The 56,331-nt window shown below is 72.5% G+C and carries 51 protein-coding genes, 1 tRNA gene and 1 pseudogene (1 of these 53 only partly in view); 38 read left to right on the top strand and 15 right to left on the bottom strand.

Annotated elements, in window-relative coordinates:
• Positions 1-126: the beginning of an SDR family NAD(P)-dependent oxidoreductase gene (locus MNZ27_RS09555; protein ID WP_242393821.1), read on the bottom strand. It extends 939 nt beyond the left edge of the window; the window shows 126 of its 1,065 coding nt (coding positions 1-126); its start codon is at positions 124-126; its stop codon lies beyond the left edge, outside the window.
• The gene (locus MNZ27_RS09550) at positions 123-1,241 is read right to left on the bottom strand and encodes an NAD-dependent epimerase/dehydratase family protein (protein ID WP_242393820.1); all 1,119 of its coding nucleotides are present in this window, start codon (positions 1,239-1,241) and stop codon (positions 123-125) included. Before MNZ27_RS09550 ends, MNZ27_RS09555 begins: the two co-directional genes overlap by 4 nt.
• A gap of 242 nt (positions 1,242-1,483) precedes the next feature.
• On the opposite strand from MNZ27_RS09550, the gene MNZ27_RS09545 reads away from it, so the two are divergent.
• The 8 genes from MNZ27_RS09545 (at position 1,484) to MNZ27_RS09510 (ending at position 10,544) form a co-directional block, all read left to right on the top strand.
• Positions 1,484-2,611, top strand: coding sequence for a CgeB family protein (locus MNZ27_RS09545; RefSeq protein ID WP_242393819.1), 1,128 nt, complete (start codon positions 1,484-1,486; stop codon positions 2,609-2,611).
• Positions 2,608-3,762, top strand: a complete 1,155-nt coding sequence (locus MNZ27_RS09540) for a CgeB family protein (RefSeq protein ID WP_242393818.1) — start codon at positions 2,608-2,610, stop codon at positions 3,760-3,762. Before MNZ27_RS09545 ends, MNZ27_RS09540 begins: the two co-directional genes overlap by 4 nt.
• Before the next feature lie 102 nt (positions 3,763-3,864).
• A complete protein-coding gene (gene glgX / locus MNZ27_RS09535) occupies positions 3,865-5,994 on the top strand; it encodes a glycogen debranching protein GlgX (protein WP_242393817.1) in 2,130 nt (709 codons plus the stop codon).
• A 135-nt stretch (positions 5,995-6,129) separates the two neighbouring features.
• Entirely contained in the window at positions 6,130-7,407 is a 1,278-nt protein-coding gene (locus MNZ27_RS09530) for a radical SAM protein (protein WP_242393816.1), read from the top strand.
• Positions 7,404-7,868 carry a hypothetical protein gene (locus MNZ27_RS09525; RefSeq protein WP_242393815.1) on the top strand — a complete coding sequence of 155 codons (465 nt, stop codon included), beginning with the start codon at positions 7,404-7,406 and terminating at the stop codon, positions 7,866-7,868. The genes MNZ27_RS09530 and MNZ27_RS09525 overlap by 4 nt, the downstream gene beginning before the upstream one ends.
• 18 nt (positions 7,869-7,886) lie before the next feature.
• A complete protein-coding gene (locus MNZ27_RS09520; RefSeq protein WP_242393814.1) occupies positions 7,887-8,894 on the top strand; it encodes an ABC transporter substrate-binding protein in 1,008 nt (335 codons plus the stop codon).
• 1 nt (position 8,895) lies between these two features.
• Positions 8,896-9,681: an ABC transporter ATP-binding protein gene (locus tag MNZ27_RS09515; RefSeq protein ID WP_242393813.1), complete on the top strand. Its 786-nt coding sequence runs from the start codon at positions 8,896-8,898 to the stop codon at positions 9,679-9,681.
• Positions 9,678-10,544 (top strand): ABC transporter permease, encoded by an 867-nt coding sequence (locus MNZ27_RS09510; RefSeq protein WP_242393812.1) that lies wholly within the window; start codon positions 9,678-9,680, stop codon positions 10,542-10,544. The genes MNZ27_RS09515 and MNZ27_RS09510 overlap by 4 nt, the downstream gene beginning before the upstream one ends.
• Positions 10,545-10,604: 60 nt before the next feature.
• Here MNZ27_RS09510 and MNZ27_RS09505 read toward each other — a convergent pair whose 3' ends face one another.
• On the bottom strand, positions 10,605-13,355 hold the full coding sequence (locus MNZ27_RS09505; protein WP_242393811.1) for a cytochrome c3 family protein: 2,751 nt from the start codon (positions 13,353-13,355) through the stop codon (positions 10,605-10,607).
• Positions 13,356-13,873: 518 nt separating this feature from the next.
• Here MNZ27_RS09505 and MNZ27_RS09500 point away from each other — a divergent pair.
• The 10 genes from MNZ27_RS09500 (at position 13,874) to MNZ27_RS09455 (ending at position 29,485) form a co-directional block, all read left to right on the top strand.
• Positions 13,874-14,725 (top strand): phosphate/phosphite/phosphonate ABC transporter substrate-binding protein, encoded by an 852-nt coding sequence (locus MNZ27_RS09500; RefSeq protein WP_242393810.1) that lies wholly within the window; start codon positions 13,874-13,876, stop codon positions 14,723-14,725.
• A gap of 64 nt (positions 14,726-14,789) precedes the next feature.
• Positions 14,790-16,148: a methyl-accepting chemotaxis protein gene (locus MNZ27_RS09495; RefSeq protein ID WP_242393809.1), complete on the top strand. Its 1,359-nt coding sequence runs from the start codon at positions 14,790-14,792 to the stop codon at positions 16,146-16,148.
• A gap of 399 nt (positions 16,149-16,547) precedes the next feature.
• Positions 16,548-17,942: a hypothetical protein gene (locus MNZ27_RS09490; protein WP_242393808.1), complete on the top strand. Its 1,395-nt coding sequence runs from the start codon at positions 16,548-16,550 to the stop codon at positions 17,940-17,942.
• Positions 17,943-18,065: 123 nt separating this feature from the next.
• Complete coding sequence (locus MNZ27_RS09485) at positions 18,066-19,496, top strand: sigma-54-dependent transcriptional regulator (protein ID WP_242393807.1); 1,431 nt, start codon at positions 18,066-18,068, stop codon at positions 19,494-19,496.
• Between the two features lie 67 nt (positions 19,497-19,563).
• A complete protein-coding gene (glnE, locus tag MNZ27_RS09480) occupies positions 19,564-22,605 on the top strand; it encodes a bifunctional [glutamate--ammonia ligase]-adenylyl-L-tyrosine phosphorylase/[glutamate--ammonia-ligase] adenylyltransferase (protein ID WP_242393806.1) in 3,042 nt (1,013 codons plus the stop codon).
• A gap of 176 nt (positions 22,606-22,781) precedes the next feature.
• On the top strand, positions 22,782-24,791 hold the full coding sequence (locus MNZ27_RS09475; RefSeq protein WP_242393805.1) for an APC family permease: 2,010 nt from the start codon (positions 22,782-22,784) through the stop codon (positions 24,789-24,791).
• A 403-nt stretch (positions 24,792-25,194) separates the two neighbouring features.
• Entirely contained in the window at positions 25,195-25,962 is a 768-nt protein-coding gene (locus MNZ27_RS09470) for a Fic family protein (RefSeq protein WP_242393804.1), read from the top strand.
• Between the two features lie 340 nt (positions 25,963-26,302).
• Complete coding sequence (locus MNZ27_RS09465) at positions 26,303-27,130, top strand: deoxyribonuclease IV (protein WP_242393803.1); 828 nt, start codon at positions 26,303-26,305, stop codon at positions 27,128-27,130.
• Positions 27,127-28,251 carry a DHH family phosphoesterase gene (locus MNZ27_RS09460; protein WP_242393802.1) on the top strand — a complete coding sequence of 375 codons (1,125 nt, stop codon included), beginning with the start codon at positions 27,127-27,129 and terminating at the stop codon, positions 28,249-28,251. Before MNZ27_RS09465 ends, MNZ27_RS09460 begins: the two co-directional genes overlap by 4 nt.
• A 97-nt stretch (positions 28,252-28,348) precedes the next feature.
• The gene (locus MNZ27_RS09455) at positions 28,349-29,485 is read left to right on the top strand and encodes a cysteine desulfurase family protein (RefSeq protein ID WP_242393801.1); all 1,137 of its coding nucleotides are present in this window, start codon (positions 28,349-28,351) and stop codon (positions 29,483-29,485) included.
• Positions 29,486-29,730: 245 nt separating this feature from the next.
• On the opposite strand, the gene MNZ27_RS09450 is transcribed toward MNZ27_RS09455, so the two are convergent.
• The gene (locus tag MNZ27_RS09450) at positions 29,731-30,666 is read right to left on the bottom strand and encodes a serine/threonine-protein kinase (protein WP_242393800.1); all 936 of its coding nucleotides are present in this window, start codon (positions 30,664-30,666) and stop codon (positions 29,731-29,733) included.
• Positions 30,667-31,031: 365 nt separating this feature from the next.
• Here MNZ27_RS09450 and MNZ27_RS09445 point away from each other — a divergent pair, with 365 nt between their 5' ends.
• Entirely contained in the window at positions 31,032-31,634 is a 603-nt protein-coding gene (locus tag MNZ27_RS09445; RefSeq protein ID WP_242393799.1) for a 5-formyltetrahydrofolate cyclo-ligase, read from the top strand.
• 34 nt (positions 31,635-31,668) lie between these two features.
• Positions 31,669-32,460: a TIGR00282 family metallophosphoesterase gene (locus tag MNZ27_RS09440; RefSeq protein ID WP_242393825.1), complete on the top strand. Its 792-nt coding sequence runs from the start codon at positions 31,669-31,671 to the stop codon at positions 32,458-32,460.
• A 143-nt stretch (positions 32,461-32,603) separates the two neighbouring features.
• Here the strand turns inward: MNZ27_RS09440 and tyrS are convergent, their stop codons facing one another.
• Together tyrS and MNZ27_RS23980 are read right to left on the bottom strand one after the other, a co-directional pair.
• Positions 32,604-33,866, bottom strand: a complete 1,263-nt coding sequence (gene tyrS / locus MNZ27_RS09435; protein ID WP_242393798.1) for a tyrosine--tRNA ligase — start codon at positions 33,864-33,866, stop codon at positions 32,604-32,606.
• Between the two features lie 379 nt (positions 33,867-34,245).
• Positions 34,246-34,827 (bottom strand): annotated as a pseudogene (locus tag MNZ27_RS23980) (SAM-dependent methyltransferase); the annotation flags it as partial.
• Positions 34,828-34,896: 69 nt separating this feature from the next.
• On the opposite strand from MNZ27_RS23980, the gene MNZ27_RS09425 reads away from it, so the two are divergent.
• The 6 genes from MNZ27_RS09425 (at position 34,897) to MNZ27_RS09400 (ending at position 39,271) form a co-directional block, all read left to right on the top strand.
• Positions 34,897-35,271, top strand: a complete 375-nt coding sequence (locus MNZ27_RS09425) for a hypothetical protein (RefSeq protein ID WP_242393796.1) — start codon at positions 34,897-34,899, stop codon at positions 35,269-35,271.
• 149 nt (positions 35,272-35,420) lie between these two features.
• Positions 35,421-35,609 carry a YfhL family 4Fe-4S dicluster ferredoxin gene (locus MNZ27_RS09420; RefSeq protein ID WP_242393795.1) on the top strand — a complete coding sequence of 63 codons (189 nt, stop codon included), beginning with the start codon at positions 35,421-35,423 and terminating at the stop codon, positions 35,607-35,609.
• 211 nt (positions 35,610-35,820) lie between these two features.
• On the top strand, positions 35,821-36,123 hold the full coding sequence (locus MNZ27_RS09415) for a YfhL family 4Fe-4S dicluster ferredoxin (RefSeq protein WP_242393794.1): 303 nt from the start codon (positions 35,821-35,823) through the stop codon (positions 36,121-36,123).
• Positions 36,124-36,254: 131 nt separating this feature from the next.
• Positions 36,255-37,907 carry a thiamine pyrophosphate-binding protein gene (locus MNZ27_RS09410; protein WP_242393793.1) on the top strand — a complete coding sequence of 551 codons (1,653 nt, stop codon included), beginning with the start codon at positions 36,255-36,257 and terminating at the stop codon, positions 37,905-37,907.
• A 602-nt stretch (positions 37,908-38,509) separates the two neighbouring features.
• Positions 38,510-39,067, top strand: a complete 558-nt coding sequence (locus tag MNZ27_RS09405) for a hydrolase (protein WP_242393792.1) — start codon at positions 38,510-38,512, stop codon at positions 39,065-39,067.
• A 127-nt stretch (positions 39,068-39,194) separates the two neighbouring features.
• Positions 39,195-39,271 (top strand) — tRNA-Pro (locus tag MNZ27_RS09400).
• Between the two features lie 347 nt (positions 39,272-39,618).
• Here MNZ27_RS09400 and MNZ27_RS23975 read toward each other — a convergent pair.
• Complete coding sequence (locus tag MNZ27_RS23975; RefSeq protein WP_242393791.1) at positions 39,619-40,038, bottom strand: cache domain-containing protein; 420 nt, start codon at positions 40,036-40,038, stop codon at positions 39,619-39,621.
• Between the two features lie 657 nt (positions 40,039-40,695).
• Here MNZ27_RS23975 and MNZ27_RS09390 point away from each other — a divergent pair.
• Together MNZ27_RS09390 and MNZ27_RS09385 are read left to right on the top strand one after the other, a co-directional pair.
• Positions 40,696-41,571, top strand: coding sequence for a hypothetical protein (locus MNZ27_RS09390; protein ID WP_242393790.1), 876 nt, complete (start codon positions 40,696-40,698; stop codon positions 41,569-41,571).
• A 365-nt stretch (positions 41,572-41,936) separates the two neighbouring features.
• Positions 41,937-42,155 carry a hypothetical protein gene (locus MNZ27_RS09385; protein ID WP_242393789.1) on the top strand — a complete coding sequence of 73 codons (219 nt, stop codon included), beginning with the start codon at positions 41,937-41,939 and terminating at the stop codon, positions 42,153-42,155.
• A gap of 53 nt (positions 42,156-42,208) precedes the next feature.
• Here the strand turns inward: MNZ27_RS09385 and MNZ27_RS09380 are convergent, their stop codons facing one another.
• Both MNZ27_RS09380 and MNZ27_RS09375 read right to left on the bottom strand, forming a co-directional pair.
• Positions 42,209-42,910, bottom strand: coding sequence for a cytochrome c biogenesis protein CcdA (locus tag MNZ27_RS09380; RefSeq protein WP_242393788.1), 702 nt, complete (start codon positions 42,908-42,910; stop codon positions 42,209-42,211).
• A 10-nt stretch (positions 42,911-42,920) separates the two neighbouring features.
• Positions 42,921-43,196: a thioredoxin family protein gene (locus tag MNZ27_RS09375; RefSeq protein WP_242393787.1), complete on the bottom strand. Its 276-nt coding sequence runs from the start codon at positions 43,194-43,196 to the stop codon at positions 42,921-42,923.
• A gap of 426 nt (positions 43,197-43,622) precedes the next feature.
• Here MNZ27_RS09375 and MNZ27_RS09370 point away from each other — a divergent pair, with 426 nt between their 5' ends.
• The 7 genes from MNZ27_RS09370 to arsA all read left to right on the top strand — a co-directional run bounded on the left by MNZ27_RS09370 (position 43,623) and on the right by arsA (position 48,867).
• Positions 43,623-44,312: a Crp/Fnr family transcriptional regulator gene (locus MNZ27_RS09370; protein ID WP_242393786.1), complete on the top strand. Its 690-nt coding sequence runs from the start codon at positions 43,623-43,625 to the stop codon at positions 44,310-44,312.
• Between the two features lie 102 nt (positions 44,313-44,414).
• Positions 44,415-45,023: an FmdE family protein gene (locus MNZ27_RS09365; RefSeq protein ID WP_242393785.1), complete on the top strand. Its 609-nt coding sequence runs from the start codon at positions 44,415-44,417 to the stop codon at positions 45,021-45,023.
• 17 nt (positions 45,024-45,040) lie between these two features.
• Entirely contained in the window at positions 45,041-45,892 is an 852-nt protein-coding gene (locus MNZ27_RS09360) for a sulfite exporter TauE/SafE family protein (protein ID WP_308197939.1), read from the top strand.
• Positions 45,893-45,980: 88 nt separating this feature from the next.
• Positions 45,981-46,262: a hypothetical protein gene (locus tag MNZ27_RS09355; RefSeq protein ID WP_277957776.1), complete on the top strand. Its 282-nt coding sequence runs from the start codon at positions 45,981-45,983 to the stop codon at positions 46,260-46,262.
• Positions 46,259-46,708 carry an arsenate reductase ArsC gene (locus MNZ27_RS09350; protein WP_242393783.1) on the top strand — a complete coding sequence of 150 codons (450 nt, stop codon included), beginning with the start codon at positions 46,259-46,261 and terminating at the stop codon, positions 46,706-46,708. The genes MNZ27_RS09355 and MNZ27_RS09350 overlap by 4 nt, the downstream gene beginning before the upstream one ends.
• A gap of 14 nt (positions 46,709-46,722) precedes the next feature.
• Positions 46,723-47,121, top strand: a complete 399-nt coding sequence (arsD, locus tag MNZ27_RS09345; RefSeq protein ID WP_242393782.1) for an arsenite efflux transporter metallochaperone ArsD — start codon at positions 46,723-46,725, stop codon at positions 47,119-47,121.
• Between the two features lie 6 nt (positions 47,122-47,127).
• Positions 47,128-48,867, top strand: coding sequence for an arsenical pump-driving ATPase (gene arsA, locus MNZ27_RS09340; protein WP_242393781.1), 1,740 nt, complete (start codon positions 47,128-47,130; stop codon positions 48,865-48,867).
• A 179-nt stretch (positions 48,868-49,046) separates the two neighbouring features.
• On the opposite strand, the gene MNZ27_RS09335 is transcribed toward arsA, so the two are convergent.
• Complete coding sequence (locus MNZ27_RS09335) at positions 49,047-49,286, bottom strand: hypothetical protein (protein ID WP_242393780.1); 240 nt, start codon at positions 49,284-49,286, stop codon at positions 49,047-49,049.
• A 109-nt stretch (positions 49,287-49,395) separates the two neighbouring features.
• Positions 49,396-50,010: an RNA polymerase sigma factor gene (locus MNZ27_RS09330; protein ID WP_242393779.1), complete on the bottom strand. Its 615-nt coding sequence runs from the start codon at positions 50,008-50,010 to the stop codon at positions 49,396-49,398.
• A 271-nt stretch (positions 50,011-50,281) separates the two neighbouring features.
• On the opposite strand from MNZ27_RS09330, the gene MNZ27_RS09325 reads away from it, so the two are divergent.
• The 3 genes from MNZ27_RS09325 to MNZ27_RS09315 all read left to right on the top strand — a co-directional run bounded on the left by MNZ27_RS09325 (position 50,282) and on the right by MNZ27_RS09315 (position 52,678).
• A complete protein-coding gene (locus MNZ27_RS09325; protein WP_242393778.1) occupies positions 50,282-50,719 on the top strand; it encodes a type II toxin-antitoxin system RelE/ParE family toxin in 438 nt (145 codons plus the stop codon).
• 53 nt (positions 50,720-50,772) lie between these two features.
• The gene (locus tag MNZ27_RS09320; protein ID WP_242393777.1) at positions 50,773-51,141 is read left to right on the top strand and encodes a helix-turn-helix domain-containing protein; all 369 of its coding nucleotides are present in this window, start codon (positions 50,773-50,775) and stop codon (positions 51,139-51,141) included.
• Between the two features lie 613 nt (positions 51,142-51,754).
• On the top strand, positions 51,755-52,678 hold the full coding sequence (locus tag MNZ27_RS09315; RefSeq protein ID WP_242393776.1) for a hypothetical protein: 924 nt from the start codon (positions 51,755-51,757) through the stop codon (positions 52,676-52,678).
• A gap of 21 nt (positions 52,679-52,699) precedes the next feature.
• Here MNZ27_RS09315 and MNZ27_RS09310 read toward each other — a convergent pair whose 3' ends face one another.
• The 4 genes from MNZ27_RS09310 to MNZ27_RS09295 all read right to left on the bottom strand — a co-directional run bounded on the left by MNZ27_RS09310 (position 52,700) and on the right by MNZ27_RS09295 (position 56,040).
• Positions 52,700-54,124 (bottom strand): hypothetical protein, encoded by a 1,425-nt coding sequence (locus MNZ27_RS09310; protein ID WP_242393775.1) that lies wholly within the window; start codon positions 54,122-54,124, stop codon positions 52,700-52,702.
• A 311-nt stretch (positions 54,125-54,435) separates the two neighbouring features.
• Entirely contained in the window at positions 54,436-54,591 is a 156-nt protein-coding gene (locus MNZ27_RS09305) for a hypothetical protein (RefSeq protein WP_242393774.1), read from the bottom strand.
• Positions 54,575-55,033, bottom strand: coding sequence for a phosphate-starvation-inducible PsiE family protein (locus tag MNZ27_RS09300; RefSeq protein ID WP_242393773.1), 459 nt, complete (start codon positions 55,031-55,033; stop codon positions 54,575-54,577). Before MNZ27_RS09300 ends, MNZ27_RS09305 begins: the two co-directional genes overlap by 17 nt.
• Positions 55,034-55,794: 761 nt before the next feature.
• Positions 55,795-56,040: an SHOCT domain-containing protein gene (locus MNZ27_RS09295; protein ID WP_242393772.1), complete on the bottom strand. Its 246-nt coding sequence runs from the start codon at positions 56,038-56,040 to the stop codon at positions 55,795-55,797.
• Between the last annotated feature and the right edge of the window lie 291 nt (positions 56,041-56,331).

Raw genomic sequence — 56,331 nt, 5'->3', positions numbered from 1 at the left:
CTCGACGCCGGGCCGGGCGAGGCTGTCCAGCACGCGGACGCGCGCGCCGGAGGAGAGGAGCCGGTGGGCGAGGTTCGCGCCGATGAAGCCGGCGCCGCCCACCACGAGCACGCGATCGTCGGTCACAGCGAGAGCCCCCGCGACGTGAGCTCGGCGCTCGCCTCCCCCACGCGGTCGTGCGCGATCTGCCCCTCGAGCCAGCCCGCGAGCTCCTCGAGCCCCGCGTCGAAGGGCACCGCGGGCTCGTAGCCGAGCACCCGCCGCGCCTCCCCGATGTCGGCGAAGCAGTGGCGGATGTCCCCCACGCGGTACTTCTGCGTCACCTCCGGCCGGACGTCCTCGCGCCCCATCGCGTCCGCCAGCCGGCCGGCGACCTCGAGGACGGTGAAGCTCCGGCCGCTGCCGACGTTGAGCACGCGCCCGGCCGCCCCCGGCACCGTGAGCGCGAGGTGGCAGGCCGCCGCCACGTCGCGCACCGAGACGAAGTCCCGCCGCTGCAGCCCGTCCTCGTTCACGAGCGGCGGCCGGCCGTTCAGGTACCGCGCGGCGAAGATGGCGAGGACGCCGGTGTACGGGTTCGAGAGCGCCTGGCGCGTGCCGTAGACGTTGAAGAACCGGAGCGCCACCGTCGGGATGCCGTAGGCCTCGCCCACGAGCAGGCACATCCGCTCCTGGTCGAGCTTCGAGAGCGCGTAGATCGACGCGAGCGCGGGCGGCTTCGTCTCCGGCGTGGGGACGGGCTCGAGGGGCCCGCCGTCCTCGCCGAGCGGCTCCCAGCGCCGCTCGAGGAGCTGCGCGCGGGTCCGCTCCGCCGACACGAGCCGGCCGCGGGCGTCGCGGTAGAGCCCCTCCCCGTACAGGCTCATCGAGGAGGCCACCACGAGCCGCTCCACCGGCCGCTGGATGAGCGCCTGGAGGAGGACCGCCGTCCCGAGGTCGTTCACCCCGACGTAGCGGTCCACCTCGTACATGCTCTGGCCGACGCCGACCGCGGCGGCGAGGTGGACCACCGCGCCGACGCCGCGGAGCGCGCGGCGCACCACCTCGGGGTCGCGCACGTCGCCGACGAGGAGCTCCACCTCCCGATCGAGGTAGGCCGGTCGTCGCCCGCCGGGTCCGTGCACCTGGGGTGACAGGTCGTCGAGGGCCCGCACGGCGTATCCGCGCGCGAGCAGGTGATCCGCGAGGTGCGAGCCGATGAACCCCGCCCCGCCCGTGATGAGGATCCGCCGGTCGCCCATGGCTCTCCCCGGGCCGCGCGCCGCCGTATTCTCCCGGCGTGAAGGCTGGCCCTCCCCGCAAAACGTGCGAACAGGGTCGCGTCCGGGCAACGTCCGACGCGCGCCCGGCCTCCCTCGCCGATCGCCGCGCGCCGGATCGGGTTCGCTCGTCCGTACAAGTCCGGGCGGGCGAGCGGGGTGGGCTCCTGCGGGCGGTGGAGCGTGGGCCTAACTTCTCAGCGAACCCGGAGCGCACCCCGCGCATGAACGACCGACTCGACATCGCGTTCTTCGCCTCGAGCCTCGTCTCGTCGTACTGGAACGGGGCGGCGACCTACTACCGGGGGCTCGCCCGCGCGCTGCACGCGCGCGGCCACTCGATCACCTTCCACGAGCCGGACGCCTACGATCGGCACGCACACAGGGACATCCCCGATCCGCCGTACGCGCGCGTCGTGATCTGGCGCCCGGACGTGCCCGCGACGCTCGACGCGTGCCTGGAGGCGGCCCGGCGCGCGGACCTCGTGGTGAAGGCGAGCGGCGTCGGCGTGGAGGACGCGCTCCTCGAGGCCCGCGTCCTCGAGCTGCGCCGCCCGGGGAACCGGATCGCCTTCTGGGACGTCGACGCGCCGGCGACGCTCGAGCGGCTCGCGCGGGATCCCGGCGATCCCTTCCGGACGCTCGTCCCGCGCTACGACCACGTCTTCACCTACGGCGGCGGCGAGCCGGTCGTGGCCGGCTACCGGCGGCTGGGCGCGCGAGCATGCGTGCCCATCTACAACGCCCTCGATCCCGCCACGCACCACCCCGCCCCGGCCGATCCGCGCTTCGAGGCGGACCTGGCGTTCCTCGGCAACCGGCTCCCGGATCGCGAGGCGCGCGTGGAGGAGTTCTTCCTCGGGCCGGCCGCCGCGCTGCCCGGGCGCCGCTTCCTCCTCGGCGGCGCGGGCTGGGACGCCCGGGCCGTCCCGGCGAACGTCCGCCGCGCGGGGCACGTCGGCACCGCCGATCACAACGCCTGGAACTCGACCCCGCTCGCGATCCTGAACGTGTCCCGCGAGAGCATGGCCAGGAACGGCTTCTCGCCGGCCACCCGGGTGTTCGAGGCCGCCGGCGCGGGCGCCTGCCTCGTCACCGACGCGTGGGAGGGGCTGGAGCGGTTCCTCGAGCCGGGCAGGGAGGTGCTCGCGGCGCGCGACGGCGCGGAGGTCGTCGCGCACCTGGCGGCGCTCACGCCGGCCCGGGCGCGGCGGATCGGCGCCGCGGCGCGCGCGCGGGTCCTCGCCGAGCACACCTACGACCGCCGCGCGGCGGCGGTCGAGGCCGCCCTCGGCCTCGGCGGAGACGGCGCCGGGCGCGCCCCGGCGTCGGCGGAGGGGACCGCCGGATGAGCGCGCGCCTCGACCTCGTGGTCCTCGGCCTGTCGATCACGTCGTCGTGGGGCAACGGCCACGCGACGACGTACCGCGCGCTGCTGCGGGCGCTCTCCGCGGCCGGCCACCGGGTGCTCTTCCTCGAGCGCGACGTCCCCTGGTACGCGGCGCACCGGGACCTGGCCCGACCGCCGTACTGCGAGGTCGAGCTCTACGGCAGCCTCGCCGAGCTGCGCGATCGCTTCGGCGCGCGGCTCCGCGACGCCGACGTCACGGTGGTCGGCTCGTACGTGCCGGAGGGGCGCGAGGTGGCGCGGCTCGTCCTCGAGCTCGCGCGCGGCACGACCGCCTTCTACGACATCGACACGCCGGTCACCGTCGCGCGCCTCGCCCGCCGCGAGTGCGAGTACCTCGCCCCGGAGCTCGTGCCGGCGTTCGACCTGTACCTGTCGTTCACCGGCGGTCCCATGCTCCGCCGCATCGAGCGCGACCTCGGGGCGGCGGCGGCGCGGCCGCTCTACTGCAGCGCCGACCCGGAGGTGCACCGGCCCTCGCCGCGGCCGCTCCGCTGGGACCTCGGGTACGTCGGCACGTACAGCGCCGACCGGCAGCCCGCCCTCGAGCGGCTCCTGGTCGAGCCCGCCCGCGCCCGGCCGGCGGCGCGGTTCGCCGTGGCGGGGCCGCAGTACCCCGCGGGCGTCGGGTGGCCGGAGAACGTGGCGCGCCTCGAGCACCTCCCGCCCGCCGCCCACGCCGCGTTCTACGCGGCGCAGCGGTACACGCTCAACGTCACGCGCGCGGACATGGTGCGCGCCGGCTGGTCGCCCTCGGTGCGCCTGTTCGAGGCCGCCGCCTGCGCGACGCCGGTCGTCTCCGATCGGTGGCCGGGGATCGAGGCGTTCTTCGCGCCGGGCCGCGAGATCCTGCTCGCCGCCTCCACGGCGCAGGCGCTCGCGATCCTGGACGACCTGCCCGAGGACGAGCGGCGGGCGATCGCCGCCCGGGCCCGGTGGCGCGTCCTCGCGGAGCACACCCCCGACCACCGGGCCGAGGCGCTGGTCCGGTTCGTGCGGGAGGCGCGCGAGCGGGAGGCGCGCCGGCGTGCGCCAGGGCGGCGACGGGTCGCGCGCGGCGATCCCGGCCAGCGCTCGCGGCGGGGAACGGGGTGACCGGGGCGGCGGCCGCGCACCCGCCCCCCGGGCGAGCCGCGGCTGGCGACGGCCCCTCCCCCGCCCCAAGTTCGAGGAGCGGGCCTGGAGAGCGGAGCGGTCATGGGCGTCGAGCGTGTCTGTCCGGGAAGTCCGTTCCCCCTGGGAGCCACCCCCGAGGGCGAGGGCGTCAACTTCGCGGTCTACTCGCGCCACGCCGAGGCGATGGAGCTGTGCCTCTTCGCGGACGACGGCGCGGAGACGCGGGTGCGGCTGCCGGAGCGCACCGGCTACGTCTGGCACGTCTACCTCCCGGGCGTGAGGGTCGGCGCGCGGTACGGCTACCGGGCGTACGGTCCGTACGAGCCCGAGACGGGGGCGCGCTTCAACCCGTCGAAGCTCCTGCTCGACCCGTACGCGCGGGCCATCTCGGGCGAGCTCGAGCTGCGCGGTCCGGTGTACGGCTACCGGCGCGGCGCCCCCGAGGGCGACCTCGCCTACGACGACGCGGACTCCGCCGCGGCGATGCCGCGGGGCGTGGTGGTGGGGGACGCGTACGACTGGGGAGACGATCGTCCGCCCCGCACCCCCTGGCACCGCTCGATCGTCTACGAGGTCCACGTCCGCGGGTTCACGAAGCGTCACCCGGAGATCCCGCCGGAGCTGCGCGGGACGTACGCGGGGTTCGCCTCGAAGCCCGCCCTCGACCACCTCGTCCGGCTCGGCGTCACGGCGGTCGAGCTGCTCCCGGTGCACGAGTCCGCCGACGAGGCGTTCCTGGAGGAGAAGGGGCTCCGCAACTACTGGGGGTACTCGACCCTGGGCTACTTCGCGCCGGAGCAGCGGTACTGCTCGAGCGGCTCGCGCGGGGAGCAGGTGCGCGAGTTCCGCGACATGGTGAAGGCGCTGCACGGGGCCGGCATCGAGGTGATCCTCGACGTCGTCTACAACCACACCTGCGAGGGCAACCACCTCGGCCCCACCCTCTCGCTCAAGGGGCTCGACAACCGCAGCTACTACCGGCTCTCGCCCGAGTCGCCCCGGCACTACCTGGACTACACCGGGACCGGGAACTCCCTCGACACCACCAACCCCGCGGCGCTCCGGCTCGTCCTCGACTCGCTCCGGTACTGGGTGCAGGAGATGCACGTGGACGGCTTCCGCTTCGACCTGGCGGTGACGCTCGCCCGCGACCCGGAGTCGTTCGACGAGGCCTCGCGCTTCCTCGTCGCCGTGTACCAGGACCCGGTGCTCGAGCGCGTGAAGCTCATCGCCGAGCCGTGGGACCTCGGGCCGGACGGCTACAAGGTCGGCGCGTTCCCGGTGAACTGGTCGGAGTGGAATGGGAAGTACCGCGACGTGGTGCGCCGGTTCTGGAAGGGGGACGAGGACCAGACGGGCGAGATGGGCTACCGGCTCACCGGGTCGGCGGACCTGTACGAGGCGGCGGGGCGGAAGATCTTCGCGGGCGTGAACTTCGTCACCTCCCACGACGGCTTCACGCTGCGCGATCTCGTGTCCTACGACCGCAAGCACAACGAGGCGAACCTCGAGGACGACCGCGACGGCACCGACGCGAACTACTCCTGGAACTGCGGCGTCGAGGGGCCGACCGACGACCCCGCCGTGATCGCCCTCCGGGACCGGCAGATGCGGAACATGCTCGCGACGCTGCTCGTCTCGCAGGGCGTCCCGATGATCGCCGCCGGCGACGAGATGGGGAAGACGCAGGGCGGGAACAACAACGCGTACTGCCACGACGACGAGCTCTCCTGGCTCGACTGGGACCTCGACGACCGCGCCGGGGCGCTGCTCGGCTTCACGCGGCGGCTGATCCGGCTCCGCCTCTCCCAGCCGGTGCTGCAGCGGCGCCGGTTCTTCCGCGGCGCGCACCTCTCCGACTCCTCGCTCAAGGACCTCGCCTGGTTCCGGCCGGACGGGACCGAGATGACGCGCCAGGACTGGGACGAGCCCTTCGCGCGCTCCGTCGCGTTCCTCCTCGGCGGCGACACCATCGACACGCCCGACGAGCGCGGCGAGCGGATCGTCGGGGACACGCTGCTCGTCCTGATGAACGCCCACTTCGAGCCGGTCACCTACCGGCTCCCCGAGGTGGAGTGGGGCCAGGCGTGGGAGATCCTCGCCGACACCGCCGGCGCGTCGGACGCGAAGCGCGATCTCGTCGAGGCGCGCGGCACCGTGCGCGTCGAGGCGCGGTCGCTCGTGATCCTCTCGCGCCGGGCGGCGCGGTGAGCCCGCAACCTCCGCGTCGTCCGCTTTCACGGACGTGACGCCACGCCGCACCCGCTGATCAACGGCGATTCGTCGATTCGAGCGCACCAGTTCTCCGCTTTACAAGCCGCGCCTCCGTTATCTAAGATGCGTCGCATGTCCACCGCGATCGCGCAGGCGACCCCCCTGCACCCCGTGCAAGGCGCATCGGAGCTCGCCTCCGTCTGCGCGAGGCACCCCGACGTCCCCCGCCTCGTCGTGCTGAAGACCGACGTCCAGCGGCGGGGCGTCCACTACACCGACCGCGCGCTCGCGCTCCTCGATCCCGAGCGCCACTCCGTCACCGGCACGCACATCTTCGGCGCGCGCGACGGGCGGATCGCGCCGCGCCCGGAGTCGCTCCTGCTCCGGGACGGCAGCTCGATCATCACGACCCCCACCCCGCTCGAGCAGCGGCCGTACGTCGTGGACCACGTGGACGGCCGCCTCGCGCTGGTGGACGGCGGCGCGCCCATCGAGGAGGTCGAGTACTGGCCGCGCCCGGACTACTACGCGAAGCGGACCCGCTCCGGGCTGCCGATGAAGTTCGTGGTGAGCGCGCGCCCGCAGCGGCTCAACGTCTTCCCGTACCGCCACTGCCACTTCTGGAACGACGGCGAGGGCTGCCTCTTCTGCGACATCGTCCCGCAGCTCCGGAAGGGGAAGGACGACCTCGGCATCCCGGCCCGCCTCGATCCCGAGGACGTCCGCGAGACCGTCGCCGAGGCGCTGCGCGAGCCCGGCCGGTTCGTGGGGATCTGCATCACCGCCGGCTCGAACACCCGCGGCGCGCGCCCGTTCGACGCGGAGGTCGACTACTACGTCGAGATCCTCCGGGCGATCGGCGCCTCCTTCCGCACGCCGCGCTTCCCGAGCCAGCTCATCGGCACCGCCTTCGAGCCGGCGCAGCTCGAGCGGCTGCGGCGCGAGACCGGCCTCACGAGCTACACCGCCGATCTCGAGGTGCTCGACGAGCGCCTGTTCTCGTGGATCTGCCCGGGCAAGGCGCGCTGGGTGGGGTACCGCGAGTGGAAGGAGCGGCTCGTGCGCGCCGTGGACGTCTTCGGCCGCGGCCGGGTCGACACCGGCATCGTCGCCGGGGTCGAGCTGGCGCGCCCACACGGCTTCGCCACCGAGGAGGAGGGGCTGCGGCGAACGCTCGACGAGGCGGAGGAGCTCGCCTCGCGCGGCGTCAGCACGGTCTTCATCGTGTGGTCGCCGCGCCCGGGCACCGCGCTCGCGGGACAACGCAACGCGTCCCTCGACTACTACGTCGCGCTCGCGGAGGGGCTCCACGGCCTCCGCGCTCGCTACGGGCTCCCCATCGACTTCGACGACTACCGGCACTGCGGCAACCACCCGGACACCGATCTCTCGAGGCTCCTCCGACCATGACCGCCACCTCCCTCGACCCGCGGATCCCGGCGCTGCTCGCCGACGCCGCGACGGTGAAGATCCTCGCCACCAGCGATCGCTCGGGACGGCCGCACGCCACCGTAGCCCCGTCCATCCACCTCGACGACGACGGCCGCCTCGTCCACCTGGAGCGGCTCGAGAGCTCCGGCACGCAGCGGAACCTCGTCGCGAGCCTCTGGTTCGACCGCCCGGTGGCGGTCACGGTGCAGCGCGGCGCGGAGGCGTTCGAGATCGTCGGCGTCCCCGTGAAGGCGCTCGTCGCCGGGCCCGAGTTCCGCCGCCAGTACGAGGCGCTGCGGGCGCGCGCCCCCGAGGACGACCTCGCCGCGGTGTGGCTCATCGAGCCGCGCGAGGTCACCGAGCTCACCCACGACGTCCGCCGTGCCCGCCAGGAGGCGGAGCGGCCCTTCCTCACCCACCTCGATCGGCTCGCGCGCTAGCGCGAGCCAGGAGGCTCCATGACGCCACACCGAAGGAAGATCCTGCCCGCGCTGCTCGCCCTCGCCGCGCTCGCCCTCCCCGGGGCTCCCCGCGCCGAGGTGAAGGAGATCCGCATCGCGCGGCAATACGGCCTCGGGTATCTGCCGCTCCTCGTGCTCGAGGACCAGAAGCTCATCGAGCACCGCGCCGCGCAGGCCGGGCTCGGGGACGTGAAGGTCACCTGGGCGGTGCTCGGGGGCGGGGTCGCCTCGAACGACGCGCTGCTCTCCGGCAGCGTGGACTACATCGCGACCGGCGTCGCGCCGCTCGTCCTGCTGTGGGGGAGGACGGGCGGCAAGGTGAAGGGGGTCGCCGCGCTCGACTCGATCCCTGTGGTGGTGAACACGACGAACCCGGCGGTGAAGACCGTCGCGGACTTCGGCGAGAAGGACCGGATCGCCCTGCCGTCGGTGAAGGTCTCCATCCAGGCGGTGGTCCTCCAGCTCGCTGCCGAGCGGGCCTTCGGCGCGGCGGGGTGGAGCCGCCTCGACCGCCTCACCGTGGCCGTCAAGCACCCCGACGCCGCGGCCGCGCTGCTCTCCGGCCGCTCCGAGCTCACCGCGCACGTCGCGAGCCCGCCGTTCGTCGCGCAGGAGCTCGCGGATCGTCGGGTGCGGACGGTCCTCTCCTCGTACGAGCTCCTGGGGGGACCGCACACCTTCAACGTGCTCTCCTCGACCGAGGCGTTCGCGAACGCCAACCCGAGGACGTTCGCGGTCGTGTTCGCCGCCCTGCAGGACGCGGTGGCCTGGATCGCGAAGAACCCTCGCGCGGCGGCGGAGACCTACCTCCGCGTCAGCGGCTCGAAGGAGCCGCTCGCCAGCGTGCTGGCGCAGGTCCAGGACCCGGCCGTGCGGTACACGACCACCCCGGAGCGCGTCGGCGTGTTCGCGGACTTCATGGCGCGGATCGGCACGGCGCCGGCGCGCCCGAAGAGCTGGCGCGACCTCTTCTTCCCCACCGTCCACGCGCAGCCGGGGAGCTGAGATGGCGACGGCGATGACGCTCGCCGGCGCGCCGCTCCTCGATCTCGCCGGCGTGACGCTGGAGTACCGGAGCGGCGGGCGCCGCGTGGTGGCCACCGAGGGCGTCGGGTTCCAGGTCGAGGCGGGCGAGCGGGTCGCGCTCCTCGGCCCGTCCGGCTGCGGGAAGTCCACGCTCCTCAAGGCGGTCGCGGGCTTCCTCCCCCCGGCCGCGGGGCGCATCTCGCTCCACGGCCGCGCGCTCGTCTCGCCGGGGCCGGACCGGATCGTCGTGTTCCAGGGGTTCGATCAGCTCCTGCCCTGGAAGACCGTCCACGAGAACGTCGTGTTCGCCCTCCGGACCGCCCGGGGGCTCCGCCGCGCGGAGGCGGAGCGGCGCGCGCGCGATCACGTCCGCCGCGTCGGCCTCGCGCCGTTCGCGCACGCGTACCCGCACGAGCTCTCCGGCGGGATGAAGCAGCGGGTCGCCATCGCGCGCTGCCTCGCGCTTCAGCCGGAGATCGTCCTCATGGACGAGCCGTTCGGCGCGCTCGACGCGCTCACGCGCGAGCGGATGCAGGAGGAGCTCCTCGAGCTCTGGCGCGAGGCGCGCTTCACCCTGCTCTTCGTCACGCACGACATCGCCGAGGCGGTGCGGGTCGGCAGCCGGGTCATCCTCCTCTCCGCGCACCCCGGCCGCGTCCGGGCCGATCTCCGCGTCGGCGAGGGCGCGCTCGCCGGCGACGCGCATGACGCGCAGGCCCGGGTCCGCGCGCTCGTCTTCGACGCCCTCGAGGACTGGAGCATATGAGCACCGCACCGCACCTCGCCGCCGTCCCCACCGATCCCCCCGGCGTCACCGGGCCCGCGGCAGTCGCGTCGCCGTGGTCACGCCTCGCGGCGGTCGCGAACCGGACCTGGGTCCGCAAGCTCCTGCTGCTCGCGCTCCTCGCGGCGGCTTGGGAGGGGTACGCGCGGCAGCTCGCGAACCCGCTGCTCGTGCCGACCCTCTCGGACACCGTGCGCGCGCTCGTCCAGTCGGTGCGGGACGGGGAGCTCCCCGGGCGCGTGGCGATCTCGCTGAAGCTCCTGCTGATGGGGTACGCGGGCGGCGTCGGGCTCGCCGCGGTCCTCGCCTTCGCCGCCGCCGGGACGCGGATCGGCGCGGAGCTCCTCGAGCTGCTCACCGCGATGCTGAACCCGCTGCCCGCGGTGGCCCTCCTGCCCCTCGCCCTGCTCTGGTTCGGGATCGGCGCGGGGAGCATCGTCTTCGTGCTCGTGCACTCGGTCGTGTGGCCGGTCGCGCTGAACGCGCACGCCGGGTTCTCGAGCGTCTCCCCGACGCTGCGGATGGTGGGCCGGAACTACGGCCTGCGCGGGCCGCTGCTCGCGCTGCGGATCCTGGTCCCGGCGGCGTCGCCGCACCTGCTCACGGGCCTGAAGGTCGGGTGGGCGTTCGCGTGGCGGACCCTCATCGCCGCCGAGCTGGTCTTCGGCGTCAGCTCGGGCCGCGGCGGCCTGGGCTGGTTCATCTACGAGAAGAAGAGCGAGCTGGACATGCCGCAGGTGTTCGCGGGCCTCGTCACCGTGGTGTCGATCGGCCTCGCCGTCGAGCACCTCGTCTTCCGCCAGCTCGAGGCGCGGACCGTCCGCCGGTGGGGGATGCGGACGTGACGGAGGTCGAGGCACGCGCCCCGAGCCTGATCGCGAACGCAGCCGCCCAGCTTACGGACTTCAGCAGTACGGGAGGTAGGACCACGCCCAGAAGAGATCGACGGCCGACCAGTCCGACTCGACCCCCGTGATCGAGTCGCGCGCCTTCACGCGCCAGTAGTAGGAGTTGGGGGTGAACGAACCGCAGTCGTCCAGCGGCAGGTTCGTGAGCGTGACCTGGAAGTACAGGACCGGCTTGCCGAAGTAGATCGTGGGCGCGCCGGAGATCCAGCCGGAGTCGGGCGGGGAGCCGTTCAGGAGCGTCGTGAACGTCGTGTCGGACGCGAGCTGCACCCGGTACTCGACGGGATTGCCGGTCGGCGAGGCCACCGGGTACCACTGCAAGGCCGCGGCCGTCGTCGTCTGCGGCGCCTCCACCGTGACGGAGCCCGTCTTCACGATGTCGGGATGGGGCACGCCTCCCTCCGCGATCGTCGTGAACGTGGAGAGGGAGGTGCGGAGCACGTTCCGGTGCGCGTCCACGCTGCGCGCGCGCCAGACGTAGGTCGTCCCGGGAGCGAGCCCGGAGAGCGCCACCGAGTGCGTCGTGGTCAGCGCCGTGCTCCCCGTGACGTAGTTCGGCATCCCGACGCCGTACTCGACCTGGCTCGAGGCGTTCTTGGTCGTGTACCAGGCGAGGTTCGCGCTGGACGAGGTGATCCCGCTCACGCTCATCGAGCCGGTCCCCAGCAAGGGCGCGGTGTAGCTCGGCGGCACGGTCAAGGGTGGATCGCTCGGGGAGTTCGCCCAGCCGCTCGCGTGACAGTGGCCGCAGTCCGTGCCGCTCACGCCATGCGGCCCGAACGGCGACCGCCAGGCCGTCGTCATCCCTTCGTGGCCGTGGCAGAAGAAGCAGGCGCTGCCGGCGGGCGCCGGATCGACGTGCGTGGCAGCGGAGTCCATCCAGCACTGACCGTAGTCGTCGCAGGCGTACGCGTTCGTGTGGCAACCTGTGCACCGATCGTGGCGGCCGCCCGCGTGACACGCCTCGCACAGCTTCTCGGCGCCGACCCCCGCCCGGTCGATGGAGCCGGCCGGGATCGTCGTGCCGTTCACCACGGGCGCGAGCATGAAGGCGTTCCGGCTCGCGTGCCCGGCGTGGCACGTCGTGCACGGCATGGCCGGATACCCACGGTAATAGGGCGCCAGGAGCGTCCCGCCGAAGCCGGTCGGCGTGGTGGTCGGGGCGCAGGGCACGGGGCCCTTGTTCGGGTCGAAGCAGGTCCCGCGGCGCCCGCCGTGGAAGTCGCCGATCGTCGCGTCGAGCGTCTCCTCGCTCCATCCGGGCAGCACCGGCGGCGTCCACGACGTCGCCGCGTCGGAGCCCCGGTGCAGCACCTGTCCCGGCGCCCCGGCGGACGGACCGGACGGCGGGGAGTGGCAGGCGATGCAGGTCGCGTTCACGGTGCCGCTGCTCAGGAGGCCCGCGTCGCCCGTCAGGTGCGTCGCGTCGTGCGAGGCGGAGTCGTGGCAGGACCAGCAGGTGGTGGGCTCGCCGCTCGCGGGCCGCGCCTCGGAGAAGACGGGATCGTGGAGCGACGGGCCCGCCCGCGGCCCGGGCTCGAGGCCGCCCGGGTCGATCCTCGCGTGGCAGGAGGTGCAGGGGAGCGGGCCCGCGTCGCTCCATGTCACGGCCTGCGCCGGCGCGGGCGCGCCGAGCGGGAAGTGGCAGGCGACGGTGCAGCTCGTCGCCGTGGACGATCCGGCGATCCGAGCCCCCGCGGTCCTCGTCCCTCCGGGGAGGACCAGGTCCGGATCGAGCGTCACCTGCTGGACGCCGTCGCCGTGCAGCGCGGGATCGACCGGATGGCAGCTCCCGCACCCGAGCGGGCGCGGGTCGCTGGGGAACGGCGGCGACGGCGCCGACGGTCCATGGTGCGCGGCGTGCGCGCCGGTGCTCGGGGGCGCGGGATGGCAGTCCTCGCAGCGAGCCTTCATCCCCGTCTGGTGGCGGTGGCAGAAGGCGCAATCGCCGAGGTGGACGGCGTCCGCCGTCCCGTCCGCCCGCCAGCGCGAGGTGCGCGTGTGGCAGACCTGGCAGGGCCCGCTCCCGTCCCCGTTGGCGAAGCTCGCGTCTCCGGGCCGGGTCGGGCCGCCCGCCGCGGCGTAGCCGTTCCTCTTCGAGAGCCGGACGGGCCGCGGCTGCGGAGCCTCGGCGCCGGCGACCCACGGCGGCGTGATGGTCTCGCGGACGAGGTGCGTGTTCCGGGTCCCGTGCGTCGCGTGGCAGTCGCGGCAGGTGGTGGTCCACGCACCGTACGCGCGGCCGGCGGCCTCGCTGCCGTGGTCGGGGAGCGCGTGGCACGCGGTGCAGAGCGGGCTCGAGTCTTCGCGCACGAGCAGGTAGCCGTCGCCCCCGTCGGCGTTCGCGACCACCGACACCGCGGCGGAGCTCGTCGAGCGCGCCGCCGTGTCCGTCGCGCTCGCGACGAGCGTGTAGCGGCCCGGCGCGAGCTGGACGATCGCCTCGTAGACGCCGCGGTCCGCGCCGAGGACCGAGCTCGGGTTGCGCGCGAGGGAGACGGTGGACGTGGACGTGCTCGCGCCGGCGATCGACACCGACACGGAGGAGATCGCGGCGACGCCCGACGGGCTCTGGACCCGCGCCTGGATCCGGGCGCTCCGGCCGACGACGGCGCCGTCCATCGGCGAGACGATCACGACGAGCGGCGCGAGAGTTCCCGGGGTCGGGTCGCCGGCGGGCAGCGCGAGCGCCGCGGAGGCGAAGACGAACCACGCGATCGCTCCACATCTCGGAGCGATCCTTCGCAACCCCGAGCAGCGACAGGTCACCGTCATCGTCCTCGCCGGCGCGTCCCGCCAGGTTCACCTGGACTCCCTGCGGGGACGGACGACGTGACCCGAAAGGCTTGCACATTCGTCTCGTCGATCGCGACGCGGCATCTTGTCGCCGAGGGCCGCAGCCTGCGGAAGTCCGCGGCACCATGGAACGAGCGCACGGTCCGTACACCAATCGTTCATGGTGATACGAGCGCGTCGCCCGGTGTCCGCGGCTGCTCCACGCTGGGTGATGCCCTCGCAGCGTCCCTCTCGGGTTTGCGGCAAAGGAGCGCAGTGGGTGTAACGCCCCATTCGCAGCGATCAGGTGGGGGTAATCGCGCGCCTTCGGTTTGCGAAATCTCGATGATTGGCGTCCGCAGCATCGAATCGAACGCCAGAGAGTGCGCGTATTTTGCCACGCTCCGGCGGCACGCGCTTCGCACGCGGCGAGCGGCGCCGAGCCATCGCCCCCGCCTACCGCCGTGGTGCAGTCTTCCAGGAGACCAACCGTGACGAGCCTCGCGAAGATCCTTCTGCGCGCAGCAGCGCTCCTCCTCGCCCTGACGACCGCGACCGCCGCCCAGGCCGCCGAGTTCAGGGTCGCGATCATGCAGGCTCAGTCCGGCGACGCCAGGAAGTACCAGCCGCTGCTCGACTACCTCGGGAAGAAGGGGTTCCCCGCGAAGTTCGTCACCGTCCCCAACTACCAGTCCGCCACGGACCTGTTCGCCGCCGGATCGGTCGACGCGATGTTCGGCGGCTCGGGCGTCAGCTGCGCGATGATGCTGAAGGGAGCCGTCGAGCCGTTCGCCAGGTCCCTCGGCGCGAAGGGAGTGAAGAGCTACTCGGCCGTCGTCGTCGCGCCGAGGGGAAGCCCGAGGTTCGACGGGACCGCCGGGTGGTTCGCCGGCAGGCGGGTGATCTGCTCGCCGCTCGCCGCGGGGGGCGAGTTCTACTTCCGCTCGTTCGGCCCCTCGACGGCGGCCGCGGTGCTCCTCGCCGCCTCGCACGGCGCGGCCCTCGACGCCCTCGCGCGCGGCAGGGCCGACGTCGCGATCGTCAAGAACCACGTCTGGGCGAGGGAGCAGTCGAAGTACCCCCAGCTCGTCCAGGTCGGCGGCGACCATCGGCAGCACCCGGACGGCGGCCTCGTCATCTCGGCCCGGGTCGACAAGGCGGCCGCGCGACGGCTCCTCGTGCTCCTGCTCGGGCTCGCGTCCGACGGGTCGGCCGAGGCCCAGGCGGCCCGCTCCGCCCTCGACATCACCGGCTTCGCCGCCGCGACCGCGAAGGACTACGAGCCGACCATGGCGATGATCAAGGAGGCGGGCGTGACGAAGGCGTTCGACTTCCAGTTCTAGAACTCTCCGCTACGGGCCGCCCGCCGACTCGAGTCGCTCCGGCGCGGCACGGAGGACCGCATCCATGCGCTCCCGCTCCATTGCCTCGCGCTTCATCGCGACCACCCTCGCCCTCGTGGTGCTCGCGGTGGGCGGGCTGGGGCTCTTCCTGGCGAACCGCAGCGCGAGGGCCATCCACGCCTCCCTCGACTCGAAGGGGAGCGCCGTCGCGGCGCTCGTGGAGAACGTCGGGAGCGGTTACGTCGAGAACTTCGACTTCATCGCGCTCGACCGGCTGGTGGCCAACGTCAAGAAGGATCCCGACGTCGCCTTCGTCTGGGTGGCGGACGAGAAGGGCCAGCCCCTGACGAAGGACGGCGTGCCCGGCGACCTCTCCTCGATCGCGGTCTTCGAGCGGAAGCTCGAGAGCTCCCAGGGGGTCGTCGTGGGTGCGCTGCGGATCGGCTATCGCACCGACGCGATCACGAAGGGGCTGCGCGCCGACGCGGGCATCGCGTGCGTCGCGGTCCTCTTCGCCATGGCGCTCTTCGGCGCCGGGATGGTCGCGCTGATCCGCGGGATCACCGGGCCGCTCCGGTCGGCGGTGCAGGTGACCGGGAGGCTCGCCGACGGCGATCTCGGCGTGCAGGTCGAGGCGACCCGCTCCGACGAGCTGGGGCAGCTGCTCGGGAGCATGAAGGCGATGGTCGGACGGCTCCGCGACGTCGTCGTGAAGGTCCAGGGCGTCGCCGACGGCGTCGCGGCGTGGAGCCAGCAGATCGAGGGTGGCGCGCGTCAGCTGTCGGACGGGACCAGCGCGCAGGCGACCACCACGAAGGAGGTCTCCGCCGCCATCGAGGCGATGCAGGGGTCCATCCGGCAGAACGCCGAGAACGCGAACCAGACCGAGGAGATCGCGCTGCGATCCGCGGCGTCGGCGCGCGAAGGCGGCGAGGCCGTGGCAGCCGCCGTGCACGCCATGCGCCAGATCGCCGAGAAGATCGGAATCGTGGAGGAGATCGCCTACCAGACCAACCTCCTCGCGCTCAACGCCGCCATCGAGGCGGCGCGGGCGGGGGATCACGGCCGCGGCTTCGCCGTGGTCGCGTCGGAGGTGCGCAAGCTGGCGGAGCGCTCGCAGCATGCGGCGAAGGAGATCTCCAGGCTCGCCGGGTCGAGCGTCGAGGTGGCCGAGCGGAGCGGCCGGCTCATCGACGCCCTCATCCCCGGCATCCAGCGGACGGCCGAGCTGGTCCAGGAGATCACCGCGTCCTCGCGCGAGCAGTCGGCGGGCGCCGACCAGGTCGGGGGCGCCGTGCGGCAGCTGAACGAGGTGGTGCAGCAGCAGGCCGCCGCCGCCGAGGAGATGTCCTCGACGGCGACCGGGCTGGCCGAGCAGGCGGGCGAGATGAGGGCGCTGGCCGGCTTCTTCCACGTGCGGTAGTCCGCCGGCGCCTTCCGGCTCGTCACGTCGCGCGCCGACGCGGGGGCGAGCGGCTCCTCGGCCCACGATGCGCCGGGCGATCCCCTCGACGCTCGTGAGCCGACCACCGGGCGATCGGCGGCATGCGATCCGGGTGCTGCTCAGGCGCTCGCGGCGATGTCAACGTTCCGGCTGCACGAGCGGTCGGGACAGCGCGGATGGACATGACGTCGAATCGTGGAGCGGCCGTGGCTCGGCAGCCGGAGCACGTCCGGCGCAGGCGCCGGCGGGTACCGGGGAGCCTGGTGGCGGGGCGGTCACCACGACCGAGCACCCGGCCCGGAGCGGCTTCTTCATCGACAGTGGCATCACCCCCGATCGCCCGCGACGCCGCTGGAGACTCGTGCCGAGGGGGGAAGGATGAAACTGCGCTACGCATCGCCGTTGTTTCTCGCCGCTGCGGTGGTCCTGCTGACGACTGCGGTCGCCTCGCCACGCGCGAAGCACGACGCCGCGACCGAATCCAGGTTCCTCGGTGACGCCGAAGAGAACGCGAAGCAACTGATCGACCAAGGACGGAAGATCTTCCGGTTCGACACGTACGGCGACGAGGCGTTCTGGACCGACAAGCTCGGGATCCAGCAGGCGGTCGGCAGCCTCACGCCACGGGACGCGCTGGCGCTCGGGTTGAAGGTGGACGCCGAGGCGCTCTCGCCTCGCATCGTCGAGGCGATCAACGGCGGCAAGGTGAACCTCGACGATCCCGCCGTGACGCTGCAGCTGCTCGAGCAGAACGCCGTGCTGGGCGTGGTTGGCTCGTTCGAGGGGGGCAGCCTGCGCAAGGTCGGCTTCACGTGCGCGCTGTGCCACTCGACCGTGGACGATTCCGTCGCACCAGGTATCGGCAAGCGGATCGACGGCCTCGCGAACCGGGACCTGAACGTCGGCGCCATCATCGCTGCGGCGCCGGATCTGCAGCCGGTGGTCGAGCTGCTGAGGCTGGCCCCGCAGAACTCGGGTATCGGCGCGGACGACGTTCGCAAGGTGCTGGAGAGCTGGGGGCCTGGCAAGTTCGACGCCGAGCTGTTCCTCGACGGCAAGGCGTTCAATCCGAAGCAGGTCACGAACGGGGTCGTCACGGCGACGAACGTCTCCGGCGCCGTCTTGATCCCCAACGCGCAGGGCCTTTCTGGTCACAACCTGCATACGTGGACCGGCGGCTGGGGCACGGTGACGTACTGGAACGCTTTCGTGGCCGTGAACGAGCTGCACGGGATCGGGACGTTCTTCGACGAGCGGTTCGACGACGCGAACCAGTTCCCGATCGCCGCCGCGGCCAAGCTGGGGCACGTCTCGGTCGATCCCGACGAGGATCAGGTCACCAGCAAGCTGGCCGCGCTGCACTTCTACCAGCTGGCGCTGCCGGCCGTGCAGCCGCGCCCTGGCACCGACTTCGATCCGGCTGCGGCTGCCCGCGGCGGCGAGCTGTTCAGCGGCAAGGCCAATTGCAACAGCTGCCACCACAAACCGCTGTGGACGGAGCCGGGCTGGAATCAGCACTCGGCCGATGAGCTGAAGATCGACGGCTTCGAGGCCGACCGCGCGCCCGGCCGCGCGTACCGGACGATGAACCTGGCGGGGCTGTTCGTGCGCGAGCGCGGGCTGTTCATGTCGCCGCAGAACAAGGGCCGCTTCTACCACGATGGGCGGTTCAAGGAGCTCCTCGAGCTCGTCGACAGCTACAATGAACGCTTCCATCTCGGCCTGTCCGACGACGAGAAGAAGGACTTGATCGAGTACCTGAAGTCGCTGTAGCGGCCGACCCTCCGACGAGCGCGAGGCGCGCGAGGAAGGTTGGACGTACCGGCGGTCGGCGGCCGGCGCCCGGAGCACACGATCGGGCGCCGGCCCCGGGGACCGGCCTATACTCGCCCCCGCATGGACCCGAGCAAGCCCACCGTCCTGGTCGTCGACGACGAGAAGAACATCCGCCGTTCCCTCCGGATGGTGCTCGAGCCGGAGGGCTACGAGGTCGCCGAGGCGGAGAGCGGCGAGGACGCCCTGAGGTTCCTCGAGGCGGAGCCGGTGGACCTCGGCATCTTCGACATCCGCCTCCCCGGGATGGATGGCCTCACCCTGCTCTCCAGGGCGCGCGAGCTCTGGCGCGACCTCCCCGTCATCGTGATCTCCGGCCACGCCGACACCAGCGACGTGGTGGACGCCGTGAAGCGCGGCGCCGCCGACTTCTTCTCGAAGCCGGTGGACCGGGACCGGGTGCTCGTCTCGGTCCGCAACGCCCTGGCGCGGCGGACCCTGGAGGAGCGGGTCCAGGCCCTCGGCGCCCGCGAGCGGCGCTTCGCCGACGAGATGCTCGGCGAGAGCCCGGCGATGCAGCGGCTCCGAGAGGACCTCGCCAAGGTCGCCCCGACCAGCGGCCGGGTCCTCGTCACCGGCGAGTCCGGCACCGGCAAGGAACTCATCGCCGCGGAGATCCACCGGGAGTCCAAGCGCGCCGCCGGGCCGTTCGTGAAGGTGAACTGCGCGGCGATCCCCGGCGAGCTCATCGAGTCCGAGCTGTTCGGCCACGAGAAGGGGAGCTTCTCCGGCGCCGGCGCCCGCCGCCGCGGCCAGTTCGAGGTCGCCCACGGCGGCACGCTCTTCCTCGACGAGATCGGCGACATGAGCCTCTCCGCCCAGGCGAAGGTGCTCCGCGCCCTCCAGACCGGCGAGATCGTGCGGGTGGGCAGCGAGAAGGCGTTCACGGTGGACGTGCGCGTCGTCGCGGCGACGAACAAGGACCTCGAGGCGGAGGTCCGCGAGGGCACCTTCCGCGAGGACCTCTACTTCCGGCTGAACGTCGTCCCGCTCCGCGCGCCCGCCCTCCGCGAGCGGCTCGAGGACGTCCCGCTCCTCGCCGAGCGCTTCTTCCAGCTCGCCGTCCGGGAGAACGGGTTCCGGCCGAAGCCGGTGGACCCCGAGGTGTACCAGCGGCTCCGCGCGTACCGCTGGCCGGGGAACGTCCGCGAGCTGCGCAACGTGTGCGAGCGGATGGTGATCATGAGCGGCGACCGGATCACCGCCGCCGACGTGCCGGAGGGGGTCGGGCCGCGCGCCGCCCCGCCGCCCGCCGCCGCGGGCGCCGCCGACCTCTCGCGCTACGGCGAGGTGCCGCTCCGCGAGCTCCGCGACCTGGTGGAGCGCGACTACATCCTGAAGAAGCTCGAGGAGCACGACTGGAACATCACCCAGGCCGCCCAGGCCCTGGGGGTCGAGCGCACGAACCTCCACAAGAAGATCAAGCAGCACGGCCTCTCGCGGGCGGGTCGCGGCCCGGCGCAGGCGGCGGCCGGCGACGAAGACGAGGGCTGAGCCCCGGCGACCGCGGTCCGGCGCCCACGCGGCGGGCGCGGGCGGGGCGGCGCTATGATGGCCCTCCGTGCAGACCACCTCCGTCGCCGCCCCTCGCCTCGCCGCCGTCGACCTCCGCGACCCCGCCTCCGCCGACCGCATCGCCCGGCTCGGCAAGCGCTTCCCCGCCCGCCTCGACGCGATCGTGGCGGCGTGCCGGCGCGCGCCGGACCCCGATCTCGCCCTCGCCGGCGTGGAGCGCTTCGTGGACGGCGCCGGCGCGGTCCCCGACGCGCCGGACCTCCTCGACGCGCTCGCGCTGCTCGCCGGCGCGTCGTCGATGATCCCGGCCCTCCTCGCCCGCGCCCCGCACCTCCTCTGCCGCGCCGCGCGCTCGCCCTGGCTGCTCCGCCCGCGCCCCGAGGCCGACCTGCTCCGCCTCCTCGGCCGCGCCGCCCGGCGGCTCGCGCCGGACGACGTCGCCGGCTTCCACCGGCTCCTCCGCCGGCTGCGCGCGCGCGAGGTGGTCCGGATCGCGCTGCGCGATCTGCGCCGGGCGCGGGTGAAGGAGGTCACCGCCGAGCTGTCCTCGCTCGCCACCGCGTGCCTCGACGCCGCGATCCGGTTCCACGACCGGCGGCTGCGCGCGAAGCACGGCGCGCCGGAGGGGCTCGCCGGCCGCGAGCCGGGCGCCGGCTTCTGCGTCCTCGCGATGGGCAAGCTCGGGGCGCGCGAGCTGAACTTCTCGTCGGACATCGACCTCATCTACGTCTACGACCGCGACGGCCAGACCACCGGCGAGAAGCCGCTCACGCACTTCGCCTACTACGCGAAGCTCGCCGAGCTCGTCACCGAGGCCATCGCCAAGCCGACCGAGGACGGCTTCGTCTTCCGGGTGGACCTGAACCTCCGGCCGGACGGCCAGAACGGCCCCATCGTGAACAGCGTCCGGGCGGCGGAGCTCTACTACCAGTCGTTCGGCCGCTCCTGGGAGCGCAACGCGCTCGTGAAGGCGCGCCCCGCGGCGGGCGACCTCGCGGCGGGGGACGAGCTGCTCCGGCAGCTCGAGCCGTTCATCTGGCGGCGCAGCCTCGACCTCGGCGTGCTCGAGGAGATCCAGGCGATGAAGGCGCGCATCGACGCGCGCGCCGGCGCCGAGGGCAAGGAGGACCTGAAGCTCGGCAAGGGCGGCATCCGCGAGGTGGAGTTCTTCGTGTCCGCCCTCCAGCTCCTCCACGGCGGCCGCGCCGAGGGGCACGCGCTCCGGGAGCGCGCGGTGCTGCCCGCCCTCGAGCGGCTCCTCTTCGCGGGGATCGTCCCGGCGCGCGATCGCGACGAGCTCGCGGACGCGTACCTGTTCCTGCGCCGCGCCGAGAACCACGTCCAGATGGTCGAGGGGGCCCAGACCCACCGGCTGCCGCCGTCCGGCGAGCGGCTCGGCCTCGCCCGGTCGATGGGGTACGCCGACGAGGCCGCCTTCGAGGCGGCGCTCGGCGCGCACCGCGAGAACGTGACGCGGCTCTTCGCGGGGCTCCTCGGGACCGGCGCCGAGGAGGTGAAGCTCGACCCCGAGCTGGCCCTCCTCGCCGACGCCGACGTGGAGCCGGCGCGGCGCGCGGAGATCGCGGTCCGCCGCGGGTTCTTCGATCCGGACCGGGCGATCGCGGCGCTCGACGCCATGGCCCGGCGCCCCACGCCGTTCTCGCGCCTCGGGGATCCCGTCGCCGCGGTGGGGCTCCTCTCCGACGTGCTCGGCACGCCCGATCCGGACCAGGCGCTCTCGCACCTCGCCGACTTCGCCGCCGCGCTGCGGAACCCGGGCCCCTACTTCGCGATCCTCTCCGAGCGCCGCCGGGTCGCGCGGCTCCTGCTCTCGCTCTTCGGGACCTCCGACTTCCTCTCGAAGCGCTTCCTCCGGCACCCGGAGCTCATCGACACGCTGCTCCGCGAGGACCAGGTCGTCCTCGAGAAGGGACGGGACGCGTTCCAGCGCGAGGAGGCCGAGCGGCTCGCGGCCCTGCCGGAGGGGCTCGAGCCGGACGATCTCCTCGAGCGGCAGCTCGGCGAGCTGCGCCGCTACAAGAACGAGGAGATCCTCCGGATCGCGATCCACGACATCGCGGGCACGCTCGACCTCGCGCGCATCGCCGGCCAGCTCTCCGACCTCGCCGAGGTGAGCCTCCGGGCCTGCCTCGTCCTCGCGGAGGAGGAGGCGCGGCGCAAGGGCGTCCTCCCCGCCGGGCGCCTCTGCGTCCTCGGGATGGGGAAGCTCGGCGGGCGCGAGCTCGGCTACCACTCGGACCTCGACCTCGTCTTCATCTACCCGGGCGGCGCGGGCGCGCCGGGGTTCGAGCGCTACGCGCGGCTCGCCCAGCGGTTCATGTCGTTCCTCCAGATGCCCCTGCGGGAGGGCCGCCTCTACCAGATCGACACGCGGCTGCGCCCCTCCGGGAACCAGGGCGCGCTCGTCATCGGCGCCGAGGGCTTCGCCCGCTACCACGTGGGCGAGGTGCGCGGAGGCGAGGCCGGCGCGGAGGTCACGGTGCGCAGCCAGCTCTGGGAGCGGCAGGCGCTGCTGCGCGCGCGGCACGTCGCCGGCGACGAGGCGCTGTGGCGCGAGGTCCACGACCGGGTCATCGTGCCCGCGGTCTACGGCCGCCGCGAGGACCCAGCCGCCCTCGCCGCCGAGATCCGGCGGATGCGGGAGCGGATGGAGAGCCAGGTCGCGAAGGAGGCCTCGCACGGGAAGAACCCGAAGACCGGGCGCGGCGGCCTGGTGGACGTGGAGTTCGCCGCCCAGTTCCTCCAGCTCGCGCACGGCCACGATCACCCGGAGATCCGCACCGGCTCGACGCCGGAGGCGCTCCGGCGCCTCCGCGCGGCCGGCCTCCTCCGCGAGGCCGACTTCGACGCGCTCTCGCGCGGGTACGACTTCCTGCGCCGCGTCGAGCTGCGGCTCCGGATCGTGCACGACTTCACGATCGACCACCTCCCCGGGGGCGGCCCGGCCCTCGGCCAGCTGGCCCGCCGCCTCGGCTACTACGGACCCCAGCCGGGCGACCGGTTCCTGGCCGAGTACGCCCGCGTCACCGCCGCGGTCCGCGAGGCGTTCGACGCGGTCGTGCGCTGAGCCCGGGAGGCCGACCCGCGCGCGGGGAGGTGGGCGGGGTGAAGCGCGCCCGGATTCACTTCGGGCGCGGGTGCGGGGGCAGCCCGCCCCCTTCGGACAGGTCGCCCGCCCGCTCGCCGGGGTCCGCGCCCCGCCCGGTCCCCGCGCCCCCGGACGGAGCGTCTTACGTCCAGAGGATGCGCGAGGCCCGGACCGAGCCCGGCGGCGTCCCGGGGCGGGAGCGCGGGAGGCGGCTGCGGCGCCGGCTCCTCGGCGCACCGCGCGACCTGCTCGACCCGCGGACCTACCACGCCATCTCCCTGATCGCGCTCCTCGCGTGGGTGGGGCTCGGCGCCGACGGCCTCTCCTCCTCCGCCTACGGTCCGGACGAGGCCTTCCGCGCCATCGGCAGCCACCACTTCCTCGCGCTCGCGCTCGCCGCGGCGACCGCCTTCACCGTCCTCGTCATCTCCGTCGCGTACTCGCAGATCATCGCGCGGTTCCCGTTCGGCGGCGGCGGCTACGTCGTCGCCACGCGCCTCCTCGGGCCGAAGGTGGGCGTGGTCTCCGGGGCGGCGCTCCTCGTGGACTACGTGCTCACGATCTCCGTGTCCACCGCCGCGGGCGGGGACGCGATCTGGAGCTTCCTCCCGCCGGCGGCGGCCCCGTACAAGCTCGTGGTCGAGGCCGTCGCGATCGGGGGCCTCGTGATGCTGAACCTGCGCGGCGTGCGCGAGTCGGTCACGGTCCTCGCCCCGATCTTCGCCCTGTTCCTCGTGACGCACGCGTTCCTCATCTTCGGCGCGATCGGCAGCCACCTCGGAGACGTCCCCGGCGTCGCCGCCCAGATCCACCGCGAGTGGCGCACGGCGGTCGCCACCGAGGGGCACCGCCGGATCTTCGGGATCTTCCTCCTCGCCTACTCGATGGGCGCGGGCACGTACACCGGCATCGAGGCGGTGTCGAACGGGCTCCAGATCATGCGGGAGCCGAAGGTGGCGACCGCGCGCCGGACGATGACGTACATGGCGGTGTCGCTCTCCCTCACCGCCGGCGGGCTCCTCCTCGCGTACCTGCTCTTCCACGCCGTCCCGGTGGAGGGGAAGACGATGAACGCCGTCCTGCTCGAGCGGTTCGCGGGCGGATTCACGGTCGGTGGGCTCGCGATCGGGCCCGGGTTCGTCGTCGCGACGCTGGTCATCGAGGCAGCGCTCCTCCTCGTCGCCGCCCAGGCCGGCTTCCTCGACGGCCCGCGGGTGATGGCCAACATGGCGACCGACTCCTGGCTCCCGCACCGCTTCGCCGCCCTGTCCGAGCGGCTCATCACGCAGGACGGCGTCCTGCTCATGGGGATCGCGTCGCTCGTCACGCTGCTCCTCGCGCGCGGCGACATCACGCACCTCGTGACCATGTACTCGATCAACGTCTTCGTGACGTTCTCGCTGTCGCAGGCGGCGATGCTCCGCTACTGGGCCCGGCACCGGCGGCCGGGCCGCGGGCGCGGGTTCCTCGTCCACGGCCTCGCGCTCGTCCTGTGCACCGGGATCCTCGTCGGCGTCGTCTGGGAGAAGGGGCGCCAGGGCGGCTGGGTGACGATCCTCGTGACCGGGCTCGTCATCGCGCTCTGCTTCTCGATCCGGCGCCACTACCAGTCGGTGCAGGAGAACCTGCGCCGGCTCGACGAGATCATGACCTCCTTCCCCGCCCACCCCGCCGCCGACCACGCGCCGCTCGACGCGCGCCAGCCCACGGCGGTGATGCTCGTCGGCGGGTACGCGGGGCTCGGCATCCACGCGCTCCTCACGGTCCAGCGCCTCTTCCCGGGGTTCTTCCGCAACTTCATCTTCCTGTCCGTCGGCGTGATCGACTCCGCGAGGATGAAGGGCGTCGAGGAGGTCGAGGAGGTCCGCCGCCGCACCGAGGAGTCGGTCCGGCGCTACGTGGACCTCGCGCGCCGGCTCGGCCTCGCGGCGGACTGGCGCTCGTCGGTCGCGACGGAGGCCGTCACGGAGGCGGAGCGCCTCTGCAAGGAGCTGGGGCGCGAGTACCCGCGCGCCGTGTTCTTCGCGGGGAAGCTGGTGTTCCAGCGCGAGCGCTGGTTCCAGCGGCTGCTGCACAACGAGACCGCGGTGGTGCTCCAGCGCCGGTTCCAGTTCGAGGGGCTCAACATGATGGTGCTGCCGGTGCGCGTGCTCGAGGCCGCATGAGGCCCGCGCCCCCGGACCGCGCCGCTCGCGCTCCGGTGGCCACCCACCCGGCGATCCGCCCGATCACAGCCTGTGCGGGCACCGCCTGGGCGGCCCTCGTCGTCCCGGCCAGGCGACCCACATGAGCCTACCTGCACGCTTGCGGAATTCTTCCCGGGCGGGTCTCCCAAGTGACGACCGGCGCGGCAACCGGCCGCTCGCCGATCCCGGAACAAAGCCGGGCGGTCGCTCGTTCAACTCGCGCGACAGGGCAAACTCATTGACCTAGCGCAGTCGATTCGGCTAGATTCCCCGCGTTTTTCTGGGGGCCCAGCTACAAAAATCGCGTGAAATGCCGGGGCCTTTCCCCAGGTCATCGGCGGCTGTGACCCCAGCGGTCGCAGGGCATCGAGGAGTTCGAAAGATGCGGACCCGATACGTCGACATCGACGATCGCATGGAAGATCTCGCCGACCGGCTCCGGTCGGATCCGGAGCTGGCCGAGGACTTCCTCGCCCGGTACGAGCTCTCGTGGCTGTACCACGAGAACGCCCTCGAGGGCGTCGTCTACTCCAGCCAGGAGCTCGCGACGGCCCTCGACGGCGCGCCCGTCGCCGACGCCACGTTCGTGAGCTCGCTGCAGGAGATCCGCAACCACAAGGCGGCCCTCGACGTCGCCCGCGAAGAGGCGCTCGCGAAGAAGCCGAAGCTGAACCTCACGCTGGTGAAGCGCCTCTACGAGACGCTCGGGCAGGGCATCGACGGCCGGAGCGAGGCCGAGTTCCGCAAGGACATGCCGCTCCACCGTGCGTACTTCCACGACATCGCGCAGCCCGCCCGCATCCAGCCGCTCCTCCAGAAGCTGCTCGACGCCTGCGAGACGACGGACTTCAAGGGCGCGCACCCGATCCAGCAGGCGGTGCGGCTGCACCACGGGTTCATGCAGGTGTTCCCGTTCACGGAGAACTCAGGCCGCGTCGCGCGGCTCCTCGCGAACCTCATCCTGTTCCACGCGGGGTACCGGGTCCCGGTGATCGTCCACGCGACCGACCGGCAGCGCTACTACGAGTCGCTCCGCCTCCCCGAGGCGATCCTCCGCGATCTCACGATGGAGGCGCTCGACAACGGCCTCGCCCAGGCCGAGAAGCTCTTCGCCGAGCTCCCCTCCCGCCGGCGGAAGGCGGCCCGCTAGCTTCACCGGCGGCCGCGCGGCTCCTGCCGCTCCCGGCCCGGCGGGCGGCTCCAGGCCAGCCGGGCACCGCTGCGGCCAGCCGCCGCAGCGGGCGGCCGGGGAAAATTACTCTCGGTCAGGCGGGAATCGTCCGGGCGCTCCCGCTTCGGAGGGGTCGGTGCTGCCCCATCCGGGTACAAAAACGACCGTCCGGCGGGCTGCCGAGGGGCCCGTCCGGGCGCCCGCAGGCGGCCCGCCAGCACGCAAGTCGGCGATTTTCCTTGAGTTCGCCGCACGTGACCGGCTGCCATGGCCGAGCGTGGCGGGGTAGGGCTCCGCTATTGTATAGCTACGCCCCCCTATGCTCCTTGGTGCGCACGAAGGGATCGCTGGCGGAGTCTCGAAGGCGTTCGGCCGAGCCGAGGCCGACGGCGCCGACTGCCTGCAGATCTTCACGCGCAACGCTCGGGGCTGGGCCGCGAAGCCGCTCGACGACGGGGAGGTCGAGCGCTTCCGCGGCGAGGCCCGCCGGACCGGGAAGCCGGTCGCCGCCCACTCCGCCTACCTGATCAACTGCGCGACCGCGGATCGGGAGCTCCGCAAGAAGAGCTGGGACGCCCTGGCCGACGAGCTCGAGCGCTGCGAGCGCCTCGGGGTCCGCGCCCTCATCTTCCACCCCGGGAGCCACGAGGACGTGGCGGAGGGTGCGAAACAGGTGGCGGAGGCCATGGAGCGGGCGCTCGATCGGGTACCGGGGAAGGCGCGGCTCCTCGTCGAGGCCACGGCCGGCCAGGGGACGACCCTGGGGTGGCGGTTCGAGCACCTCGCCGCGATCCGGGACGCGATCCCGCGCGGGCCGCGCCGCCGCACCGGCGTGTGCATAGACACCTGCCACGTGTTCGCCGCTGGCTACGAGATCTCGACCCGGGACGGGTACGAGCGGACGTTCGACGAGCTGGATCGCGTGATCGGCCTCGCGAACGTCCAGGCGTTCCACCTCAACGACTCGAAGAACCCGCTCGGGTGCCGGGTCGATCGGCACGAGCACATCGGCGAGGGCGCCATGGGGCTCGATCCGTTCCGCCTGCTCGTGAACGACCCCCGCTTCGCGGAGACGCCGGGGTTCGTCGAGCTGGACTCGCGCCTCAAGGAGAACATCGAGGTCCTCCGCGGCCTCGTCCGCCGATGAAGTCCAGCCTGCCCATGCGTCATGCCTCCGACGAACCGCCTCGGTCGCGGTCGCGCCCGCTCGTCCGGGCCGCGCGGATGGCGCTGTACCCTCGCTTCGCCGAGGTCACCCGCACGAAGCTCGATCGCCTCCTCCAGTACGCGCGGTCGCACGAGAAGGCGCTCATCCTCACCCACGACAACCCCGACCCCGACTCCATCGCGGCGGGCGTCGCCCTCGCCTACCTCCTCGAGAAGCTCGCCGGCGTCCACGCCATCGTCGCGTACGGCGGCATCGTCGGCCGCGCCGAGAACCGCGCGCTCGTGAAGGTGCTGAAGCTCCCGGTGGTCCCGGTCTCGCGGGTGGTGTTCGACGACTACGACCTCATCTGCATGGTCGACACCCAGCCGGAGCAGGGGAACCACTCGCTCCCGGCGCGCCACTTCCCCGACGTCGTGATCGACCACCACCCGGAGCGCCCGGACTCGCACCTCGCCCCCATCGCCGACGTGGGCGGGCCCATCGGCGCCACCTCCACCGTGGTGGCCGGGTACTTCCGCGCGAGCGGGCTCGAGGTCCCGCCGCCGGTCGCCACCGCGCTCTTCTACGGGATCAAGGCCGACACCCGCGACCTCGGCCGCCAGACGACGCGCCCGGACGTGGACGCGTACCTCTGGCTCTTCCCCATGACGGACAAGGAGGCGCTCGCGGAGATCGAGCACCCGACCCTCCCGACCGACTACTTCCGGCTCTACCACACGGCGATCGAGCGGGCGGTCGTGTACGGGGACGCGGTGGTGTGCGACCTCGCCGAGATCTACGCGCCGGACATGGTGGCGGAGGTCGCGGAGCGCTTCATGTCCCTCGAGGGCATGCGCTGGTCGCTCGCGTTCGGCCGGTACGAGGACGACCTCTACTTCTCGATCCGCACGAACGACCGCCGCATGAACGCGGGGCGGCTCATCCGCGACGTCATCGAGGCGAAGGGCGGCTCGGCGGGCGGCCACGGCACCATGGCCGGCGCGCGCCTCCCGGTGAAGGGCCTGAGCGCCGCCGCGCTGAGGCGGCTCGAGGAGGAGCTCGTGAAGGACTTCCTCGACGCCTTCGGCATGAAGGGGCGCAAGGGGAAGAAGATGGTTTGAGGTCCCCGGGCCTCGTGACCCGCGGGCGTCGGGGTGCTGCCGGGGCGCGCGCGTCCTCCCGATCCCCGCGCCGGCTCGATCCTCAGGCGGTGCAGCCGTGATCTACCTCGACCACAACGCCATCACCCCGATGCGCCCGGAGGCGATCGCCGCCGTCCGCGCCGCGCTCGACGTGTTCGGCAACCCCAGCTCGGTCCACCAGGCGGGCCGGGCGGCGCGGGACCTCCTCGACGGCGCGCGGGCCCGGGTGGCGGCGGCCATCGGCGCGGCGCCGGGCGAGATCGTGTTCACGTCCGGCGCGACGGAGGCCGCGGCGCTCGCCATCCGCGGCACCCTCGCCCGCTCCCCCGCGGGGCGGCGGCGCCTGGTCGTCACCGCCGTCGAGCACCCCTGCGTCCTCTCCCTCGCCCGCGCGCTCGAGCGGGAGGGCACCCCGCTCACCGTCGTACCGGTGGACCGCCGGGGGCTCGTGGATCCGGACGCGTTCGCGGCGGCGCTCGGCCCGGACGTCGCCCTCGCCGCGACGATGCGCGCGAACAACGAGACCGGCGTGATCCTGCCCGTGCCGGAGCTCGCCCGCGCGGCCCGGGAGCGGGGCGTCCCGCTGCTCTGCGACGTGGTGCAGGCGGTGGGGAAGATCGCGGTCGACGTGCGCACGCTCGGGGCCGAGCTCGCGTTCCTCACCGGGCAGAAGTTCGGGGGCCCGCGCGGCGCCGGCGCGCTCTGGGTCGCGAACGGCTACCCCCTCGCGCCGATCTTCGGCGGCGAGCAGGAGCGGGGCCGTCGCGCGGGGACCGAGAACCTGCCCGGCATCGCCGGCCTCGCCGCCGCGCTCGAGCTCGCCGTCGGGGCTCGGCCCGCCGAGGAGCAGCGGATCGCGGCGCTGCGCGATCGGCTCGAGGAAGGGCTCCTCGCGGCGGTGCCGCGGGCGCGGGTGAACGGCGCCGGGGCGCCGCGGCTCCCCGGGACGCTCTCGATCACCCTCGAGGGCTGCGACGCCGAGGCGCTCCTCATCGCGATGGATCTCGAGGGCGTGTGCGCGAGCGCCGGGTCGGCCTGCCACTCCGGCTCGACCAGCCCCTCGGGCGTGCTCCTCGCCCTCGGCCTCTCCGAGGCCGAGGCGCGCTCCACCCTCCGGCTCAGCCTCGGCTGGACCACCACCGCCGACGAGATCGAGGCCGCGCTCCGGCTCGTTCCGCCGCTCGTCGAGCGCGTGCGGAGGGAGATCCGGTGACCCATCGTCCCGCTCGACGCGGACGGCCGTCCACCGTGCGCGTCACCGTCACCGGCCTCTCCGTGAGCCGGGTCCCGGATTCCGTGGCCCGTGGCCGCATCCCCGTGCTCCGGCGGTGAACGCACCCGTGACGGAGTCGGAGGACGGGCCACGGGAGGCGGCGAGGCGGGCACGGGTCATCGGTCACGGTGACGGATCACGGACACGGTGACCGGCCCGCGCCGGCACGCGGCCTGGCGGCCGCCTCACCCCGCCCCGAACAGCCCGCGCACGACCGCGGCGATCGCGAGCGGGGTCCCGATCGACGGGTCGTAGCGCGTCGCGATCTCCGCGGCGAGCGCCTCGGCCGTCGGGAAGCGCCAGGAGGGATCCTTCGCGAGGCAGCGGAGCACCAGCGCGTCGAGCTCGAAGGGGAGCTCGGGCCGGAGCTGGGACGGGGCGCGGAGGACGCCGCCGAGGATCTTCTGACCGACAGCGTTCACGTCGGCGCCCGGGAAGGCCGGCGCGTTGGTGAGCAGCTCGAACAGGACGGCCCCGAGCGCGAAGATGTCGCTCGCCGTCGTCGGCCGCTCGCCGCGGATCTGCTCCGGCGCGAGGTAGTGGATCTTCCCGAGCGCGCCGCCGGGCGACGCCGCGGCGCCGCCGGCGACGGCCACGCCGAAGTCGCCGAGCTTGATCTCGCCGAGGCGCGAGATGAACACGTTCGACGGCGACACGTCGCAGTGGACGAGCCGCAGGGGCGCCCCCGCCGCGTCGCGACCGGCGTGCGCGTACGCGAGCGCGGTGGCGAGCACGTGGGCGACGTACGCCGCGAAGTCCACCGGGAGCAGGATCCCGCGCGCCGCGCATTGGGCGAGGATCTGCTTCAGGTTTCGCCCGTCCACGTACTCCATCACGATGAACGGGGTGTCGCCCGCGAAGCCGGTCTCGAGCACCTCCACGATGGCCGGGTGGCGGAGCCGCCGCGTGGTCTCCGCCTCGCGCTCGAACAGCGCCACGTACGCAGCGTCGCGCGCCAGGTCGGGCTTCAGGCGCTTCACCGCCACGGTGCGCCCCGCGTCGGGGCCGGCCCGCACCACCGCGCGGTACACCTCCGCCATGCCGCCCTTCCCGATGAGGGCCTCGAGCGAGTAGCGGGAGAGGTCGTTACGCACGAGCGGTCGGGCCCCCTGGAGGCGCACCCTTGTACCACCTTCTGCCCCCTCCCCCCGAACCCCGAAGAATCGCCGCCTCGCTTGACAGCGTCCGGCCGGGGCCCTAGGATCGAATCGTAAAAAGACCGCGTACTTACGCGGACTTGAGCTCTTTCTACACGTCGATCTGCCCCCTGCCGAGCTCGTGATTGGGCCCCGCGTCGTTTGGGCCGACTTTGTCCAAAGCGGAGCGCCCGGCCACGTCCATGAGCAAGCTCCCAGCCTCGAGGGAGAAGCCTACGGACGCTGGTGCATCGGGTGCCCCACCTGTAGAAATACAGGTCCAAGCAACCGGGCCACACGGTTCACGCGGGGGGCTCTTTTTTGCCCGCCCGGCGGCGAGAAGGGGCGCGTTGACGAGCGGCGGCGGGACCACGGCAGGCGACGCGAAGCGCGCGCTCCGCTCGGAGGTCCTCGCGCGGCGCGCGCGGCTCACCCAGGCCGAGCGCGCCGAGGGATCGCACGCCATCGCCGAGCGGGTGGAGCAGGTCGCCACCCTTCGTCATGCCCGGCTGGTGGCGCTCTACGCGCCCCTCGGGACCGAGGTGGACACCGGCGAGATCGGGCGGCTGATCCTCGGCCGCGGCGGGAAGGTCGCGTACCCGCGCTCGGTGAACGGCGACCGGCGGCTCGAGTTCTGCCTCTGCGCGCCAGCGGAGCTGGTCCAGGGGCCGCTCGGCGCCCGGGAGCCGCCGCCGGACGCGCCGGCGATCGACCTGGCGGACGTGGACTGCGTGGTCGTCCCCGGCGTCGCGTTCTCGGTGGACGGGCACCGGCTCGGGCGAGGCGGCGGCTACTACGACGCGACCCTCGAGGCGATGCCGCGCGCGGCGCGCGTCGGCGTCGCGTTCGAGGTGCAGCTCGTCGCTTCCCTCCCGCGCGAGCCCCACGACGCCGCGCTCGACGCGCTGGTCACGGAGGCCCGCGCCCTCGCGTTCTCCCGAGAATCCCGTTGACGCGGGGCGGGCCCGCGGGACAGATCCGGTGACCTTGAAGATCCTCTTCCTCGGCGACGTCTTCGGAAAGCCCGGCCGGCAGGCCGTGCAGCGGCTCGTGCCGCGCCTCATCGGGCGGGAGAAGCTCGACCTCGTGATCGCGAACGCGGAGAACTCCGCCGCCGGTGCGGGCGTGACGCCCGACTCGGCGGAGGAGCTCCTCGCCGCGGAGGTGGACCTGCTCACGAGCGGGAACCACATCTGGTCGAAGCGCGAGATCGTGCCGTACCTGGAGCGGCCCGGCGCGCGGCTGCTCCGCCCCGCCAACTACCCGCGCGGCGCCCCTGGGCGCGGGCGGGGCATCGCGTCCACGCCCGACGGGCGGCGGCTCGGGGTGGTGAACCTCGAGGGGCGCGTCTTCATGAAGACGCTCGACGATCCGTTCCGCGCGGCGGAGGAGGAGATCGCCGCGCTCCGGGCGGAGGGCGTCACGGCGATCCTCGTGGACATGCACTGTGAGGCGACGAGCGAGAAGGGGGCCATGGGCTGCTTCCTCGACGGCCGTGTCTCGGCCGTGCTCGGCACCCATACCCACGTGCAGACCGCCGACGCCCGGATCCTGCCCGGCGGCACCGCCTTCGTCACCGACGTCGGCATGTGCGGCCCCCGCGACTCCGTGATCGGCGTGAGCAAGGACCTCGTCCTCGAGCGGTTCCTCACCCAGCGCCCGGTCCGGTTCGAGCCGGCCCGGCACGACGTGTGGCTGCAGGGGGCGATCGTGGAGATCGATGACGCGACCGGGCGGGCGCGCTCCATCGAGCGGGTGCAGGAGCGGCTCGAGGAGTAGCCCCGGTCGCCCTGGGCGTCGGGCCCGCGAGGCGGCCCAAAGGCGACGGCCGGACGCGACGGCCGGGTGGAGTCGGACGGCGTGCAGCGCGGGGAAGAACGGCCTGCCCCCGCGCAGAGGCAGGCCGCCCTCCGCCCTCGCCATCAGCCCACGACCAGCATCGCGTGGTTCCGCTTGCCCTTCTGGAGCATCACGAACTCGCCGTGGAGCAGGTCGGCCGTCCCGAGCGACCGCTCGGGCGCCGCGATCACCTCGCCGTTCACCAGGAAGCCCTTCCCCTGGATGCCGCGGCGGGCGTCGCCCTTCGAGGTGGCGAGCCCCGCCCGCACCAGCGCGTCGAGGACCGAGAGCCCGTCGAGCTCGCCGCGCGCGAGCCGCACGACCGGCAGCTCCGCCGAGAGGACCCGCAGCACCTCCGCGCCGGCGGCGCGGAGCTCGGTGCCGCCGAAGAGCAGCCGGCTCGCCTCGACCACGCTCCGCACCGCGGCCGCGCCGTGGACCCGCGCCGTCACGTCCTCGGCGAGGCGCCGCTGCGCGGGGCGCTTGCCGGGATCGCGCGCCTGCTCGGCGAGGAGCGCCGAGATCTCCTCGAGCGGGAGGAAGGTGAAGAACCGGAGCAGCCGCTCGACGTCGCGGTCGTCGGTGTTGAGCCAGAACTGGAAGAACTTGTACGGCGAGGTCCGGGCCGGGTCGAGCCACACCGCGCCGCCCTCGCTCTTGCCGAACTTCGTGCCCGCCGCGGTGGTGAGCAACGGGAAGGTGAGGCCGTGGACGCTCGCCCCGTCCTTGCGGGAGACGAGCTCGGCGCCGGCGGTGATGTTCCCCCACTGGTCGCTGCCGCCCATCTGCAGCTCGCAGCGCTCCGTCTTCCACAGGTGCCAGAAGTCGTAGGCCTGGATGAGCTGGTACGAGAACTCGGTGAAGGAGATGCCGGCCTCCATCCGCTGCTTCACGGAGTCCTTCCCGAGCATGTAGTTCACGGTGAAGTGCTTGCCGACGTCGCGCAGGAACGTCATCAGGCCGAGCGGCCGGAGCCAGTCGGCGTTGTTCCGCACGCGCGCCCCGTTGGCGCCCTCGAACGAGACGAAGCGCTCGAGCTGCGCGCGGATGGCGGCGACGTTCCGGTCGATCTCCTCGACCGAGAGCACCGGCCGCTCGGTGCGCTTGCCGGAGGGATCGCCCACCATCCCGGTGCCGCCCCCGACCAGCACGATGGGCGTGCCGCCGGAGCGCTGCAGCCAGGCGAGCGCCATCACCGCGAGCAGGTGGCCGACGTGCAGGGAGTCCGCGGTGGGATCGAAGCCGACGTACCCGACGAGCGGGCCCTGGGCGAGCCGTTCCGGCAGGCCGGGGGTGGAGTCGTGGATGAGGCCGCGGGCGGTGAGGTCTTCGAGGAGCGTGGACATGAGGGCCGGTAGCTTAACGGATCTCCCGGCCGAGGGAGCCGCCTCCTGCGCGAGCGGTCGGCTGCCTTCACCGCCGGGCGCGGGAAGGGGGCGCGGACTTCGGGTGCGGGCGCCGGCGCGGGGCGAGCGGCCTCTTGGCCGCTGAGGCCTTCGCAGCGGGAGCCTTCGCACCGGGCTTCGCACCAAGAGCCATCGTGGCGGGAGCCTTGGTGGCGGGAGCCTTCGTGGCGGAAGCCTTCGTGGCCGGAGCCTTCGCGGCCGGAGCCTTCGCAGCGGGACCCTTCGCGGCGGTCGGCTTCGCTGCGCGTTCTGCTGGCGCGGGCGAGGTCGGGGGCGCGGCGGCCGGCGCCGGAGCCGGCGCGGCGACGCGGTACCCCTTCCCGACCACGTACACCTCGTAGGACGCCTCCCGGGTCGCCTCCGGCCGCACCACGTGGATGGACTCGAACCGCGCCTGGACCTCCCGCTTCAGCACCGGGAAGTCGCCGCCCACGAACACCTTCGCGACGAAGGCGCCGCCGGGGAGGAGCGTCCGCTCCGCCACCGACAGCGCCATCCGCACGAGCTCGAGCGAGCGCGCCTCGTCGGTCATCTTGATGCCGATGGTCTTCGGCGCCATGTCGCTCGTGACCAGGCGGAAGCGGCCCGGGTGGAGCGCGCGGATCTTCTCGAGCGCGTCGGGCGCGAGGAGATCCACGATCGCGGTCCGGACCCAGGGCTTGCCCAGGTGCCGGACCGGCTCGAGGTCCACGCCCACCGCGACGCCCCGCTCGCCGACCGCCTCGGCCAGGATCTGGAGGAAGCCGCCAGGCGCGGCGCCGAGGTCCAGGACCGCGTCGCCGTGAGCCAGGAGCCGGTGACGGTGCAGGATCTCCTCGATCTTGAACGCGGAGCGGGCCCGCAGGCCGGCCTTCTTGGCCTTGCGGAAGTAGAAATCCTTGGGGTCGTAGGGCTTGGCCATTCCTGCTCCATTGCCGGAGCTCCCCGGCCGCGGGTATCCTGCGCCCTGGCGCAGAGCAGTCAAGCCGACATGACCCGAGACCGGATCGCCCTGCTCTGCCTCGCGCTCGCCGTCGGCGGCGCGGCGCTGGCGCTGCACGCCTCGACCCGGATCCGCTCCGAGGAGCGCACCCTGGCGGCGCTCACGGCCGAGAGCCGGGCGGCGGGTCGATCCTTCGTGGAGACGCTCCAGGGCGAGCACGCCGAGCGGCAGAAGCTCCTCTTCGAGCAGCGGCGCCGGTCCGCCCTCGCCCTCGCCGCGGCGCGGCGCGACCGGCTCCTGGGCGTGCTGCTCCTCGGCGCGTCCGCGCTCGCCGCCGGCGCACTCAAGGTGATGCACCGGCTCGCCGTCGAGGTCGCCGCGGTGGACGCCGCGGCGGCGGATCGCGGACCGCCGCGGTCTTGATGAGGACCGGTCCCGTCCGGGATCGTTGACCGGAACGGTCCTATTTCGTTGAAGATTTTTGGCGTGGGCACCTTGACTCCCCGGGCCGGGAGATCGGATAAGTCGCTCCACCCGAAGCCCAAGCGGCTCGAACGAGAGGACAACGGAACATGGCCCTGAAGATCACCGAGGAGTGCATCAACTGCGGCGCCTGCGAGCCCGAGTGCCCGAACCAGGCGATCAGCCAGGGTGACGACACCTACGTCATCGACGCCGGCAAGTGCACCGAGTGCAAGGGCCAGAACGACACGCCCGCCTGCGCTGGGGTCTGCCCGGTCGACTGCTGCCAGAAGGTGTAGTTCGCAGGACGCCGCGCGCGAGGGGCTCCGCGCCCCGGAACACGTCGCAGCGGCGAGATGTTGAGTAGACGGCGGCCCGGGGCCGCCGTCAGAGCGCCCCGCCTGGCTCGAAGCCGGTGGGGCGTTTCCATTTTATGCTCCCCCGCGTCCGAGGCAGGAGCGTCGGCCGGCCCCCCAAGTGGTCCGCCGCGGCGGACCAGAGGAGATCCACATGGCGACCGTCATCACCGAAGAGTGCATCAACTGTGGCGCCTGCGAGCCCGAGTGCCCGAACGCCGCCATCAGCCAGGGCGACGACATCTACGTGATCAACCCCGACCTCTGCACCGAGTGCGTCGGGTTCCACGAGGCCGAGGCCTGCGCCGCCGTCTGCCCGGTGGACTGCTGCGTCCCGGACCCGAAGCGGCCGGAGACCGAGGAGCAGAACTACGCGAAGCTGGCGCGGATCCACCCGGACAAGACCTTCCCGCCGCTCGCCGAGCTGCCCGCGAGCCTCTCCCGGTATCGGAAGTAGCCGGGCCGGCCCCCGGATGCCCTGGCGCCCCGCGAGCCCACGAGGCGCGCGGGGCGTTCTCGTCTAAAGGATGCAGGGATCCGGACGGCCTCTCGCGAGGCCACCGGAGAGCTGCCGGAGGGTCACGCACGATGGAAACGTTCACCGGAGGCCGGCTGGTCGCGCGGATGCTCGCGCGGGAGGGCGTCACCACCGTCTTCACCCTCCCCGGCCTGCACGTCGCGCCCATCTACGCCGGCTGCGTGGACGAGGGGATCCGGCTCGTGGACACCCGCCACGAGCAGGCGGCCGCGCACGCCGCCGACGCCTGGGCCCGCCTCACGCGCGGGGTGGGCGTCGCCGTGGTGACGGCCGGCCCCGGCGTCACCGGCGCCGTGACCGGGGTCGCGAACGCGTGGGCCGCGAGCGTGCCGCTCGTGCTCCTCGGCGGCGCGGCGCCGACGTTCAACCAGGGGCGCGGCGCGCTCCAGGAGATGCCGCAGACGCAGCTCTTCGCGGGGATCACCAAGTGGTCCGACCGCGTGCCCTCCCCCGAGCTCGTGCCGTCGTTCCTCGCGAAGGCGTTCCGGGTCGCGCGGGCCAGCCGGCCCGGGCCCGTGTTCCTCGAGCTCCCCTGGGACGTCCTCTCGAACGGCGCCGACGCGGCCCTCGCCGACGCCCAGGTCCACTACCGCACCGACGCGCGCTCCCCCGGCGATCTCGCCAAGCTGGAGGAGGCGCTCGAGCTGCTCGCCGACGCCGAGCGGCCCATCCTCCTCGGCGGCTCGTCCATCTGGTGGGACGACGCGGCCGCGCCGCTCGAGCGCCTGGCGTCGCGCACCGGGCTCCCGGTCTACCTGAACGGCATGGGGCGCGGCGCCCTCCCCCCGGACCACCCGGCGTTCTTCCAGGCCTCTCGCAAGGAGGCGCTCGCGCAGGCCGACGTGGTGCTCGACGTCGGGACGCCGCTCGACTTCCGGGTCGGCTACGGGACCGAGCCGACCTTCGCCGCCGGCGCCCGGGTGATCCAGGTGGACCTCGACGCCGCCGAGATCGGGAGGAACCGGCCCATCGACGTGGGCATCGTCGGGGACTCCCGCAGCGTGCTCGCGGCGCTCGCGGACGCCGCCGGGCTCTCCCCCGGCGCGGCGACCTGGAGCGCGCACCTCCGCGAGGTGGAGACTCGTCGCGCGGCGCGGCAGCGGGCGTTCGAGGAGAGCGACCAGCGCCCCATCCACCACTTCCGGCTCGCGAAGGCGATCGACACCGTGGCCTCGCGCGCCGGCGACGTGACGTACGTCGGGGACGGCGGCAACGTGGTCGGCGTCGCCGCGAAGGTGGTGCGCCTCCCGCGGCCGGGGCGCTGGCTCGACCCCGGCCCCCTCGGCTGCCTCGGCGTCGGGGCGCCCTTCGCGATCGCCGCGAAGCTCCTCGAGCCGGCCCGGCCGGTCTGCGTGATCCAGGGCGACGGCGCGTTCGGCCTGAACGGCATGGACTACGAGACCGCGGTCCGGTTCCGGCTGCCGATGGTCGTCGTGGTGGGCAACGACGCCGCCTGGGGGCAGATCCGGGTGCCGCAGCGCGGGCTCTACGGCGACGACCACGCCGTCGCGACGCGGCTCGAGCCCACCCGCTACGACCGGGTGGTCGAGGCGCTCGGCGGGCGAGGCGAGCACGTGGACGACCCCGCCGACCTCGTGCCCGCCCTCGAACGCGCGTTCGCCTCCGGGGCCGTGTACTGCGTGGACGTCGCCATCGATCCCGAGGCCGCCGCCGCGGCCGGCGCCGCGGGGTATGCGGTGTGAACCGATCGTTCTGAGCAGGGACCGCAAGCCCCGGTCGGTTTGAGCTTCCCCGTTCGGCCTGAGCGTAGCGGCCGCAAAGCGGGCGCGGAGTCGAAGGACCATCCCACCGTTCGGCCTGAGCTTCCCCGTTCGGCCTGAGCGTAGCGGCCGCGAAGCGGACGCGGAGTCGAAGGCCGCAGCGCCAGCCGTGTCCCCGTTCGGCCTGAGCTTCCCCGTTCGGCCTGAGCGTAGCGGCCGCGAAGCGCACGCGGAGTCGAAGGCCGCAGCGCCAGCCGTGTCCCCGTTCGGCCTGAGCTTTCCCGTTCGGCCTGAGCGTAGTGGCCGCAAAGCGGCCACGGAGTCGAAGGCCGAACCGCTCAAGGCGGGCGCGGAGTCGAAGGCCCATCCCCCCGTTCGGCCTGAGCGTAGTGGCCGCAAAGCCGCCACGGAGTCGAAGGCCGAAGCGCCAGCCGTGTCCCCGTTCGGCCTAAGCTTCCCGTTCGCCCTGAGCCCAGGCCACGGAGTCGAAGGCCGCAGCGCTCGCGACCCGCCCCCGAAGAGACGTGCGACGTGGAATCGTCCCGGGGCACCCTGACCGCTCGACCATCCGACCGGAGGTGCACATGACCCCGAAGCCGAAGCTGGACCGGAGCCGTGCAGCGATCTTGATCGTGGACGTCCAGGATCGGCTCACGCCCGCCATGCCGCCCGACGCGCTCGCCCGCCTGGTGAAGTACGCGAAGGCGCTCATCGGTGCCGGAAAGGAACTGGGCCTCCCCGTGCTCGCCACCGAGCAGTATCCGAAGGGGCTCGGCCGGACCCTCCCGGAGCTCCGCGAGCCGCTCCCCGCCGCGCCGATCGAGAAGATGCACTTCTCCTGCGGCGCCGACCCCGGCTTCGCCGCCGCGCTCGAGGCCACCGGGCGGAAGCAGGTCGTGATCGCCGGGATGGAGGCGCACGTCTGCGTCTTCCAGACCGCCCGCGACCTCGTCGCGATGGGGTACGAGGTGCACGTCTGCGCCGACGCCGTGTCCAGCCGGACCGAGGAGCACCGCCGGGTCGGCCTCGACCTGTGCCGGGAGGCCGGCGCCGTGATCACCACCGCCGAGACCGCGATCTTCGACCTGCTGCACCAGGCCGGGACCGCGGAGTTCAAGAAGGTGGCGCCGCTCGTGAAGTGAGGCCGCCCGGACTCCGTTCGCCTCCCGCGCCCGGCTTCGCGCGCCGACCGCCCCCGCGCCCGCCCGGCAGCCGGTCTTCCCCGTTGACCCCGGGGGCCCCCGATGCTACCTATCGCGTCCCCAGTACCGGGGCGTAGCGCAGCCTGGTAGCGCACTTGCTTGGGGTGCAAGTGGTCGCTGGTTCAAATCCAGTCGCCCCGACCATCTGAAGGCCGCAGACTCGCCCGGGAAACCGGAGGGCCTGCGGCCTTCGCCTTTTCCGGTTTTCGGGCCCGCGAACCAGGGGCGGGTTCGAGGGCGTCATTCGCGTCGTCCGCTCCTCGCCGTCCGCGAGGTCTCCGAGCGACTCTGTCCCCACCGGCCAGGTTGGGCCCCCTTTCCACCAGTATCACCGGGCTCCTGGACGAACCTAAGGGACCAGGGACCCTCTGTTCACAAGGGCTGGGGGTTTGTAGGCTCCCAGACGCGACCGTCGAGATCGGGAACTCTGGGTCTGGGGTCGTGTTGCTGAAGCCGCGCGCCCGCAAGCACGCGCGGCGGCGCCGCGGCCGTCACTTCTTGTAGTAGCCGACCGCGCAGACCTGATCATCGACCTTCGTCACGAGACTCACCTTCGGCTCCTGCTCGGTGCTGCCGGGGCGCTTGTACATGTAGATCACCTCAGCAATCTTCCCGGGCTCCGCGACCTTCCGGATCTCCGCGCCGAACGGCTTCCCTGCGGAGTCCTTCAGCGTCGCCTGGTCCACGCCTAGCCGCTCCGGGAGCGCTCCGTGCGCCGTGATCTTCCCGTCAGGGCCGCTGCAGAACGGATAGAGGTCTCGGTCGTTGAAGCCCTTCTTGTTGATCTTGTCGAGCGTCGCCGCTTTGTCCGCCTTCATCTCGGCGACGACCTCGTCAAGCATCGCCTTCGCCTCTTCGCGTGTGCCGTACTCGGCGCCGAGCGCGACGCTAGCCGCACCGAGCACCGCCACGGCGACTGCGATTCCGTTCCTAGAAGTCACGTGCGCTCCTCCAGTGGTGCAGGCCCCGGCGGAGACGTCCGAGGGGCACACCGCCCGGTCACGACTCGAACGCACCACGTCGCCGTGTCCCTGGGCTTGTTCGAGTACATAACTGGCGACGCAGCGCAGACCGACGTCCCGCACGTGTGGTCGTAATGGGGGAGACCCACCGGCGAGCCTGAGGCCCCTTCCACCGGGATGGATCAAGACCTCCATCTCGTGGGTGTTCGCGCGCCTACGCCGCCTCGGCGCCGACCTGGCGGCCCGTGCCGGCGTCTCGTCGGCGCCGGGCGGACGGCCACGCACGGCGCGCCGCCACACGCGCAACCGCTCCGCTGCCGCCTGGCTTCTCGATCTTCAGCTCCGCCCTCCCGCTTCCCCTTGTTCCGCAGGCGCCTGCGGGTGCGGGAGGTCGCCATGCGTTCGTGGCATCGCGCGTCGTTGCCGCTCCTGTTCGAGATCGCGCTCGCCGTGGTCGAGGTGATCGTGTCCGGAGGAAAGCGGCGCCGGGGCGATAGTTGGAGCGGGGCACCCGGTCAACGCCGCCGGGTGCCCCCTCTCGGCAGCGGGGCAGTCCCGCTTGTTCTTAGCCCACGGGCGAACAACGCTGCGCTACAGTCGTCCGTGATGTCTCCGCTTCTCGCTCTTGTTCATGCGGTCGCGTTGGCGGCCAATCCGGTCCCGGCCGGGCCGACGGATGCGTGGTGTGGCAAGGCTCCCGCGACCCCGGTGGAGGTCGACTCCGACCTCTGCTCGTTCAACGGCATGACGGTCCGCATCTCGCTGGCCTCGCCGACCGGCTGCTTCGACGAGGACGACATGACGCTCGTCTTCGAGAAGGCCGGCAAGAAGGCAGAGGTCCGGTGGCCGGGGCAGTACCCCACGAGCTGGTGGATGCTCGACCCCGTGGACCCGAAGCTGCACAAGTGGAAGATTGGGACCCTCTGCAATAGGGCGGACGCCGTCGCGGTCGACCAGGAGCGGGTTCTCTTCTTCCTCCGCAAGAACGGCAGACCGAACGCCGACCGCCTCGTGGCCGTCCTCTACGACGCGCTGAAGGCCGCGGTCCTGGACTTCGCAGATGTCGGTCCAGAGGGAGACCTTGTCGGTCGTCAGGCGCAGTCCGTGTGGTTCAGCGAGAGCGAATGGGGCCAGGTTGGAGGCATGCTGATCAGCTCCTCCGAGCGCGGGTTACCGCTCCCGGACGGCGACCGCCTTGTCGAGGCGCGGGATACTGAGAGGGATCTGAACCCGGTGACGCGGGTCTGGGTGGAGGGGGCCAAGGTTCGTGCAGAACCGGACTTCGAGAAGACGTTCCCGAGGTTCAAGAAGTTCTTCGCTGACGCGAAGGCGTTCGAGGCGGCGGCGCGGCGCAACCCGGACCCCAAGCACCTGCTCGTCCGCGAGGCCAAGACGGCCAGAGGCCGCACCTGCGTCCAGCTCTACGGGTGGGACGCCCACGACAAGTGGGCATCGCTTCCCTGGTACTGCGAGACGAAGTAGGTGGGGTGCCGGCGGGCGGGTGGTGGCAGCAGCCGGGCAGCAGATTCTCTGGTGAGCTCGGCCACGGCTTGGGACGGCTGGACCGCACCGGCCGTCCCGCCTCCGAGCGGCCTACCACGGGTTGGAACGGCTGGGTAACCGCTGCGCTGCTCTTCCGGTCGATTGGGGTGCAAGTGGTCGCTGGTTCACATCCAGTCGCACCGACCATCTGAAGGCCCCGAGGCTCCTCGCGAAGGCGACTGGCCTCGGGGCCTTCGCCTTTCTGCGAGCAGGCCGCCGGGGAGTGGAACGCCACCGACTCCGCCCTCGGCGCTCGTGGGCTTCGTCACCGGGTTCGACGTCGACGGGCCGAGGTGGCGGGCATCGTGACGAACACCCGCGGGGACGCCGCCCGGACGAAGCTCCTCGGCGGTGACGTCCGCCGGCTGCGGATTGGCGAGATCGAGGTCGACGCGGCCCATCTGCCGCACCCCGGCATCGTCATGCGCGAGGCCAAGGACGCCGACGCGACCGCGAACCCATGGCCGGAGCGAAACAAGCGGTTCGTAGCGCAGCTCGCCGCGTGGCTCCGGGCGCGGGCCTGAACGCGCGCTCCAAGGCCCCACGACGGAGAGGCTCAACGGGTAGGCTCAACGACTCACATCACGGTGTAGAGGAAGTAGAGGCCGCCGGCGATCACCGCGACGCCAGCGAAGGCCCGGAGCACGGCGATGGTGCGTGCACCGCCCTTCCAGGCCAGCCAGCGTTGGACACCCTGAGCCGAGCTGCCCGCTGCCACGATGGCCAGGGCATGCCCCAGCCCGAAGAGGCCGACGAGGAGCACGCCGTACAGGGCGTGCTCCGCCCCGGCCCGGAAGGCGAGGCCGAGGAGCGGCGCCATGAAGGCGAAGGTGCAGGGGCCGAGCGCGGCGCCGAAGAGCAGACCGAGCAGGAGCGCGCCACCGGTGCCCCGTTGGCGCGGCGTGCCGGTGGGCGCGGACCAGGTCGGCAGAGGGAGGATCCCGATCAGGTTGAGCCCCACGGCGAGGAAGACCGCGGCGAGCGCCCAGGTCCCCCCGCGCCCCACGTCGCCCACCATCCGACCAGCGGCCGCGGTGGCGGCGCCGACGGCGGCGATGGAGGCGAGGATGCCGACCGCGAAACTTCCCGCGAGCACCACCGCCCTTCGGCCGGTCGGCAGTTCATCGCCGCCGCTCATGTAGGCGACGACGAGCGGGATGCTCGAGAGGTGGCAGGGGCTCAGCGCTACCGAGAGCACCCCCCAGGCGAACGCAGCCGGGAGGGCGAGCGCCGCGGAGGCCTCGAAGGCCCGGCCGAACGCCGTGAGGAGCTCCACCATCGCGTCGCCGTCAGAATGCGATCCCGTGAGACTTCCACCGCGCGAGGATCTCCTCACGGGACATGAAGCCCTCGTGGCGGCTCCATTCCCGACCATCGGCGCCGTAGAAGATCTGCGTGGGGATCATGCGGATCCCGTATGGATGTCCGGCGTCGGGGTTCACCCAGACGTCGACGAACTCGACCTCCATGCGACCCGCGAAGTCGGTGCGCAACTGCGCGAGGATCGGCGCCATCGCCTTGCACGGGATGCACTTCCCGGCGCCGACGTCCACGAGTCGAGGCATCCGTGCACGAGTCGGCGTCGAAGACTGGCCGGCAACGGTGAAAATACAGGCGGACTGCCCTGCGGCGGAGGGCGTGCAATCGGCGGACGCCCCGGCGCCCGGATTCGTTCGCCCGCTGCCGCACCCCGGAGCGCATACGACGAGGACCGCTGCTGCGGCCCAGGGAAGGATGGTTCGGCTCGCTCTCATCTGACTGGCTCCCGACGGCGACGAAGAAGGTGGCGCGGGCGAACTGAAGACTCATCGTTTAGCACCGATAAACTGTGGCGCCAACAGGGCGCCGAAGCTCCGTGATCTCGAATGCCTTCCGCGGAGCTCGGGCAGGAGGGCGCGGTCCGAGCGCATCGCCCCGGAACAGCGGCTCGTTGACGGAAGGCAACGCCGGGCGCTTTGGGCCATCGACTCAGGGCATTACACTTCACCGGCATGCCGCCGACGAGTCAGCCACCTGGGAGCGAGCGCGACCGGCTGGGGCGAGAGGTGCGAACGCTCCTCGCGCCGCACGCACGGCGCCGCGTCTTCACGCCGGGCGCCCTCCTCTGGCGGGAGGGCGAGGAAGCGGGGATGCTGGTCGCGCTGGAGCGGGGGCGCGTCAAGGTCTACCGGGTCCTCCCGAACGGCAACGCGGTGACGCTGCTTCTCTTCGGCCCCGGCGACGTCTTCGGCTTCATGCCGTTCCTCGACGGCCGGCCCTATCCGGCTACCGCACAGGCCTTGGACGAGATCGAGGCGCTGGTCGTATCGCGCTCGGACCTCAAGGCCGCGTTCGCGCGCGATCCCCAGGTTGCCCTCGCCCTGGTCCGGCTGCTCGCGACGCGCCTGCGCGAGGCGTTCGACCGTATCGAGCGCTCCTCCGTACCCGAGGTGTTGCCGCGGGTCGCTGCCGCGCTCGCGGCGCTCCTCCCGGAGGGGCTCGCCGAGGGGCAACTGACCGTCATCGAGTTGCCGGTCCGCTCCTCGGAGTTCGCCGCGGCGATCGGCGTCGCGCCAGAGAGTCTCTCGCGAGCCATCACGAAGCTGGTCGAGGCGCGAGTGCTCCATCGCCTCGCGCCACGTCGGTTCCAGGTCCTGGACGTGAACGGGCTGCGGCAGGCGGAACTCGCGACCGCCAGCTGATCATTGCGACGCCGTTTGCCTGCACTCAACGACCTGCCGACGACCGGGGGCCTAGCTTCAGCTCCGACGGGCGCACTCTCGCGCCCCACCGCGGAGTGCCACATGATCGATCCCAAGGAATTCCTGAAGGCCGGCCAGCAGCTCCACGGCCACAAGTGCCCCGCCATGCCGCTCGGCCTCCGGGCCGGTGCCGCGGCGATGAACGCGCTCGTCGTCGCGCGCGCGAAGGACAAGGATCTGTTTGCCGTGGTGGAGCTGGGCGACGACCACTGCGCCCACTGCTTCGCCGACGGCGTCCAGATGATCACCGGCTGCACGTTCGGCAAGGGGAACATCCGCAAGGCCGGCTACGGCAAGTTCGGCGTCACGCTCGTGGACCGCGCAACCGGCCGCTCCGTCCGCGTCGTCCCGCTCGCGAAGGCGCAGCTGGGGATGAAGCAGACGAAGTTCTTCCTGGAGTACAGGATGAAGGGGGTTCCAGCGTCGAAGGTGCCCGAGGACGTCGTCGACCCGCTCATCCAGCAGGTGATGAACGCCCCCCAGGAGCAGCTCCTCTCGATCGGACCGGAGCTCAAGACCGAGGTCGAGAAGAAGACCGAGAGCTTCGGAACGACGGTCTGCGCGATCTGCGGCGAGATGGTGGTCGACGAGTACCTCCGCCCCTCCGCCGCCGGCAAGGTCTGCATCCCTTGCTCGCAGAAGGCTGTCTAGAGCGCCCATGAGCGCCGCTGGACACCTCCCCTGGGCGGGTCGCTCCTCTGGGCCGGCTATCACCGGCTCGGAAGCGGCGACGGCAAGCTCCTCGCGGATCCCCGCGCCCTCGGGACGGACTCCTGATCCTCCTCGCCGCCGGCGCCGTCACCTTCGCCTTCACGACGGTCCTCACCGTCGCCGGCGTGGGGGCCGCTTTCATCCTCATCCCGGTCTTCATCGCGCTCGGGATCGAGCTTCACGCCGCGATGGCGACGGCGTTGCTGCTCAACGCCGTCGCGCTCACCGTGGCCTCGATCCGGAACGGGCGCCGCGGCTTCATCGACTACCGGCTCGGCCTGGCCATCCTCCTCGTCGCGGCGGTGCTCTCGCCGCTCGGTGCGTGGGTGAGCCAGGGGATCGACCGGAGCACGCTCCTCGCGCTCTTCGTTCTGTTCCTGCTGTTCGCCGCCTACATGATGCTCCGGCCGTCGCCACACGCGCGCACCGAATCGCCGTCTCTCCGGCGCGCGGCGCTCTTCGGCTCCGCCGTGGGGGCGGTCGCGGGGTTCGTCGGGGGGCTCCTCGGCGTGGGTGGCGGGAACGTCATCGCCCCAGTGCTCGTCGCCTCCGGCGTCGAGCCGCGCCGCGCGTCGGCCACGACCTCGTTCGCCGTGGTCTTCGCGTCGTTGGCAGGCTTCCTGGGTCACGCTTCGCTCGCCGGCATCGATCCATCGACCGTCGGGGTGACGGCGACGGCCTCGGCCACCGGCGCGCTCGTCGGCTCCTGGCTCATGACCGACAAGCTGAAGGGGGCGCAGGTGAAGCGCCTCCTCGCCGCCGCCCTCGTGGCCGTGGCGATCAAGATCGCGTGGGGCCTGCTGGCGTAGCGCCACCCGGCTTCACTCCCGCACCGCGTCCCCCTTCGTGGGCAGAGCTTGGAATCATCGGCCATCTACGATAAGAGTCCGATAGCCAATGAGTGCCACCCCCGCTCGCCCGGTCGACCGTTTCGCAGCATGGATCGCGCTCGGCTTCGAGCTGGCCATCGTCGTCGCGGTCGCCACCTTCGGCATGCACCACGGCGTCGCCTTCGCTGCGGTGATCGGCCCGCTCGTCGAGGTGCCGGTCCTCATCGGGCTCGTGAACGTCGCGCTGCGGCTTCGCGACCGCTACTTCCCAGGGGTGACGGGCGAGCTCGCGCGGGTGGCCAACTGCGCCGTCGAGATCGACGGGCCGGCCGCCGGGAGGATGCCGTGAGCGCTGACTGGAAGTCCGAGGCGGCGCAGATCCGCTCCGCGCTCACGCGCCACGTCCTCTTCCTGTGCGTCGCCAACTCGGCTCGGAGCCAGATGGCGGAGGGGATCGCGCGCGCGCTGGCGCCGGCCGGGGTGAAGGTCTCCTCGGCAGGCTCCGCGCCTTCCCACCTCAACCCCCTGGCGGTCAGGGCGCTCGCCGAGATCGGCATCGACATCTCCGGCCAGCGGTCGAAGCACGTGGACGAGATCCCGTCCGACGACGTTGACGTGGTGGTCACGCTCTGCGCGGAGGAGGTCTGCCCCGTCTTTCTCGGAAGGGCTGTCCGCGTCCACTGGGGGCTCCCCGATCCCGCGGCGGCCGCCGGATCCGAGGAGGCGAAGCTGCAGGCCTTCCGGGACGTCCGCGACGAGCTCCGCCGTCGCCTCGCCGTCGTCTTCGCCCGCTGAACCAGGAGAGATCAATGTCCAAGGTGCAGGTCTTCGATCCCCCGATGTGCTGCTCCACCGGCGTCTGCGGCCCGCAGGTCGACCCGGCGCTGGTCCGCTTCGCCGCGGATCTCGAGTGGCTCAAGTCAAAGGGCGTCGAGGTCGAGCGGTTCAACCTCTCGCAAGGTCCGGCGGCCTTCGTGAGCAATCCCATGGTCGCGCAGGCCATGCGCGCGGGCGCCGACGCGCTCCCGATGCTCATCGTGGACGGGAAGATCGCGGCGCAGGGCCGGTATCCCGACCGTGAGGCGCTCGCGGCGCTCGTCGGCCTCGACGCCCCGGAGTCGCTCTACACGCCGGCGGCGTGCTGCCCGCCGTCGGATGCCGCGCCGGTCGGGATCGCGAAGCCCTCCTCGAAGAAGAAGTGCTGCTGAGCGCGTATGGATCTCGTCCGGATCGCGACACGCCATCTCTTCTTCACCGGCAAGGGAGGCGTCGGCAAGACGTCGGTCGCTTGCGCGACCGCAGTCGGCCTCGCGGACGCCGGGAAACGCGTCCTCCTCGTCTCGACCGACCCCGCGTCGAACCTGGACGAGGTGCTCGGGACCTCCCTCGGCACGAGGCCGACGGCGGTCGGCGGCCTGCCGGGCCTGTTCGCGCTCAACCTGGATCCGGAGGCGGCCGCCCGCGCCTACCGGGACCGCGTGATCGGGCCGTACCGGGAGCTCCTGCCGCCGGCCACCGTGAAGAGCATGGAGGAGCAGCTCTCCGGCGCCTGCACGGTCGAGATCGCCGCGTTCGACGAGTTCGCCCGGCTGCTCGGCGATCCGTCCGCCACGGCCGAATTCGACCACGTGCTCTTCGACACCGCGCCTACCGGGCACACGCTCCGGCTCCTCACCCTGCCCTCGGCCTGGACCGGGTTCGTGGAGCAGAGCGCGTTCGGCACGAGCTGCCTCGGGCCGCTCGCGGGCCTCGAGAAGGAGCGGGCGCTGTACGAGGCCACGGTGAAGGCGCTCGCGGATCCGGCGCGCACCACCATGGTGCTGGTGACGCGCCCGGAGTCGTCCGCGCTGTCGGAGGCGGCGCGGACGAGCGCGGAGCTCGAGGCGCTCGGCGTGCGGAACCAGCGCCTCGTCGTGAACGCCGTCTTCGAGGCGCGGAGCGACGATCCGCTCGCCCTTGCGCTCGAGCGGCGCGGGCGAGACGCGCTGGCGTCCATGCCCGAGGCGCTGCGCACGCTGCCTCGGACCAACCTGCCGCTCCGCGCCGGTGCCCTCCTCGGGATCGACGCGCTCCGGCGGATCGACGCGCCGGTGACGGTCGGGGACGTTCCCGCCGCAGCCCCCGCGGGAGCGCCGGGCCTCCGCCCCCTGATCGACGCGCTCGCCGCTTCGCGGCGGGGCGTCGTCCTGACGATGGGAAAGGGGGGCGTCGGGAAGACCACCCTCGCGGCGGCCATCGCGGTGGAGCTCGCCCGGCGCGGCCTGCGGGTCCACCTCAGCACGACGGATCCCGCCGCGCACGTCGCCGACGCCGTCGCTACTGCGGTCGCGGGGCTCGCGGTGAGCCGGATCGACCCGGCCGCCGAGACGCGCGCCTACACCGACGAGGTGATGGGCTCCGTCGGGCCACAGCTCGACGAGAAGGGGCGCGCGCTGCTGGCGGAGGATCTCCGCTCTCCCTGCACCGAGGAGGTCGCCGTCTTCCGGGCGTTCGCGCGCACCGTCGCGGAGGGCGAGGACGGCGTCGTCGTGCTCGACACCGCTCCGACGGGCCACACGATCCTGCTGCTCGACGCCGCCGAGTCGTATCACCGCGAGGTGCTGCGCCAGGGCAGCCGCATGCCGGAGTCCGTGAAGCAGCTCTTGCCGCGCCTCCGCGACCCGGACTTCACGCGCGTCCTGCTCGTCACCCTCCCGGAGGCGACGCCCGTTCACGAGGCCCAGGCGCTGCAGGAGGACCTCGCCCGGGCCGAGATCGCCCCGTTCGCCTGGATAGTGAATCAGAGCCTCGCGCCGGTCGTGACCCGCGATCCCGTCCTTGCGGCCCGCCGCGCCACGGAGGCGCCTTACCTCGCCGAGGTCCGCTCCCTCTCCCGCCAGCTGGCGGTGGTCGGCCTTGCCCCCGAGCCGCCCCGGGGCGCGGAGCGCCTTCTCCGACTGGTGGCGTCATCCTAGGAGCGCGCGTCTTCGCGAGGGTGCTCGTCGGCGACGACCTCTCCCTCGCCATCGAGCCGCACCTCGTCCGCCGTCGGCGGCCTCGCGATCCACCGAACGTGAGCGCGCTCCTCGCCGCCATCTCCGCCGCCGAGTCGCGGCAGCGCCGCAGTCGAGCGCTCCGGCGGGCGTGAACAGCGCTAGCGGGGGCTGACCTCTCCAGATGCGGTGCCGCCCGCGCAGCAACCCCGCCGCGCGCTCGGGCCGCACGACATCCGCCCGTGCGCCGTCATCATCGCGGCGCAGCCGAGCATCATCGTCACGGGGATGAGGGCGAGCAGCACCCACCACGTGGTCAGGGCCGCGACGACGACGATCGCAACCGCCGCCGCGAACAGCACCACCGGGAAGAACGGGAATCCGCGTCTCTGTGCATTCATCGGGTTCATCTCTCGTTCCTTGGTTTCAATGGCCCCGAGCGATCTCGAGGCGCATCGTGTTCGTCTCCTCCGTAGACGAACCGCGGACCAGGAAGGATACGGGTGCCGCTCACCGGCGGCGGTCGAGGGAGACGAGGCCGTCGACCTTGGGCGCGCAGGCGAGCTCGTTCACCTCGTCTCGCTCGAAGGTGCACGCGCTCTCCAGCGCCGTCTTCAGGGCTCGGCGCGCCCGATGGAGCCGGATCTTGGCAGCCCCGAGCGAGATCCCGAGGGCGTCCGCCATCTCGCGGTCGCTGAGCCCGCGAAGCTCGCCGAGCAGGATGACCGCGCGCTGGCTCGGCGGCAGCCCGTCGACCACCCTCATGATGCACTCTCGCATCCGCTTGCGATCGACCTCGCCGTCGATGGAGCGCTCGTCCGTCGCGTCTGCGGTGCCGATGCCGCGGAGCGAACCGGCGTCGACCTCATCGCGCTCGAGCTCGGCACGCCGTCCGGCGCTCCTCAGGCGATCGATCGCGACGTTCGTCGCGACGCGGTACAGCCACGTCAGCGCGCGGGAGTCGCCCCGGAACGTACCGATCGCACGCTGCGCCCTCTCGAAGACCTCTTGCTGGAGATCCTCGGCGTCGGTCGTGCCGACGAGGCGAGCCAGGTACCGGCGTATCCGGTCGCCGTGCTCGCGGTGGAGCTCCTCGATCCTGAGCGTCGGCGTCTCAGCGACCATGGCTTCGATCTCGATGGCGGGCCCCCACGCGAGGGCCAAGCAGATAGTTGATCAATACGCCTCGTCGGGGCAGCGCCTCAAGGCTCCGCGATACGGGTCCCGTGCGGGACATGGAGGTCCAGGGCACCTGCCGGCCGGCCGCTGGGCGCCCTTGCAGGCGGGCGCCTTCCATCACGCACTCACCGTCACGCTCCCTTGTCGACCTGTGAATTGAACGGTTAGCGAACACCGTGCGGGCGGGCGACAGGGCCTCGTGATGAGATCCGCAACCGTGCCCCGGTACGAGATCGAGTTCTACGAGGACGAGCACGGCGACGTACCGGTCCTGCGCTGGTTACGCGAGGACCTCACGCCTCGAAAGCGCCGCGCCCTGGGCACGGCGATGAACCGCGTGCTTCAGGAGCTCGGCATCGACGTCTGCGGCACGGAGTTCGGGCGGCCGCTCGGGAAAGGGCTCTTCGAGTTCCGGCTGCGCAGGGCGGATCTCGCGAAGGTCGTACCGGCGGCGGGCGGGACCGACGCCGGCGAGGCGAAGTTGCTGCTCCGCGTGTTCTGCCACGCGCACGGTAACAAGCTCATCCTGCTCGTCGGCGGGTACGACAAGGGCGCGGACACCTCCGCGAAGCGGCAGGACAGGGAGATCGCCGTCGCCCGAATGCGGCTCAAGGACTGGCAGAACCGGCAGCGGCGCAAGCCGGTTGACAGGTGATGGGCTAACGCCCATATCTGTAGGGGTGCCGAACGAGGCACCCCGGAGCCCAGATGAGCCGCAAGTTCCAGGACTTCATGCGCGAGGTGGAGACCGAGGCGCTCCGCGAAGGCCCGAGGGCCGTCGCCGAGCTCGCCGAGTTCGACGCGCACTTTCGCCTGGCCGGGCAGCTCCTGGCGCTCCGCAAGGCGCGCGGCCTCACCCAGCGGCAGCTCTCCGTGAAGGCTGGCATCCAGCAGAGCGAGATCAGTCGCATCGAGGCGGCGCACGCGAACCCGACGATGATGACGGTTTTCGCGATCGCTCGCGCCCTCGGTGCCGAGGTGCGGCTCGTGCCCGGAAAGAGGCGGTCGCCCAAGGCGAAGGCCGACCTCCGCCGGGCGGCTGCGTCTTCTGCTCGGCTCGTCCGGCGCGATCGCTGACGAGCCGCGATCGAGGTCGCCCGTAACTTGGCTGCTTTGCCTTCGACAGTTGACAAACCGGTCAGGGGCTTCGAATCGAACGAGGCGACACGCGCGAGCTGTACCGCTCGAGACTGCTCGCACGCAGCCCCCGCCTCCGTACGTTGTGTGACTGAACGTTAACGACGGCTCTCGCTGTCGCTAACTGTTCGTGACCCCCGGCCTTTACCGCGGGAGCCATGGAGACGCGAAGCAGCCGCACGTTCGGACGCCGCGTCGCCGAGGCGGATCGTCGCACTCGCATCGAAATCCCAGTCTGCGCGTCATTCCGGACGGATGCCGCTGCTCGCTATTTGAAGCATGGCCTTCCACTTACCGACGGTGTTCGTTACAATCAGTGAGATCGGAAGCCGTACCGGGGAGGGGGAACCGTGACGAAAGCCATGCGTGTCGGAGTCCGCTCGCAGGTCTTGCCGCGTCCTTTCTTCCACGTCCGGCGCAATCGTGTGAGCGCCCCTGCCTGGGCGCCACCGCCGCGCCCGCGGACGGAGCGTCGCTGCCGGCGAACGTCACCTCGCTGCCGTCGTTCGCCGGAGCTCCGACGCTCGCGTGCGGTGGCACCTCTGCCTCGCAGGTGCTCGAGCTGCGTGACGCCGCCGGGGAGGCGGTCCCGAGCGATGTGGTCGCGGAGCCAGGTTCGCCCACGACCCTCGGGTGGCGCTGGCTCGTCCCCCGCCAGCCGCTCGTCGTCGGTGCGCAGTATCGGCTCGTCTTCTCCGACCCATGCGCGTCGTCGAGCTGTACGGACGGAACGCCACCGGCCCTCGTCGAGCATGGGTTCACCGTGATCGGCGCGGTATCCCGGCCGAGCAGCCTGGCCACGGTCGCCGCCACCGAGCCCCAGCTCGGCACGGTCATGGTCGGCACCGACAGCGGCGCCTGCGTCGCACCGGTCGAGGCGGTCTCGCAGAAGCTGGCGTTCGTGCCCTCCGGCGAGGCCGTCCCTCTCCTGCCCGTGACGCGCTGGACCGTGGTCGTCGACGGGAGCGTGTGGAGCACCACCGACTATGGTGGCGTCGCCGCGGACGGGGTGGTGACCGCACGGTACGGGTCGACGCGATCGCCCGATGTCCTGTTCAGCCGTTGCGGCGACGTGGGCGTATCCGGCGACGCGGGGCTTTCGTCCGGTTCGCACGACGTCACGATCCTCGCCCGGGTTGCCGGGGACTCCGCCGACCACGTCGTCGCGCAGCTCACCGCCGAGCTCTGGTGTGACTGCATCGGGCAGCCGGACGGAACGTCGTGCGACGACCTGGACGCGTGCACCACGTCCGACCGCTGTGTCGGCGGCATTTGCGCGGGGACGCCCGTCTGCAACGCCGCTGGCGCACTGGGAGACGGAGGCACGCCGCTCGCCGAGCGCCCGGCCGCGGGCGGCGGGTGCACGAGCATGACGGCGGGCTCCTCCGGCTCGTTGCTGGGGTTCTTGCTCGGCTGCTACGCAGTCCTACGCCCGCGCCGCCGCGCGAAGCGGCTCGACCGGACGCGCCGCGGCTGACCCTCGACTCGGCGAGGTCGGCTACCTCAGCAAGGCCGGCCACCACCTGTACGCGCAGTGCACGCCGAACCAGATCTCACCGGGGTTGGTGGGAGACTGGAAGTCGAGCTCGAGCAGCGTCCCGTCCTCGCCGACGAACAGGTCGCTCGGCCTCCAGCTCTCTCCGGCGGGCGGCGTCGGCGATGGCACGTCGACGCTGCCGCAGCTCTCGCCCTCCGCGGTCAGCACCTCGAAGCGGCTCGTGAAGGAAGAGCCGTCCCCGGGTTGGACGGGCAGGACGGCGTAGCCGCGCCCGCGCCCGATGGTGGCGAGGCGGGTCGCAGGGCGGGACCCGAGCCATCCGGGCGGCGCGTCGGCGTGCGCCTCGCCGTCCTCGAACACGGCGACCCAGCTCGCGCCGTCGAAGAGCGCCACGCGGCCGTCGAGGAGGGGCGTGAGCGCCGGCCCCCGACCGTGCGCGGTCGCCTCGACCGTGAACCAGCTCGTGATCGCGCCGCCGTGCGCGTCGAGCCAGCGCGCCTGCCACGGCGAAGACGGCTCCCACGGCATCAGCCCCACGTCGAGGACGAGGACGTGCTTCGTGCCCGCGGTCTGGACGAGGTACCGGGGCGCCCCGTCGATCGGGACCGACCGCGTCAGCGACCCGGACGCGTCGATCCAGTCGAGGTACCGGGCCCCGAGCTCGATCCCCGTGAACTCCCTGCCGATGACGACGCTCCCGCCCTCCGCGCTGGGCGTGCTGCTCACCGCGAAGTGCGCGGAGTCGGCGAGCTTCAGGCCGCTCGCGTCCCAGGTACGGAGCACGACCGGCGGCGTCAGCCCGGGCTCGTGGACGAGCCCCTGATAGCCGCTGCTGGTGGGATGGAACCAGGGCGCGAGGTCCGTGACCGGTAAGAACGACACGTTCGGCAGCCAGACGTTCTCGTCCACGCCCGCTGCGCTGAAGAGCCTGAACCAGGTCGAGCCGCCCATGTTCCGGATCCCGAGCGCGACCTGTCCGGCCGGGCTCGCCGTGGCGGTGTAGCACACACCATGCGTGCCGGTCTGGAACTGCGCTACCGCGGCGGCCCCGAACGTCGGCAGGAGCTCGCTGCAGCTCCTGAACCGGCACTGCAACGTGACGCGGCGTGCCGGCGTGACGATCGCATCCAAGCTCGGCGTCGAGCGATCGGCGACGACGCAGAGGGCGCCGGACGAGCCGTCGAGCTTGACCGTACGCGCCGGACGCGGCGTGCTCTCCGGGAGCCTGGCGCTGCAACGCGCGGTGAGTCCGCCCGTGCCGGTGTCGGCGATCTTCACCTCCACGTCCGAGGTGAAGAACGCGTTGCCGGAGCCGTCGGGCAGCGTGCAGCCGTCCTGGCCGATCGAGTACGGCACGGCCTCCGCCGAGGACAGCGCGGGGTACGCGAGCGCGAGCGTCAGCGAGGCAATCCGCAGCGGCCTCATGTGAGCTCCTCCGATCTCCGACGCCCATGGTGGCTCCCCGACCGCCCGCCTTCGAGGGGGAACCTCGGAGTCCCGCTTCGCGGCGAGCGGACAGGGGGCGCGCCTGGCGGGTCGGCCCCCATGCGCGTCTGGCCCGGGCGTCAGGACGGTCTCTGCCCCGGCCGAGGGCCCGGGGCGAACACCGCGGCGAGGCGTCGGCGCAGCTCGTCGCGGACGCGCCGGAATGCTGCGAGGCGTTCAGCCTCGTCTCCCTTGCTCGGCAGCGGGGTCGGGCATCCCCCACGCGCTCACGGGAGCGCTCTAGCTTCCGCTCAGGTCCAGTGCAGCGCCATGAACGCGATCACGGCCACGATCGCGAGGGGGACGAGCGTCCTGCGATGCAGCCGCAGCACCGCGCGCGCTCTCCTGGGAGAGAGCCGACAGCGCCGGTGGAAGCCGGCGGGCTCAACGTCAGGGGCGCGGCGCATTTCCGACCTCGGGGGGGAACCGGACCGCCGCGACCCGGAAGGCGCCGAGCACGAGCAGGAGCGCCGCGATCGCCGCGAGCTCGGCGGCGTTCACCGCGTGCCGGTAGACGCCGATCATGACCTCGCGCAGGAGGAACACGACCGCGGCGTCGATGACGAACGTGAGCTTCAGCCGGTGGACCTCGAAGTAGTCCACGACGCTCTTCAGCAGCTCGATGACGACGAACATCGACAGGATGTCCGACAGGAGGAGGTCGAAGCCCTCGGCGATGCTCGGGCCCCTGTAGATGTGGGCGAGGTCCACGACGACGCGGGCGACCCCCATCATCAGCGCGATGATCGAGAGCGGGATGAGCAGCTTCACCATCCAGAGCGCGACGATCCGAAACAGCGCGGTGGCGGACGAGTCCAGGGCCGTCCCGGCCTTCGCTACGTTCCACATCTCTTTGCACCTCCGGGGTGAGCGCGCCACACGCGCCGGCGTATGAAGGCACCGGTCCGTGACGGAGGATCGGAGATCACGTGACGTTTCGTGAGAGGCCCCGATCGCGACCGGCGGCGGTACGCTTCCCCCAGGGAAGGCTCGGCGGTCCCGGTGGATCCGGTCCACCCGAGGTGAACCATGAGCGCTCGAACGGCTCGCGCGCCGCGGGCTCGGCGCGGGGCTCGTCGCGCACCTGCGAGAGACCGGCGCGCCGCTCGTCACGACCTTCTACTCCGCCGCGATCGTCGCCGACCTCGCCGGGTGCGAGCGGATCTTCTGCGTCGTGACCGACACGGACGTGAACCGGATCTGGGCGCCGCGGGATCCCGCGCGGACGCGGATCCGCTACCTCGTCCCCACGCGGCGCGCCGCGCGCCGGCTGCGCAGCTACGGCGTGCCGGAGGACCGCATCCTCTTCACGGGCTTCCCGCTGCCGGACGCGCTCGTCGGCGGCCCTTCGCTCTCCGCCCTGAAGCGGGACCTCGCGGCGCGCATCGTGCGGCTCGATCCGTCCGGGGAGTTCCGCCGCTCCATGCCGGAGGAGCTGACGCACTTCCTGGGCCCGCTCCCGCGAGACGAGGAGCGGAGCCCCACGCGGATCGTGTTCGCGGTCGGGGGCGCGGGCGCGCAGGCCGGGATCGCCGCGCCGGCGCGCTGCTCCCCTCCACGTCCACCCGGCGACCGCCGCCAGGTCGTCGCCGTGCGAGTACCGCGAGCCTTCAGGAGAGGTCCTTCTTCTTCTCCTCGAACTCCCGCTTGTCGATCTCGCCGCTCGCGTACCTCCGCTGGAGGATCTCGAGGGGGGTCTCGCGGGGCGGCCCCGGGGGGCCTGCGTACCGCGCCCGGTCTCCCAGCGCGCGAACCGCGATGATGATCGCGACGATGACGACGCCCCAGAAGAGAGCCATCCCGAGCATGCCGAGCCACCACCACCCGTACCCGCCGCCGTTCCAGACGTGCCACATGTCGGAAATCTAGGACTTCACGTCGTGCGCACCCTTGGCCGTGATGTCACGCTGAAACGGCGAGATCCCGGTGCAGCCCACGACGGTGCAACCCACGAGAGGTCACGCTGCGGGCACAGCGGCGAGCGGTCGGGCGTCGTCGAATGTCCCCACGAACACGGATCTGTCGGTTTGCAGAGGGATGGGACCCCGTCGTTGCAGAAGGATTCCCCCCCGGCTCCACATCGGCGTGACGTTCTCTACTTGCCCTTCTTCTCCGGCTTCTGTCCAGGTTTCTGCCCGGGCTTGAGC

The sequence above is a fragment of the Anaeromyxobacter oryzisoli genome, assembly GCF_022690765.1.
Lineage (GTDB): Bacteria > Myxococcota > Myxococcia > Myxococcales > Anaeromyxobacteraceae > Anaeromyxobacter > Anaeromyxobacter oryzisoli.
Note: the sequence above shows the minus strand (reverse complement) of the source record. Positions and strands in the feature narration are given on the sequence as shown.

Bases quoted from the DNA above. Each gene is read 5' to 3' on its own strand.
- MNZ27_RS09550 (WP_242393820.1), bottom strand. From the start codon at position 1,241: ATGGGCGACCGGCGGATCCTCATCACGGGCGGGGCGGGGTTCATCGGC.
- MNZ27_RS09545 (WP_242393819.1), top strand. From the start codon at position 1,484: ATGAACGACCGACTCGACATCGCGTTCTTCGCCTCGAGCCTCGTCTCG.
- MNZ27_RS09540 (WP_242393818.1), top strand. From the start codon at position 2,608: ATGAGCGCGCGCCTCGACCTCGTGGTCCTCGGCCTGTCGATCACGTCG.
- glgX (WP_242393817.1), top strand. From the start codon at position 3,865: ATGGGCGTCGAGCGTGTCTGTCCGGGAAGTCCGTTCCCCCTGGGAGCC.
- MNZ27_RS09530 (WP_242393816.1), top strand. From the start codon at position 6,130: ATGTCCACCGCGATCGCGCAGGCGACCCCCCTGCACCCCGTGCAAGGC.
- MNZ27_RS09525 (WP_242393815.1), top strand. From the start codon at position 7,404: ATGACCGCCACCTCCCTCGACCCGCGGATCCCGGCGCTGCTCGCCGAC.
- MNZ27_RS09520 (WP_242393814.1), top strand. From the start codon at position 7,887: ATGACGCCACACCGAAGGAAGATCCTGCCCGCGCTGCTCGCCCTCGCC.
- MNZ27_RS09515 (WP_242393813.1), top strand. From the start codon at position 8,896: ATGGCGACGGCGATGACGCTCGCCGGCGCGCCGCTCCTCGATCTCGCC.
- MNZ27_RS09510 (WP_242393812.1), top strand. From the start codon at position 9,678: ATGAGCACCGCACCGCACCTCGCCGCCGTCCCCACCGATCCCCCCGGC.
- MNZ27_RS09495 (WP_242393809.1), top strand. From the start codon at position 14,790: ATGCGCTCCCGCTCCATTGCCTCGCGCTTCATCGCGACCACCCTCGCC.
- MNZ27_RS09490 (WP_242393808.1), top strand. From the start codon at position 16,548: ATGAAACTGCGCTACGCATCGCCGTTGTTTCTCGCCGCTGCGGTGGTC.
- MNZ27_RS09485 (WP_242393807.1), top strand. From the start codon at position 18,066: ATGGACCCGAGCAAGCCCACCGTCCTGGTCGTCGACGACGAGAAGAAC.
- MNZ27_RS09475 (WP_242393805.1), top strand. From the start codon at position 22,782: ATGCGCGAGGCCCGGACCGAGCCCGGCGGCGTCCCGGGGCGGGAGCGC.
- MNZ27_RS09470 (WP_242393804.1), top strand. From the start codon at position 25,195: ATGCGGACCCGATACGTCGACATCGACGATCGCATGGAAGATCTCGCC.
- MNZ27_RS09465 (WP_242393803.1), top strand. From the start codon at position 26,303: ATGCTCCTTGGTGCGCACGAAGGGATCGCTGGCGGAGTCTCGAAGGCG.
- MNZ27_RS09460 (WP_242393802.1), top strand. From the start codon at position 27,127: ATGAAGTCCAGCCTGCCCATGCGTCATGCCTCCGACGAACCGCCTCGG.
- tyrS (WP_242393798.1), bottom strand. From the start codon at position 33,866: ATGTCCACGCTCCTCGAAGACCTCACCGCCCGCGGCCTCATCCACGAC.
- MNZ27_RS09425 (WP_242393796.1), top strand. From the start codon at position 34,897: ATGACCCGAGACCGGATCGCCCTGCTCTGCCTCGCGCTCGCCGTCGGC.
- MNZ27_RS09420 (WP_242393795.1), top strand. From the start codon at position 35,421: ATGGCCCTGAAGATCACCGAGGAGTGCATCAACTGCGGCGCCTGCGAG.
- MNZ27_RS09415 (WP_242393794.1), top strand. From the start codon at position 35,821: ATGGCGACCGTCATCACCGAAGAGTGCATCAACTGTGGCGCCTGCGAG.
- MNZ27_RS09410 (WP_242393793.1), top strand. From the start codon at position 36,255: ATGGAAACGTTCACCGGAGGCCGGCTGGTCGCGCGGATGCTCGCGCGG.
- MNZ27_RS09405 (WP_242393792.1), top strand. From the start codon at position 38,510: ATGACCCCGAAGCCGAAGCTGGACCGGAGCCGTGCAGCGATCTTGATC.
- MNZ27_RS09390 (WP_242393790.1), top strand. From the start codon at position 40,696: ATGTCTCCGCTTCTCGCTCTTGTTCATGCGGTCGCGTTGGCGGCCAAT.
- MNZ27_RS09380 (WP_242393788.1), bottom strand. From the start codon at position 42,910: ATGGTGGAGCTCCTCACGGCGTTCGGCCGGGCCTTCGAGGCCTCCGCG.
- MNZ27_RS09375 (WP_242393787.1), bottom strand. From the start codon at position 43,196: ATGCCTCGACTCGTGGACGTCGGCGCCGGGAAGTGCATCCCGTGCAAG.
- MNZ27_RS09370 (WP_242393786.1), top strand. From the start codon at position 43,623: ATGCCGCCGACGAGTCAGCCACCTGGGAGCGAGCGCGACCGGCTGGGG.
- MNZ27_RS09365 (WP_242393785.1), top strand. From the start codon at position 44,415: ATGATCGATCCCAAGGAATTCCTGAAGGCCGGCCAGCAGCTCCACGGC.
- MNZ27_RS09355 (WP_277957776.1), top strand. From the start codon at position 45,981: ATGAGTGCCACCCCCGCTCGCCCGGTCGACCGTTTCGCAGCATGGATC.
- arsD (WP_242393782.1), top strand. From the start codon at position 46,723: ATGTCCAAGGTGCAGGTCTTCGATCCCCCGATGTGCTGCTCCACCGGC.
- arsA (WP_242393781.1), top strand. From the start codon at position 47,128: ATGGATCTCGTCCGGATCGCGACACGCCATCTCTTCTTCACCGGCAAG.
- MNZ27_RS09335 (WP_242393780.1), bottom strand. From the start codon at position 49,286: ATGAATGCACAGAGACGCGGATTCCCGTTCTTCCCGGTGGTGCTGTTC.
- MNZ27_RS09330 (WP_242393779.1), bottom strand. From the start codon at position 50,010: ATGGTCGCTGAGACGCCGACGCTCAGGATCGAGGAGCTCCACCGCGAG.
- MNZ27_RS09320 (WP_242393777.1), top strand. From the start codon at position 50,773: ATGAGCCGCAAGTTCCAGGACTTCATGCGCGAGGTGGAGACCGAGGCG.
- MNZ27_RS09310 (WP_242393775.1), bottom strand. From the start codon at position 54,124: ATGAGGCCGCTGCGGATTGCCTCGCTGACGCTCGCGCTCGCGTACCCC.
- MNZ27_RS09305 (WP_242393774.1), bottom strand. From the start codon at position 54,591: ATGCGCCGCGCCCCTGACGTTGAGCCCGCCGGCTTCCACCGGCGCTGT.
- MNZ27_RS09300 (WP_242393773.1), bottom strand. From the start codon at position 55,033: ATGTGGAACGTAGCGAAGGCCGGGACGGCCCTGGACTCGTCCGCCACC.
- MNZ27_RS09295 (WP_242393772.1), bottom strand. From the start codon at position 56,040: ATGTGGCACGTCTGGAACGGCGGCGGGTACGGGTGGTGGTGGCTCGGC.